At 40.4% G+C, this 57,671-nt stretch carries 56 protein-coding genes (2 of these 56 cut by a window edge); 1 reads left to right on the top strand and 55 read right to left on the bottom strand.

Features of this window, described 5'->3' with window-relative positions:
* The 44 genes from HY035_10655 to HY035_10440 form a co-directional block, all read right to left on the bottom strand.
* Positions 1-246 carry the 5' portion of an acyltransferase gene (locus HY035_10655; GenBank protein MBI3378838.1) on the bottom strand. It extends 147 nt beyond the left edge of the window, so 246 of the gene's 393 nt are visible here — the first part of the coding sequence; its start codon is at positions 244-246; the stop codon falls past the left edge of the window.
* Between the two features lie 138 nt (positions 247-384).
* Entirely contained in the window at positions 385-1,440 is a 1,056-nt protein-coding gene (locus tag HY035_10650) for a methyltransferase domain-containing protein (GenBank protein ID MBI3378837.1), read from the bottom strand.
* Positions 1,441-1,443: 3 nt separating this feature from the next.
* Positions 1,444-3,198 (bottom strand): ABC transporter ATP-binding protein, encoded by a 1,755-nt coding sequence (locus HY035_10645; GenBank protein ID MBI3378836.1) that lies wholly within the window; start codon positions 3,196-3,198, stop codon positions 1,444-1,446.
* 10 nt (positions 3,199-3,208) lie between these two features.
* Positions 3,209-4,840 carry a B12-binding domain-containing radical SAM protein gene (locus HY035_10640; GenBank protein ID MBI3378835.1) on the bottom strand — a complete coding sequence of 544 codons (1,632 nt, stop codon included), beginning with the start codon at positions 4,838-4,840 and terminating at the stop codon, positions 3,209-3,211.
* Positions 4,841-4,865: 25 nt separating this feature from the next.
* Positions 4,866-5,912 carry a TIGR00180 family glycosyltransferase gene (locus HY035_10635; GenBank protein MBI3378834.1) on the bottom strand — a complete coding sequence of 349 codons (1,047 nt, stop codon included), beginning with the start codon at positions 5,910-5,912 and terminating at the stop codon, positions 4,866-4,868.
* Positions 5,909-7,396: a cobalamin B12-binding domain-containing protein gene (locus tag HY035_10630; protein MBI3378833.1), complete on the bottom strand. Its 1,488-nt coding sequence runs from the start codon at positions 7,394-7,396 to the stop codon at positions 5,909-5,911. Before HY035_10630 ends, HY035_10635 begins: the two co-directional genes overlap by 4 nt.
* Positions 7,377-8,333 (bottom strand): transketolase, encoded by a 957-nt coding sequence (locus HY035_10625; GenBank protein ID MBI3378832.1) that lies wholly within the window; start codon positions 8,331-8,333, stop codon positions 7,377-7,379. The genes HY035_10630 and HY035_10625 overlap by 20 nt, the downstream gene beginning before the upstream one ends.
* Positions 8,330-9,166 carry a transketolase gene (locus HY035_10620; protein ID MBI3378831.1) on the bottom strand — a complete coding sequence of 279 codons (837 nt, stop codon included), beginning with the start codon at positions 9,164-9,166 and terminating at the stop codon, positions 8,330-8,332. Before HY035_10620 ends, HY035_10625 begins: the two co-directional genes overlap by 4 nt.
* Before the next feature lie 15 nt (positions 9,167-9,181).
* Positions 9,182-10,117 (bottom strand): GDP-L-fucose synthase, encoded by a 936-nt coding sequence (locus HY035_10615; GenBank protein MBI3378830.1) that lies wholly within the window; start codon positions 10,115-10,117, stop codon positions 9,182-9,184.
* Entirely contained in the window at positions 10,110-11,048 is a 939-nt protein-coding gene (locus tag HY035_10610) for an NAD(P)-dependent oxidoreductase (protein ID MBI3378829.1), read from the bottom strand. The genes HY035_10615 and HY035_10610 overlap by 8 nt, the downstream gene beginning before the upstream one ends.
* Positions 11,049-11,122: 74 nt before the next feature.
* A complete protein-coding gene (locus HY035_10605) occupies positions 11,123-12,283 on the bottom strand; it encodes a DegT/DnrJ/EryC1/StrS family aminotransferase (GenBank protein MBI3378828.1) in 1,161 nt (386 codons plus the stop codon).
* Positions 12,284-12,292: 9 nt separating this feature from the next.
* On the bottom strand, positions 12,293-13,297 hold the full coding sequence (locus HY035_10600; GenBank protein ID MBI3378827.1) for a kinase: 1,005 nt from the start codon (positions 13,295-13,297) through the stop codon (positions 12,293-12,295).
* A 3-nt stretch (positions 13,298-13,300) separates the two neighbouring features.
* Entirely contained in the window at positions 13,301-14,002 is a 702-nt protein-coding gene (locus HY035_10595; protein MBI3378826.1) for a nucleotidyltransferase family protein, read from the bottom strand.
* Between the two features lie 57 nt (positions 14,003-14,059).
* On the bottom strand, positions 14,060-15,448 hold the full coding sequence (locus HY035_10590; GenBank protein MBI3378825.1) for a radical SAM protein: 1,389 nt from the start codon (positions 15,446-15,448) through the stop codon (positions 14,060-14,062).
* A 61-nt stretch (positions 15,449-15,509) separates the two neighbouring features.
* On the bottom strand, positions 15,510-16,619 hold the full coding sequence (locus HY035_10585; GenBank protein ID MBI3378824.1) for an NAD(P)/FAD-dependent oxidoreductase: 1,110 nt from the start codon (positions 16,617-16,619) through the stop codon (positions 15,510-15,512).
* Positions 16,601-18,463 carry a hypothetical protein gene (locus tag HY035_10580; protein ID MBI3378823.1) on the bottom strand — a complete coding sequence of 621 codons (1,863 nt, stop codon included), beginning with the start codon at positions 18,461-18,463 and terminating at the stop codon, positions 16,601-16,603. The genes HY035_10585 and HY035_10580 overlap by 19 nt, the downstream gene beginning before the upstream one ends.
* A gap of 42 nt (positions 18,464-18,505) precedes the next feature.
* Positions 18,506-19,894, bottom strand: a complete 1,389-nt coding sequence (locus tag HY035_10575) for a radical SAM protein (GenBank protein ID MBI3378822.1) — start codon at positions 19,892-19,894, stop codon at positions 18,506-18,508.
* A 12-nt stretch (positions 19,895-19,906) separates the two neighbouring features.
* The gene (locus tag HY035_10570) at positions 19,907-20,839 is read right to left on the bottom strand and encodes a metallophosphoesterase (GenBank protein MBI3378821.1); all 933 of its coding nucleotides are present in this window, start codon (positions 20,837-20,839) and stop codon (positions 19,907-19,909) included.
* A 1-nt stretch (position 20,840) separates the two neighbouring features.
* Positions 20,841-21,851 carry a hypothetical protein gene (locus HY035_10565; protein ID MBI3378820.1) on the bottom strand — a complete coding sequence of 337 codons (1,011 nt, stop codon included), beginning with the start codon at positions 21,849-21,851 and terminating at the stop codon, positions 20,841-20,843.
* A complete protein-coding gene (locus HY035_10560; GenBank protein MBI3378819.1) occupies positions 21,848-22,891 on the bottom strand; it encodes a sulfotransferase domain-containing protein in 1,044 nt (347 codons plus the stop codon). The genes HY035_10565 and HY035_10560 overlap by 4 nt, the downstream gene beginning before the upstream one ends.
* Positions 22,875-24,080 (bottom strand): N-acetyl sugar amidotransferase, encoded by a 1,206-nt coding sequence (locus HY035_10555; protein MBI3378818.1) that lies wholly within the window; start codon positions 24,078-24,080, stop codon positions 22,875-22,877. The genes HY035_10560 and HY035_10555 overlap by 17 nt, the downstream gene beginning before the upstream one ends.
* Positions 24,081-24,091: 11 nt before the next feature.
* The gene (hisH, locus tag HY035_10550; protein MBI3378817.1) at positions 24,092-24,757 is read right to left on the bottom strand and encodes an imidazole glycerol phosphate synthase subunit HisH; all 666 of its coding nucleotides are present in this window, start codon (positions 24,755-24,757) and stop codon (positions 24,092-24,094) included.
* Positions 24,751-25,290 carry an adenylyl-sulfate kinase gene (locus HY035_10545; protein ID MBI3378816.1) on the bottom strand — a complete coding sequence of 180 codons (540 nt, stop codon included), beginning with the start codon at positions 25,288-25,290 and terminating at the stop codon, positions 24,751-24,753. The genes hisH and HY035_10545 overlap by 7 nt, the downstream gene beginning before the upstream one ends.
* 34 nt (positions 25,291-25,324) lie before the next feature.
* Positions 25,325-26,233: an imidazole glycerol phosphate synthase subunit HisF gene (gene hisF, locus HY035_10540; GenBank protein ID MBI3378815.1), complete on the bottom strand. Its 909-nt coding sequence runs from the start codon at positions 26,231-26,233 to the stop codon at positions 25,325-25,327.
* A 16-nt stretch (positions 26,234-26,249) separates the two neighbouring features.
* The gene (locus HY035_10535; GenBank protein MBI3378814.1) at positions 26,250-27,038 is read right to left on the bottom strand and encodes an SDR family oxidoreductase; all 789 of its coding nucleotides are present in this window, start codon (positions 27,036-27,038) and stop codon (positions 26,250-26,252) included.
* Complete coding sequence (locus HY035_10530) at positions 27,035-27,739, bottom strand: acylneuraminate cytidylyltransferase family protein (GenBank protein ID MBI3378813.1); 705 nt, start codon at positions 27,737-27,739, stop codon at positions 27,035-27,037. Before HY035_10530 ends, HY035_10535 begins: the two co-directional genes overlap by 4 nt.
* The gene (locus HY035_10525) at positions 27,736-28,725 is read right to left on the bottom strand and encodes a Gfo/Idh/MocA family oxidoreductase (GenBank protein MBI3378812.1); all 990 of its coding nucleotides are present in this window, start codon (positions 28,723-28,725) and stop codon (positions 27,736-27,738) included. Before HY035_10525 ends, HY035_10530 begins: the two co-directional genes overlap by 4 nt.
* Before the next feature lie 8 nt (positions 28,726-28,733).
* Complete coding sequence (locus HY035_10520) at positions 28,734-29,840, bottom strand: DegT/DnrJ/EryC1/StrS family aminotransferase (protein MBI3378811.1); 1,107 nt, start codon at positions 29,838-29,840, stop codon at positions 28,734-28,736.
* Between the two features lie 5 nt (positions 29,841-29,845).
* Positions 29,846-30,877 (bottom strand): NAD(P)-dependent oxidoreductase, encoded by a 1,032-nt coding sequence (locus tag HY035_10515; GenBank protein MBI3378810.1) that lies wholly within the window; start codon positions 30,875-30,877, stop codon positions 29,846-29,848.
* Positions 30,877-31,497: a hypothetical protein gene (locus tag HY035_10510; protein MBI3378809.1), complete on the bottom strand. Its 621-nt coding sequence runs from the start codon at positions 31,495-31,497 to the stop codon at positions 30,877-30,879. Before HY035_10510 ends, HY035_10515 begins: the two co-directional genes overlap by 1 nt.
* A gap of 24 nt (positions 31,498-31,521) precedes the next feature.
* Positions 31,522-32,199: an acetyltransferase gene (locus tag HY035_10505; protein MBI3378808.1), complete on the bottom strand. Its 678-nt coding sequence runs from the start codon at positions 32,197-32,199 to the stop codon at positions 31,522-31,524.
* A 3-nt stretch (positions 32,200-32,202) separates the two neighbouring features.
* Entirely contained in the window at positions 32,203-33,270 is a 1,068-nt protein-coding gene (locus HY035_10500) for an N-acetylneuraminate synthase family protein (protein MBI3378807.1), read from the bottom strand.
* Positions 33,271-33,312: 42 nt separating this feature from the next.
* Positions 33,313-34,230 (bottom strand): sugar phosphate isomerase/epimerase, encoded by a 918-nt coding sequence (locus HY035_10495; protein MBI3378806.1) that lies wholly within the window; start codon positions 34,228-34,230, stop codon positions 33,313-33,315.
* Between the two features lie 31 nt (positions 34,231-34,261).
* Entirely contained in the window at positions 34,262-35,656 is a 1,395-nt protein-coding gene (locus HY035_10490; protein MBI3378805.1) for a mannose-1-phosphate guanylyltransferase/mannose-6-phosphate isomerase, read from the bottom strand.
* On the bottom strand, positions 35,656-37,068 hold the full coding sequence (locus HY035_10485; protein MBI3378804.1) for a phosphomannomutase/phosphoglucomutase: 1,413 nt from the start codon (positions 37,066-37,068) through the stop codon (positions 35,656-35,658). Before HY035_10485 ends, HY035_10490 begins: the two co-directional genes overlap by 1 nt.
* 100 nt (positions 37,069-37,168) lie before the next feature.
* Positions 37,169-37,972: a hypothetical protein gene (locus HY035_10480; GenBank protein MBI3378803.1), complete on the bottom strand. Its 804-nt coding sequence runs from the start codon at positions 37,970-37,972 to the stop codon at positions 37,169-37,171.
* A gap of 61 nt (positions 37,973-38,033) precedes the next feature.
* Positions 38,034-39,362 carry a UDP-glucose/GDP-mannose dehydrogenase family protein gene (locus tag HY035_10475; protein MBI3378802.1) on the bottom strand — a complete coding sequence of 443 codons (1,329 nt, stop codon included), beginning with the start codon at positions 39,360-39,362 and terminating at the stop codon, positions 38,034-38,036.
* Positions 39,363-39,490: 128 nt separating this feature from the next.
* On the bottom strand, positions 39,491-39,940 hold the full coding sequence (locus HY035_10470; protein MBI3378801.1) for a UpxY family transcription antiterminator: 450 nt from the start codon (positions 39,938-39,940) through the stop codon (positions 39,491-39,493).
* A gap of 95 nt (positions 39,941-40,035) precedes the next feature.
* Complete coding sequence (locus HY035_10465) at positions 40,036-40,635, bottom strand: winged helix-turn-helix transcriptional regulator (GenBank protein MBI3378800.1); 600 nt, start codon at positions 40,633-40,635, stop codon at positions 40,036-40,038.
* 73 nt (positions 40,636-40,708) lie between these two features.
* Entirely contained in the window at positions 40,709-41,560 is an 852-nt protein-coding gene (gene rfbD / locus HY035_10460) for a dTDP-4-dehydrorhamnose reductase (protein MBI3378799.1), read from the bottom strand.
* A 151-nt stretch (positions 41,561-41,711) separates the two neighbouring features.
* Entirely contained in the window at positions 41,712-42,710 is a 999-nt protein-coding gene (gene rfbB / locus HY035_10455; GenBank protein MBI3378798.1) for a dTDP-glucose 4,6-dehydratase, read from the bottom strand.
* A 55-nt stretch (positions 42,711-42,765) separates the two neighbouring features.
* Entirely contained in the window at positions 42,766-43,083 is a 318-nt protein-coding gene (locus tag HY035_10450; protein ID MBI3378797.1) for a GIY-YIG nuclease family protein, read from the bottom strand.
* A 112-nt stretch (positions 43,084-43,195) separates the two neighbouring features.
* The gene (locus HY035_10445; protein ID MBI3378796.1) at positions 43,196-43,678 is read right to left on the bottom strand and encodes a dTDP-4-dehydrorhamnose 3,5-epimerase family protein; all 483 of its coding nucleotides are present in this window, start codon (positions 43,676-43,678) and stop codon (positions 43,196-43,198) included.
* A gap of 154 nt (positions 43,679-43,832) precedes the next feature.
* Positions 43,833-44,900, bottom strand: coding sequence for a glucose-1-phosphate thymidylyltransferase (locus HY035_10440; protein ID MBI3378795.1), 1,068 nt, complete (start codon positions 44,898-44,900; stop codon positions 43,833-43,835).
* A gap of 181 nt (positions 44,901-45,081) precedes the next feature.
* Between HY035_10440 and HY035_10435 the strand changes: the two genes are divergently transcribed.
* Positions 45,082-46,095: a GDP-mannose 4,6-dehydratase gene (locus HY035_10435; protein MBI3378794.1), complete on the top strand. Its 1,014-nt coding sequence runs from the start codon at positions 45,082-45,084 to the stop codon at positions 46,093-46,095.
* Positions 46,096-46,103: 8 nt separating this feature from the next.
* On the opposite strand, the gene HY035_10430 is transcribed toward HY035_10435, so the two are convergent.
* The 11 genes from HY035_10430 to HY035_10380 form a co-directional block, all read right to left on the bottom strand.
* Complete coding sequence (locus HY035_10430) at positions 46,104-47,333, bottom strand: ATP-binding protein (protein MBI3378793.1); 1,230 nt, start codon at positions 47,331-47,333, stop codon at positions 46,104-46,106.
* A gap of 190 nt (positions 47,334-47,523) precedes the next feature.
* Positions 47,524-47,862, bottom strand: coding sequence for a DUF2304 domain-containing protein (locus tag HY035_10425; protein MBI3378792.1), 339 nt, complete (start codon positions 47,860-47,862; stop codon positions 47,524-47,526).
* 5 nt (positions 47,863-47,867) lie between these two features.
* On the bottom strand, positions 47,868-48,578 hold the full coding sequence (locus HY035_10420; protein ID MBI3378791.1) for a glycosyltransferase family 2 protein: 711 nt from the start codon (positions 48,576-48,578) through the stop codon (positions 47,868-47,870).
* Between the two features lie 17 nt (positions 48,579-48,595).
* Complete coding sequence (locus HY035_10415) at positions 48,596-50,035, bottom strand: cobalamin B12-binding domain-containing protein (GenBank protein ID MBI3378790.1); 1,440 nt, start codon at positions 50,033-50,035, stop codon at positions 48,596-48,598.
* A complete protein-coding gene (locus tag HY035_10410; GenBank protein ID MBI3378789.1) occupies positions 50,032-50,607 on the bottom strand; it encodes a class I SAM-dependent methyltransferase in 576 nt (191 codons plus the stop codon). Before HY035_10410 ends, HY035_10415 begins: the two co-directional genes overlap by 4 nt.
* Positions 50,604-51,794 (bottom strand): glycosyltransferase family 4 protein, encoded by a 1,191-nt coding sequence (locus HY035_10405; protein MBI3378788.1) that lies wholly within the window; start codon positions 51,792-51,794, stop codon positions 50,604-50,606. The genes HY035_10410 and HY035_10405 overlap by 4 nt, the downstream gene beginning before the upstream one ends.
* A complete protein-coding gene (gene asnB, locus HY035_10400) occupies positions 51,787-53,700 on the bottom strand; it encodes an asparagine synthase (glutamine-hydrolyzing) (protein MBI3378787.1) in 1,914 nt (637 codons plus the stop codon). The genes HY035_10405 and asnB overlap by 8 nt, the downstream gene beginning before the upstream one ends.
* Positions 53,701-53,785: 85 nt before the next feature.
* Positions 53,786-55,006, bottom strand: a complete 1,221-nt coding sequence (locus tag HY035_10395) for an ATP-binding protein (GenBank protein MBI3378786.1) — start codon at positions 55,004-55,006, stop codon at positions 53,786-53,788.
* Positions 55,007-55,260: 254 nt separating this feature from the next.
* The gene (locus tag HY035_10390; protein ID MBI3378785.1) at positions 55,261-55,983 is read right to left on the bottom strand and encodes a class I SAM-dependent methyltransferase; all 723 of its coding nucleotides are present in this window, start codon (positions 55,981-55,983) and stop codon (positions 55,261-55,263) included.
* 48 nt (positions 55,984-56,031) lie between these two features.
* Positions 56,032-57,174 carry a glycosyltransferase gene (locus tag HY035_10385; GenBank protein MBI3378784.1) on the bottom strand — a complete coding sequence of 381 codons (1,143 nt, stop codon included), beginning with the start codon at positions 57,172-57,174 and terminating at the stop codon, positions 56,032-56,034.
* Positions 57,171-57,671, bottom strand: the 3' portion of a protein-coding gene (locus tag HY035_10380; GenBank protein MBI3378783.1) for a methyltransferase domain-containing protein. The gene runs 453 nt beyond the window's last position; 501 of the gene's 954 nt are visible here — the last part of the coding sequence; the start codon falls outside the window, past its right edge; it ends in the stop codon at positions 57,171-57,173. The genes HY035_10385 and HY035_10380 overlap by 4 nt, the downstream gene beginning before the upstream one ends.

The raw sequence follows: 57,671 nt of genomic DNA, 5'->3' as shown, positions 1-57,671 counted from the left end.
ATCGTTTCCTATTGTGACAGGCTGGGGAGACAGCCCCTGCATCTTAATCGGGATATTTTTATCGCTAAAATTATGGCTTTCTGAAATAATAGTGCAGTTATTTGCGATTGCAACATAATCTCCGATAATAATTTCTCCCTCGCCCGCAAAGTAAGAATATTCATGTATAGAACATTTTTTACCTATAGAGATTCTTGAGGGATTAGTTATCGTAACTGCATCGCAAATGTTGGTGTCTTTTCCCATTTTCTTCAAAATGCCTCTATAACAAATATTTCTAATTTTCATGATTGTATAAAAGGGCAAATACTTTATTGCCCCTAAAATAAATAGAATCACCTGTTTCTTCAGCTTGCGCAATATCTCAACAATCAACATAAAATATTATAAAATTTTCCGTGCAATACGCTTAAATTGTGAATATAAACTCCGATAATCTCGCTCAACGCTCTTAAGATGCGCCCAAACCTTTTCCGCAGAGCCCGAACCCCCTTTTGCCGATGCAGGCAAACCGTCATTTCTGAATATCGCCCTGACCCATTCATCTCCCGTTACCATCTTAAAATCGGCCCTTTCAAAGAGAAAAGAAATCTTCTCAAGGTCAAAGTGATAATTATGGACAGATTGAATATATGACAGGAAATCATTGCTGCTCCGATACCCGTCTTCTGCTATGGCATCGCATCTTTTTCTGTTCCAGTTAAACATCCCCGGGACTTCAACATATATATAACCGTCGTCGGTCAGAAGATCTTTAATTTTAGCTATTTCTTTATCAAGGCCAATGAAATGCTCAACGACATGCGAAAGTATAATCAAATCCGCCTTTTTACCGGATGCGAGCAGACTGTCCGTCCCTCCGCATATTAAATTCAGTCCTCTTTCACGTCCCACATTAAGATAATCTTCATCAAAATCACAACCCAAAACTTCTTTGCCGGCAAGATGAAACGGCAAAAGATTGCATCCATCTCTGCATCCGATCTCAAAAACCGTATCGATATTTTTAAGGTTGCTGCCTAATTGCAATGAAATATATGCAAATCTCTTCCACGAAAACGCATCCGGTCTTGTCCTCTTTAAAAAAGTTTCTTCCGGGGAGAGTCCATTAAAATTAATCTTCCCGTAAAATTTTTTATAAACAGTTTCTTGAGCATCTTCAGGGAAAAAAGAATTATTAAACACCAAGCCGCACCCTTTGCAGATAACGGTTCTGCACGGAATGCCGAACCTGTCTATCTCTGCGATTAAGATGCCTTCTGCAGCAGAACACAATGGACATTTTTCATGTTCACTTTGTTTAATCTCTCCATTTATAATTTCATTTCTAAACTTCTCTACGCAGCTTATAACATCTGCAGACATTCTATACTTACAGAAAAAGGGTATGCCCCTGTTCTTTCTATACCTCTTGCCAAGCAGATGTCTTTCTTTCTTCAAGCTTTACCTTTTAATCGTATTTAACAGTTTTCCGCTTTGTATTTCAAAAATAGTATCGCAGCTTTGAATTGTGCTGAGACGGTGAGCGATAATGATTATTGTTTTTTTACCTTTTATCTCCGCTATTGCCTTCATGACTTCGCTCTCTGTCTCTCCGTCAAGAGACGATGTGGCTTCATCCAATATCAAAACCTCAGGTTCGCAATAAAGCGCCCGGGCAATGCCTATGCGCTGTCTTTGTCCCCCGGATAGCCGTGCCCCCCGCTCGCCTATGAAAGTATCAAGCCCATCCGGAAGTTGTTCAGCAAAACTCTTAAGCTGTGACGCCTCAAGCGCCTTCCATACCTTAATGTCGTCTATTTCGCTGTCAGGGATGCCGAAAGCGATATTCCTGCGTATGCTGTCGTCAAGCAGATTAATAGTCTGCGGAATATATCCTATCTTCCTCTGCCATTCACGCACATCGGAGAAGATATCTTTTCCATCTACAAATACCGTGCCTTCAGTCGGTTTTAGAAGCCCGAGAATAATGTCAGCCAATGTAGTCTTTCCTGCTCCGGATTCTCCTACAAAAGCCACAGATGAATTTCTGGGTATAGCAAGCGAAACGTCGTTAAAAGAAAAATCTCTCGCGCCCGGATACTTATAAGACATATTAGACACCTCTATATAGTTCCCGTCTCTGTCGCTTTGCATTGAGACAATAGAAGGCTTTCTCACGCTTCCCTCAGAATCGGTTTTCTCATCATAGGTTAAATCCTTATAAAGTTCATCAACGTAGGTTTTGCCGCTGCGGATATTGGCTACAGCAGAATTCACTCTTGCAAAGGACGGCATAAGGCGAAATGCCGCTATTGCAAATAATGCCAAAACAGGCAGGACATTGCCAAAACTACCGCTCCTTAATTGTATTATCACAACAATGCCAAGTATAAGCAAAACAGTAACTGTTTCTATAAAAATCCTCGGGCTTATGTTTATTATGCTGAACATAGTGTCAACTTTACCTTGCGAGACGGCATGTCCCCTGACAATATCCGTGAAAAAAGGCTCTCTTCCCATTACCTTAATTTCCTTGACAGCACCGAAACTCTGATTAAATATCTTATAGAGCTGTCCTGAATGATAGTAATGTTTTTTGCCGTATTCTTCTATGCGCTTCCGAAAAACAACATAATTAAAGGCAAGGGCAAGTGAACCGAATATCGCGAAGGCCGCTAAAGCTATATACGGCTCAAATGAAATGAGCAGGATACAGACGCCGACTATAATCAATCCTTCTGTAAGCAGCGTTAGAGCCTGTAAAATCACATGGCCGTATACAACATTCACGGTACTGTGGAGATTTTGCAAAAATTCAGCCGAATTTCTCTGCAAATGAACGACGTACGGCCTCTCCAGATAACTCTTAAACATACGCACATCCATCGCTGCCCGCTTGCTGTAAATAAATCTATGCTGAATAAAATACAACAGAAACATATAAGAATTCTTTAATATAAAAAACCCTATCAACGCTATACAACTCCATATCAGGAACTCGCGCGGCGATGTCATGCCGAGCGACTGATACAGCCATAATATTTTTGCACTTTTATTGACAAAATCGGGGTCATTCAACTGGCTTATAAATGGAATCAGCAGCCCTATGCCGAAGGTTTCAAAGACCGCGCCTAAAAGCATTAATATCGCAAGCAAAAGAATCTGAATCTTTTCCTGCTGGCTTAATATAAAAAATAATTTGCGCAGAGTTGACATAGGTGTGGCCTTATTCCCTTATTATTTTTTTAAAACCTTGCGCCATAGTTCTGGCTAAAGCAAATCTTTTCAAATAAAGATGATAAATCATAAACGCAGTTCCGTATATGGCATTATAATCATCTGGAAAAGCGCTCTTAGTCTTTACTTTAAGGCGCTTATAACAGTGCTTGCATAACACTATTGCGTAAGGCCGAGCCGAGTAACAGAAGTATTTATACACGGAGATTTGGCGGCACAGTGAACATTTAACCATAAAAGTATAAATATTTTTCCCCTCATATGTATCAGGTTCTTTTTTTGAAGACAATACCTTTCCTTTCATGAGATATTTGTGAGTAAATTCAAGATGCGTCACTTTTCTTCTGATTTCATTGAACTTACTGTCGCTTATTTTGGTAAGATTAATTACAGGAAATCTGTTTTTAGTAAACTGTACTTCATCGCCTACCAGGTTATGCTCAATTGCATGCCTCCAGACTTTAGAGTCCGGCACTGCAAGAATAAAACGCAAACGTATATCATATTCAGGATGTTTTTTCCACCAATCAAGCGACTCCTGAACTGTTTCCTCTGTCTCTTCAGGATCACCGAAGATTAGATTACCTCCGGCACGCACTCCTGTGTCAAGCGCCAGCTTGTATGCCTTCTCAATACCGGCTTTTGTGACATGCTTTTTCATGCTCTTCAAAACTTTATCGCTCATGCTCTCCATGCCTATCCCAAGTGTCAGGATACCGGAGTCCCTCAGCGCTTCGAGCATTTTCTCGCTCACATTATCGGCTCTCAGCTGTGCCAGCCATCTGATGTTGTGCTTTTTTATTCTTGAAGCGAACTCATACAGCCTCTTTTCGTCAAGAGAGAAAAGCTCATCAAGAATATTCAATAGATTTATATCATATGTCCCGACAAGATAGTCAATCTCCTGAAAAACATTATCAAGCGATCTCTGTCTGTATTTTTGACCGAGAGGGTGATAGCAAAATGTACAATTGAAAGGGCAGGACCTCGATGTAAGAATCTCATAAAAATTCTTTCTATCGTCAATGTCAAAAAGCAGGCCTCCGAGCATCGGCTGTTTGAGCCACCTTGCAGAAAGCCATGTACTAAATTCAAGGCCTTCATAATCAGGAAACGGCAGTGAATCCAAATCCAATATCACTTCCCTTGGCGCCGTAACAGTAAAACCGTCAGCCTTATCGTGAAAAATTAACCCTTTTACCTTGCCCATATCCCCATTGCTCGTCAGCGCACCGGCAAGCTCAGTCATTGTAATTTCGCCTTCGCCTATAACACCGTAATCAATCTTCATATTCTCCAGTGCCAGCTTTGGCCCCGAGGTAATAAGCGCTCCGCCTACGACTGTTATGATTTGGGGGTTTATTCTCTTTGCAGTTTCTACAACTTCGTTGACTTCGTTCCAATAAGAGGACATCGATCCTGTGCATACTACATCAATATGCTTATCCTCAATGCATTTGCGCAATTGCTGTTCTATCGGATCGTCAGAGTGACAAGAATTCAGACAGAATACATTAAAGCCTTTATGCCTCATATATGACACTATATATGCCAGCCCAATCGGAAAACTGTAATACTCCCCTGCCCCGGCAAACTTAGGGACAACAAACAAAAAATTCACTATATATACCTCCTTGAATAAAAAATCACCGTTTTTTCAAAACCGAACGATAAATAGGCATAAAATCATCGTGATATGGCGAAGACGGATTTGAAAGCGCAGACAGTGTTGTTCTGCTTGAGGGAAAGATTCCGTCCCTTTTGTCTCTCGCTTTATCCAGTATCTTTTTAAGCAGAGGAAAGCGTTTTTTTATCTTTTCTTTTGTGGTCAGGACAGTATAACGATTTTTAAAATGATTATTAAATTTATAATTGAGGTATGCCCAGAGCGCCTGTTTTACAACTAAGCGCGAGTCATCTAATGCAATATTATCTTTTTTTGATACTTCCTCTGACAAAATACTGCTAAAAAGCTTATACGACGGGAACCAATTCGGGCCGGTAAGCCAATCGTAAATATCCTTGTGTCTCATATACTGCCCGGTATGCACCAGATGCACCATATGAAAACTATCAAGCTTCCTTGTCTTGCCCTGAACAACTGACAGGCATCCCGGCAGCAAATCCGATGCTATGGCATGATCAGGCAATTCAACGTTCTCAAACATTTTCCTTAAAACATTCGTGCGGTATACTGAAAAAATCCTGTTAGACATATTGCTCATATGCCTTATAAGGCGCTCGGATGCCGTCTCCTCTTCTCTCGGAGACAGCGTGTAATCATACACCCCGTCTACCTGCAATTGCGACCTGCTTTGGCTAACAAAAATCCTGGCTCCAACGCCATGCGCCCCGGTATAATCCTCATGCGCTTCGAGAAACCCGATGCACTTTTCTAAACCATTAGGAACTAAGAAATCGTCATCCCCGACAACTGAAGCATAAGGCGTAATTACATCTTTAAGCATTGAGTCAAGGCATTTAACAACCGATATATCCGGTGAATACCAGCGGTATACAATATTAAGCCTATGCCGCAATTCGTTTATTGATATTTTAAGTTTCTCTGAATGAAAGTCATCGCTTGAATCACCTATGATAATCTGGTGCTTATATCCGGTATCAGCATAGTAATTGAGAACTTTTGTCAGGAAATCTGAGCGGTTCAATGTCGGAATTGCCAGTGTTATCATATTATTTCCGCTGTTTCTAAGTATTTTCTCCTCAATCTTGTTTTCGTCATCTCTCTGATATGCTCTTTTACGTTTCTGCCGAACTTCTCTTCTATCATGCCTAAATATCCTGCATTCTCAAAATACTTATGAAATGCATCATCCCTGAATCTAAGCACTTCTCTTGCCATGAGATGTTTTGACGGCAACGGAAGCATCTCATAGGAGTGCTGAGAAAAACCATGCCATTCCTTTGGAAGTTCCCAGCCTTCTTTAACGGCAATATCGTAAAGCCTCGAGCCAGGATACGCCATAGCACAATAAAAATTCGCAAATTCACAGTTTAATTCCTCAGCCATATCAAGCGTTTCCTGCATAGTCTTAAAGCTGTCATCAGGCAATCCGAATATGTAATTGCCTATTACTCTTATGCCTGCATTCCGGATAGCCTGAACAACATGCTTTATGTCTTTCACCCTCATCTTTTTTTGAGCGCCATCTCTTACATCTGGGTTTGCCGATTCAATTCCAAGGGCAAGCCAATTAATTCCGGCTTTTTTCATTTTCCCCAGATTTTCCGGCTTTACAGTGTCAACCCTTGCATATGCCCAGATATTCAACTCATAGTCCCTCTGCAACAGCAGATCGACTATCGTCATATAGTGCTTTTCGCTCAAAACAAACAGTTCGTCTATAATCTTAATATTCTTTATGCCGTATTTGTTTGCCAATAAATCTATTTCACTGACAACCAACCCGGGACTTCTATACCTGATACCTGATTTTCCAAATGGCGCATTTATGCAGCAGAAGACGCATGAATAAGGACATCCGAGGCTTGTGTATATCGCCCCATAAGGCATTCTATGCTCTATATCGTCAAAACAATGCCAGTTGTGAGCCCTGTATTTATGCATAGGAAGCAAATCCCATGCAGCAACAGGCAAAGCTTCATCCAGATTTTTAATAAGCTGCGCCCGGGGATTGTTCCTAATGATGTTGTTTTCATAATACCAGAGTCCAGGCACAGCCGAATAATCTATCTTGCCTGATTTTAACGTGTCGGTGAGAATCGCAAGGTTATACGGCCCCTCTCCCTCTATGACAAAATCCACGCTTTCTTCGGTCATCGTTTGATAAGGAAGCGCAGACGGATGAAGTCCTGCCAGTGCAACCTTTGAGGAAGTATTTTCCCTTAGCGCTCTGCATATCTTGCCTGCTATTGTCATATTCTGTGTGGATGCTGAAGGCTGCGAGCCATAAACAACTACCACGGACAAGATAGGGCCTATTTCTTTAACCCTTAATGCGCTCTCTTCGGGCGTGATATTTTCAGCGTTTGAGTCTATCACGACAACTTCAAAACCGTTTTTTCTAAGATATGCGGCAAGAACAGCCACCCAAAAAGGAGGTTCTATCGCAGAAAAATCTTTGCCAAGATCTTGATAAACCTGCTTTCTATCGCCGGGATTGATTAGGACAATATCAATTCTGTCTCTTACCATAAAAATCTCTTACTGCACTCGTGATACTATCTTTGTCTAATTTGTTAATCTTATGCAGATAGTTCCTATCTCCCAATTCAAATACATATTTGTCATTAAATCCCAAGCTCTTTAGCTTTATATTCGATTGATTATCATGAAGAAGTTTTGATACAAGGCTGTCCAATCCGCCGCTATTAATAAAAGCTTCTTCAATTGTAATTATACATTCATATTTTTTTACTGCGTTATATAACAGTTCGTTATGCACAGGCTTAAGCATAAAAACATCTATTACTCCTATATCATCAGATTCATTTGCCGCAGCCAATGCTCTATGAGTCATGAACCCTGTAGATACCAAACATATCTTTCCTCCTTTTTTTATTTCATGGAACCCTTTTTCGATTTCTAAGTCTTCAACATCTTCATAAATCGAAGGCAGCGGGGTTCCGTCAAAGCGCAAATATTTGGGCATTTTTTTATTAATTGAATAGTCAGCAAAAAGCTCTGCCAATTTCCAGTCGCTGGGAGAAAACACGGTAAAATTCGGCAACAGGCGCATAATACTTATATCTTCCAAACAATGATGCGTAGGGCCTGATACGACATAACTTACTCCAGCCCCAACCCCTATGAGATTTACATTCACCGGCTTTATCTGGGACGAGATTGATAGATTTGACCTTATCTGCTCATAGGCCCTCATTGTAATAAAAGGCGCTATGGCATAGGCATAAACTTTACAGCCCTCTAATGCAAGGCCTGTCGCTACATTTATCAAATTCTGTTCGGCAATGCCCACATTTATAAATCTGTCTCTGAACTCACATCGTATCTTATCAAGAGAAGGAGCGCCAAAATCAGCAGTCAGGAAAAAAATATCATCCATATGGCGCATCTTATTATAAATTTGCTCTATAAAGGCATCTCTCATTGTTCGTAATGCGCCGCTCATTTCTGCCCCTTTAAGAGATCGTTGATTTCACCTTCCTTTAGTGATTTTATATGACACAAGGAATCGCCCTCTAACTGCGGAACGCCTCTGCCTTTTATTGTATCGGCAATTACCACTTTAGGGCGGCCGCTTCTATCTATCTTTAGGGGGTGCAAAGTATTACATATTTTTCTTACATCGTGGCCATCAATGGTTTTAACTTTCCAGTTAAACGTCCTGAACTTCTTCTCCAACGGAGTCAAATCTATAATATTCTTGCAATAATCAAGCATACAAATCTTATTGTTATCAATAATTACTACTAAGTTATCCAATTTATGCTCAGAAGCAAACATTATAGCCTCCCATACTGAGCCTTCGTATAATTCACCATCACCTATCAGAACAAAAACCGCCGAGTCAGATTTTTTCCTCTTCAAAGCTGTCGCCATGCCGCAGGCAACTCCGAGCCCATGCCCTAACGACCCGTTAGTTGTTTCAAAACCGGGGATAATGATATCGGGAATACCGCCTAAAAACGAATCCTCCTTACAGACTCTCTTTAATTCTTCCATCGGGAAATATCCGAGATCTGCGAGAATTGGATACAATGAAATGGCCCCGTGTCCCTTGCTGATGATAAATCTATCTCTCTCTTGCCAGTTGATATCTTTAGGATCGAACTTCAGGATTCCCCCATAATATAAGGCAACGAATATTTCTACATCAGATAGAGAGGACGCAAGCCTTGTTTCAGGAGCTATTTTATGTATCATTAAGGTTTGCCTTCTCACCCATAGCGCCTTTTCTTTTAAAAATCCTATCAATTTTTGCTTATCCTGCAAAATATGCATCTCAATACCTTTGATTTATGAACTCTCTAAATACCATTTATATGTCAACTTTAACCCGTCTGTTAATGACACAGAAGGCTTCCAGCCCAGACCTGAGAATCTTGAACTGTCCAGAAGCTTTCTTGAAGTGCCGTCAGGTCTGGCTGTATCCCATTTTACTTCCCCGTCAAACCCTGCAATTCCGGCTATGATTCCGGCAAGCTCGTTTATAGAATAATCAATACCTGTGCCTATGTTGTAATGGCTGTTTTGAAGTCTATCCGCATTTTCCATTGCAAATATGGAAGCTCCGGCAACATCTTCGCTAAAAATAAATTCCCTTCTCGGATTCCCGCTGCCCCAGAGCACGACTTGATTTTTTCCAGCCGCCTTAGCCTCATGGAATTTTCTGATTAATGCCGACAATACATGGGAATTCTCAGGGTCAAAGTTGTCGTTAGGCCCGTACATAGAACATGGAACAAGGGCTATAAATCTGTTCGTCTTATATTGGGTGTTATACGACCTGCAGGCAATTATACCTGAGGTCTTTGCTATTGCATACGCCTCACTTGTCTCTTCTATCATGCCTGACAATAGGTATTCTTCCTTCATGGGCTGGGGTGAATTTTTTGGATAAACACACGAGGAGCCGTAAAAAATAAGATGCTTCACCTCATATTTAGCGGCTGATTCAAAAACATTGTCCTGCATTGCTATATTTGTGTGAAGAAATGTTGCCGGGTATGTTTTATTTGCTCCGATACCGCCCGTTAACCCTGCTGCTATAAATACATACTCAGGCTGATTTTTTTTAAAAAAATTCTCAACTTCTGTCCGGCATGTCAGGTCTAATTCGGAATGTATCCTTGTAATTATATTTGAATAACCCTCAGCTTTTAATCTTTTTATAAGAGCAGAGCCGAGAAGCCCCGCATGGCCTGCAACATAAATCTTGGAATCTTTAAACATTACTGTATTTGCTGTTTGTTACTATTCTGTATCCTTTTATGAGTTCCTTTATACCTGCCTCAATGGAATAAACAGGCTTAAATCCTGTCCTCTCTATTTTTTCATTGGATACGATATAGTCCCTCTTGTCAGGGTCTTCGCCGATGGGAGCTTCAAGATATACGAAGTCTGGAATTTGCTCTTTTATTTTTGCGCAGAGTTCAAGTTTTGAAAGGTTGGCATTTGAAAGCCCGACATTATAGGACTCATTTTTCATTTTATCGAAATTATCCATGGCGTGAATAAAGGCTCTTGCAACGTCACGTATATGAATATAGTTCCTCTTGAAATGCCCTTCAAAAACCACCACGAATCTGTCTTTAACCGCTCTATAGGTAAAGTCATTTACCAATAGATCAATTCGCATACGCGGAGACATCCCAAAAACCGTCGCAAGTCTAAAGCTTATGGAATTGCCCCTATCAAGCAAGATTTTTTCAGCCTCAACTTTTGCTTTTCCATAAAGAGAAACAGGATTTAAAGGAGTAGCTTCAGTGCAAAATACGCCTTTTTGTCCTATACCGTAACCGCTGTTTGTGCATGGATACACAATGCGCTGCTCCTTTGACGCAAGTTTTGCAATGGAGGCTATCGCATCCCTGTTAGTTGTCAATGTCCCCATTTTGTCTCTGCCGCATAAAGGCGCTCCAACCAATGCCGCCAGAGGAATAATATAGTCGGCTCTTTTCAGAAGAGGCTTTAAAACATCTTCTTCCCTTGCATCTCCCTTTATCACATTAAAATTGTCATTAGCACAACATTCGACCAATGAATTCTGCCCGAATATAAAACTATCCAAAACTGTTACGCTGTGTCCCTGCTTTAATAATTCAGGCACCAGCACAGATCCAAGGTAACCTGCACCGCCAGTGACTAAGATGTTAAAACTCATTCGCTGCTCCTTTCACTACTGCCAAAATATTTTAGATTCCGCATCAAGTACGGAATGACAAACAAAAGGTGCATCTATATTTTTTTCAGCACATCGTGCAAATAATCTATTTTATCCCTTACATCATAAGGGTGATTACCGACAAAAAAACCGTTGTAATGTACAATATCGGCATTTACGGATTTTGTAACGATATAATCGTAATACTTAATAACATCATGTCTTAGTATGTTTCCGCCTGTCACAATCCTATGCTCTATCCCTGCATCCTTCAGCCTCTGCAATATCTTCTTGCGGTCAATATCTAATGCCGGATTGAGTATCATCGTAAAGCAAAACCAAGAACTTTCCCCTATCTCTCTCTGGATTATAAATCTTTTATCGTCTTTAAAAAGATTTATAAAATGCTCTGCATTCCTTCTTCTAATCTTGACAAATTCTTCAAGTTTATTTAATTGTACTCTGCCGATGGCGCCATGGATCTCGGTGGGTCTCACATTATATCCGGGAAGAATAAATCTATACGCTTCAAAGAAATCATCACTCCTTCTTTCAAAGGTCGGGCTGTCAGCATCCTGATCCCTTGTCCACCCGTGATTCCTGAGAGATTTCAGGATATTAAAGATTTCCTTATCGTCAGTTAAAACTATTCCTCCCTCCATCGTTGAAATATGATGCGAGAAAAATGTGCTGAAGGTATTCACTAACCCAAATGTCCCTGTATACCTTCCCCTGAATTTTGCGCCCATTGACTCACAGTTATCCTCAAAAAGGATAATATTGTTCTCTTCGCATAATCTTGTTATCTCATCAAACTGACAGGGATTCCCGAGGATGCTTACTGCAACTATCATCCTCGTATTTCCGGTTATAGCATTTCTAAGTTCTTCCATATCGTAGTTTAATGTCTGCAAATCAATATCCACAAACTTCAGTTTTAATCCATACTGTTGCAGAGGGTGAAAAGTTGTTGCCCACGAAATGCACGGTACAATCACCTCGTCTCCTCTCCTGAGTGGATTTTCTTTTTTATAGAAGAGTGACGCTGTTGCGATAAGATTGGCGGATGAGCCTGAATTTACCATAACCGCATATCTCGCCCCGAAATGCATGGCAAACCTCTCTTCAAATTCTCTTACATTTTTCCCCATTGTGAAATTATTGCTGTCCAGAACCTCAAGAATTGCCTGTTTTTCTTCTTCACCCCATGTTGAACTTGCAAGTTCAAACCTCATTTTTTCTCCTTATTGTCTTCTGTGATAGTCAGGCTTATACACCATAATTTCGGAGCCGCTGAAATCAAATTTGAACGGCACATATAAAAAATTACTCAATGCTTTTTTCACTCTTTCCTGATTTTCATCTTCAACATAAAAAACAACAAATCCTCCGCCGCCAGCGCCGCACAGCTTGCCTCCAACAGCGCCATTCTTAACTGCAGTCTCATATACGCCGTCTATATCTCTTGTCGTAATCTTACTGGATAATTTTCTCTTCAATTGCCATGTCTCGTTTAAAAGCCTCCCGAAATCAGCGAAATCATCTTTTGCGGAAGTCAGTACCTTATATGCCTCATCAACTAATTCTCTCATTTTAAACAGTTCCTTTGTATTCCTGCGCGTGTTCTTAATCTGTTCCTGTGCTATGACAGAGGCATTCCTGGACAACCCTGTAAAAAAAAGCATGAATTTACTTTCAAAACTTCTCAGGCGCTTCTCTTTTATGATAATCGGTTCTACAATAATCTCGCCGTTCTGCAGAAAGTCAATTGTGTTTAAGCCGCCGCATGCAGCCCATACCTGATCCTGAGAACCCACATTTTCTTTTATCAGATTCTGTTCAATATGTATTGCTTCTTTATAAAGCTCCTCTTTTGTAATAACCTTACCGTCAAGCGCATACAGTGTCTTCAGGAGTCCTACCGTAAAAGCAGAACTTGACCCCATGCCGGAGCGGGCAGGAATATCTCCGTCATGGTGAATTTCCAGTCCTTTCTGCACCTTCATATATTTTAAGGTTTCCCTTACGGACGGATGCTGAATTTCGTCAGCAGTGGTTACAGTCTCCATCTTTGAGTACGCAATCCTGTGTTTATGCTCAAAAAACGGAGGAAGCTCCCTGCATGTTATATAACAGTATTTGTCAATTGCAGCGCCTAAAACCCTGCCTCCGTGTTCTAGATACCAAGAAGGATAATCCGTACCGCCGCCAAAAAAAGATATCCTATGCGGCGTTTTTGAAATAATCATCTTCTATTGCCTTGATAAAAAAGGCGCCTCCTTTTTTGCTTTTTCATAATCTTCAGGAATCCCTATATCTATAAAGTAGGTATCGCTAATATATGGAAGCATGTTTATTCTTTGGATATTTTGCTGCATGAAGTCTTTCTCAAAAGAAAACGGCATGCCGTATTCATTAAGAAAACCTGAAACGGCTTTATTTAGCATATAGATACCGCCGTTGATGAACCCTGCCGTGTTAAAAGATTTTTCTTCAAAACTTTTTATCTTATTATCTTGTATAAATACAGCGCCATATCTGCTGCAATTTTGCATTTGCTTTACGGCAACTGTTAAAAGTGAATTTTTATTGCGGTGAAACTCAAACATTTCTAAGAGATTGATGTCAAAAAATGTGTCGCCGTTTATTACTGCAACATCGTTGTTCTTGGCGCATTTTAAAGCCTCCCTAACAGCTCCGCCTGTCCCCAAAGGCTCTTTCTCAAGTATATACTCAATTTCAATGTCTTTATATTTAAATCCAAAATACTTTTCTATAACCTCATGCTTGTAGCAAACCGAAAGCAAAACCTTCTTTACTTTCTGGTTTATTAAATAATCCAATAGAAACGATAAGAAGGGCCTTCCATTTATATCTGCCATTGGCTTAGGCATATCACTTATCACACTCTGAAGCCTCTTCCCGAAACCGCCTGCAAGAATTATAGTTTCCATTAATACTTTCTATGTCCGCGATATGTCTCTTGCTTTAATTATTTCCGGAGGAATGTATCATTTCCCCTTGGCTCTGAAGTATTGAGTTTTAATTAAGCTGTCAACATTCAGGCCGACATTTAATTTTTCATTGCACTGTTTCAACCCTTCAAGAATGTGTGATGCATACTCTTCGTCACTCATATTAGTCATATTTAGCCTTAAATCCTGCCTGTCGCCTAAATTAAGCAAATACTCTTCTTCGTCTCGAATAAAGCCATTTTTCACGGCGTAATCGTAGATTTTGCTGCCGGGATATGGCTGAAGATATCCGGCAGAAGGGAAAATCTCGTTCTCTATGCATACGTCAAAAGTTCTTCTTATCGTTTCAGGGGTTTCTCTGGGATACCCGAATACTACACTCGTCCAGATAGGGATGCCGGCTTTTTTAATTAAACTTGATTGTTTTGAAAACTGTTCAACCGTGATATTCTTATTCATATCTTTCAAGATTAAAGGGTCTGCTGATTCAAGGGCATAAGTTAACCCGGCACATCCTGCTTCTTTGGCTTTTTCTATGATAAAAATATCCTCATCGCTTTGAAAAAGATTCGCCCTGCAATTTGCTATCCAGTAGAAATTGATTCCTTCATCAAGAACCTTTTGCGAAAACTCTAAAACTTGGTTTTTTGATCCAAAAGTTAAATCGTCCCAGAAAAAGATATAGTTTAAGGAGTATTCCTTGATTAGGTGCTTTATTTCTTTTATTATTGACTCCGCAGTCCTGAATCTAAAGGGAGTGCCCTGAAAATTGTGATAACAAAAAGTGCATTTTGCTATGCATCCCCTTGCCGTGCTGACTTGAAGCGCCCTTATCTCATCTCTTGGGATGGGCGCAGGCTCATTAACTCTCTTTCTGCAACTGTCAATATAAATCTCTGTGTCAAAGATTGAGCGGTCAATAAACGGCAATGAAGAGATATCTTTGATTACAGGACGGGCACCGGTATGGAATAACTTGCCGTTTTTAATAAAACAAATACCCCTGACTTCATCAAGAGATTTTGATTCGGCCAAAGCTTTAAGAAGATCAACAATAGTTTCGTCACCTTCTCCCATCACGGCAATATCCGTCTCTGTCCTTGTAAGTAATGTGTCAACGATTGATGTAGCCACAGAATTTCCTACCACAATCTTTGAATGCGGGTGATATTTCCTGGCAATAGCTGCAAGTGTCTTGACTATTTTATATCCGGTAACTACACAGCCCATGCAAATTACATCATATTTTTTCTTCCTGATAAAGTCTTCTATTTGTTCATCTGTATATCTGTGGGCGTCAATATCTAACAAATCAAAAACGAAACCGGCATTTTTTATTGCCGTAGCAATATATCCCAACCCTATCGGGAATAGTTTTATCGCCGGCTCTTTCCTTAGGCATATATTTATGAGCAGTATATTCATTAACCCTCCACTTTTAAATAAAAATTATTATAGATTCTTATATCAACTGCGATGCGCAGCATCAGTTTAAAAAACGCTCAACTGTGTTATGCACATGCTTTGCAATACTAAGGCATGCGGTAAGTCCTGGAGATTCTATGCCAACAAGACTAATCAGTCCTTCCAGCCCTTTATCTATTTCGTGCTTTATAATAAAATCGTTCAATCCGTCTCCCTTAATTTTCGGACGAATTCCTGCCATGTCTGGAATAAAAGCATTCTTATCAAGACCATTAATTATCTTTGCTGCGCTTTGATAGAATACATCGCGCTTGTCCTGTTTAACCTTATAGTCAATACTGTCTATGTATTCCGCATCCGGGCCAAAACGCAAACGCCCACTGAGATCTAATGTCGCATGAACTCCCAAGCCTGAAAGGTTGCTGTTTGGCAGAGGGTATACAAGCCGCCGGACAGGAGAAGGCTTGGAATAGGAAAAATATGACCCCTTGCAGTATTCTATGCGGTAGCCGTTTGTATCAATATCGATGCCTGACAGTGCCGCTACACGATCGGATGCAAGTCCGGCTGAGTTTATAACCATTGCCGACATAACCTTGAAGTCATCATCTTCAATACCAATAACAAAACCCTTCCGTTCTTTTTGAATAAAATTGACCTTACTGTTGAAAGAAAACAATACACCGTTTGATGTTGCATCATCATGAAGTCTTTTCATCAAAGAATGTGAATCAATAATTCCCGTCTCTGAACTATGAATAGCGGATAGGGCATTTAAGGATGGTTCCATTGTATTAATTTCTTTTTTTTCAATCAGAGTTAAACCGGTTACGCCATTCTGCAACCCTTTTTGGTAAAGTTCATACAAGTGATCTATTTCTGATTGTTCTGAAGCTACAATAAGCTTTCCTATCTTTGAATATGGCACTGCAAACTTATCGCAAAACTCATACAAGAGATTTCTTCCTTCTACACATAATTTAGTTTTCAAAAAATGCGGCGGATAATAGATGCCTGAATGAATCACTTCACTGTTACGGCTGCTTATCTCCTGTCCAAATTGACCATGCTGCTCAAGAACGACAATATCCGTATATTGTCTTGATAATTCTGCAGCAATAGCCAAACCGACCACGCCGGCTCCGATAATTGTTATATTGACTTTGTCCATATATCTGCAGCTTTTATAACCTTATCGTCTCCCCATCTGGAAGCATACTTTTCATTTGCCTGCTTTATTACATCATTTCGATTTAGCCCCGCGTCAAAGCCTTCAAGACACCACTTAAAGTATGTCCCCATCCGTTCGCCTGCCCTGCCGTCTCTGAAGGGGTCAATGAGATCAAGATAGGGCGTCCAATCGCCCAATTCGGGATTAGAACTTTTATCGGCTTTATATCCCTTAAGGGCCTTCATCATCAAATCTAAATCGTCAAAAACTAATTTCCCATATCCCCACTTGTAATATTCATGTGTCCGTGGAAATTTACTGTGATAATGGATGCCTCTACTCCCGGCAATAACTGCCTCTGTCGCGGCAGTAGATATGCTTAAACCCACAACCATATCTGCTATCTGGGCAGTAGTAGAAGGGAAATAACTAAATGGAAGCCGGATACACCGTCCCGTCTCTTCTGCGCTTTTCAATAGGGAACGTATATTAGGCAGTGTTTCTAAAATATATGGTTTCTTTGATTTGATTGCCAGGCCAAGTGTATTTTCCTCTAACACCCAGTTTAAAAATCGTGTATACACCATCTCCATTTCAGCAGATGAAAAATTATAGTGATATTGACTCCCATGCCCGCTATCAAATAAAGCAATTATAAAAGCAGCTCCGTTTCTCTTAAATAGTTCCTTAGTTTTTTTCATTTCTCCATCATGCTGTAAAAAATTTGCGTCATTCGGATGCCCGGCCACTATCTGCGAACAAACTCTATTATACGGCTGCCTGAAATATTCCGGATTCCTGCTGTTCCATGTAAATACTACATCCTTAGTATGATATGCCGTTAATACTCTTAATGAATGTCCGATGTCTGAACGCTGCTTGCCAACTGTAAACCCGCTTTTCTCTCCTAAAACATCAAATGCTATGCCTTGAGCGATAACCGTTGTAGAACCTTCTCCTGAATAGTAGAGAATCTTTACGTTAAATTCCTCAAGAAAAGACTTCCAAAAATCAATTTCACACAGCAGTTCTTTACAAATATTAAAAATCCACTTATCAAGCCCATCCGATACTTTTTCATCTAATGCATGTACCCATTTGGGAAGCTTTATCTTCTTTGGCGCCCATACACCTTTATACATACCTGTCAACATCTTTTGTGGGATAAAAACCCATCTGAATGGCGATGCCTTTAATTCTTTTAGCAGGGGCTTATTTGGCCTGACAAATAAGCCATACTTTTTTTCAAGAGAATTTTCATGTATAAACAGCAAAACCCTATCGGGTTCTATATGGCTTTGAGGAAGCCAGTGTATATCGGATTTCTTCCCTGTGTCAATACCTTCAGAAAGATAAACACCTATCATGGGATTGGTCTCATACGCACCCTTAAATGTGCGATCGTGCCACAGCCTGTTCCAGATATTTGCAATCAATAGCCTCTTCCTTTTAAAAAATTCTCTTATAGATAGAGAGCCGAGCTCAAGAATCCCTGATAAATTTGAATGTTTCTCCATAGTAATTCCGTATGACTCTAAAAGTTCTCTTAGCAACAGGAAAATATGTTTTTCAGGTATATATACGCTTCTATTTTCCAGCATCTTTATAATGTAGGGTTTTATTTCCGCTCTTACCCGTCCCTGAAAATAAAACGGTATCTTATCGCTGCCGATTGCTGCTGAAAAATCTTTATATACAACTCGCTCTTTAATCCGATCGAATATTTTGGCTGCAAGGTCGCTGACTATCTCATCTATCTTATCTACTAATGGCGACCTGTCGTCATTATCACTGATATTTACAATCTTATTTATACTGTCATTGCTGACTTCGGGATTAGTCATAATTAAAGAAGTGTGCGTTACTTTGCTCTCAGGATAAAGTTATCAGGTCTGGCGAAAACCTCTGAATTGAGCGTCTCTTTCAAGGTATAGCCTTCTGGCCTGCTCTAAAGCAGTTGATATTTTTTTCTGAAAATAGTTATTAAGCAATCGTGTGTTTGCATCTAACAGGCAACGGCAAAATTCTTCATCACTCATATCCGTAAAATTTACAGTCGGCAGGTCTGAATTAATATGCTTGTTTTCATAGAAATCCTCAATACCCTTAAGAAGCCCCTTTTCAATAGCATAGTAATAAAGCGGCGAGCCCGGATAAGGAGTCACAGGCCTGATAGTTCTCAGTTGAGCTCCATCGTCATATTTTAATAAAAACTCAACCCCCTTATTTAAGCTTTCCCTGCTGTCACCTATATTGCCGAATATAATATTAAATCCAGGGCTTACGCCTGCCTCAATTGTATTTTCAATACCTGCAACAATCTGTTTTGTTACTAATCCCTTTTTCATATTTTTCAATACATTGTCATCCATTGCTTCAATCCCATAATTAATGAATACGCAGCCCGCTTTTTTCATAAGGCTCAAGACTTCCGGCTTCGCATAATTTAACCTTCCTTGACAGTTCCATTTAATATTTAATTTAGCATTTATGAAATCTTCACAGAGAGCAATAGTCCTCTCTATAGATGACATTAAAAGTTCATCCTGGAACACAATGTATGTAATGTTGTAATTTCGCTTTAAAAGTCTAATTTCCTCAATAATACTCTCATTACTTCTCGGTCTGAATCCTACGTCCATCCTATAACAAAAATTGCACTTAAAGGTGCAGCCCCTGCCCGATAATACATCCATTGTGAAATCGGCATTTGATGCGTGAGGCACTCTCTTCAATTTATAATAATCAACAGGAAACAGCTCATATGCCGGGAACGGAATCGTATTTATATCTTCTATTAAGGGTCTTCTTTCGTTGACAAATATCTTGTCCCCGTCACGAAATGCAATGCCTTTAATCTCAGACAAGGCTCTTTTATCTGTCAGCGCTTTCATTAATTCAATAACTGTTACCTCCCCTTCTCCCATGACAATAGCGTCCGCGGACGTCTTCTTTAAGAAAAATTCCGGATCGGGGGTTGGCCCGTGCCCTCCCATAACAAAGAATGGCCTGCGCTTTGATTTATTTATTGCATCAGAGATTTTTAAAAGTTTTCTATATTGATAATAGCCTGCTACTACACTCACTCCGACCACATCAAAATAATTCTGGTCCAGATATGCTGTTAAATGCTCATCAGGATAGTGATGCATATCCTGATTGTATATCTCAACATCGTATCCTCCTTTCTTAAGAATCCCTGCAATATATCCCAGAGAAATAGGAAATGTATTTATATACATATCATTATCGTAAACCACCAATAAGATTCTCATTTTTACCTCGCTTTATCTATCAAAATAAATTATTCCCTCTTTATGACCATTCATAAAGTAGGTTTTCAGGGCATCCTTGTCGTTATAAAAATACTTAAGCCATGCAGAGTCTTCGCCGAATAAATTATTCATCGCTTCCTCTGCTTTAGCTTTATCGGAAATCGGTATGTTTTTAAATATAAGCTTGTCCTTGCTGATGTTAAATTCAGTATACATATTAGGCCAGGTATTGATTGAAGGAAGTGAGATGTAATTGATTCCATTTAACAATAAATGACGGCACACATGGGTATGGCCTGAAATAACCGCCTTTATCATTCTATACTGTTCGAATAAGGCCCTCAGCTCGTGGTGATTGTCAATAAAATACACGTGCAGATCCTCATTGCTAAAAATAATATCATCAAAAATTACCGCCGGATGATGCATAAAAATAATAACTATCCTATCAGGGGCAAGCGTATCTAACGTATTCTCAAGCCATTCTTTTTGTGCACTGTCAATGCTTCCGCCCGACGTGCCAACCAGCGAAGTATCCAGTCCGATAAAGGTAATCGTTTTGCCAGGCACGTCATGCTGCCAATATGCCACTTTGCCGTCAGGCCCGTGCCCCTTAAATTTTCTTGCAAAATCTATCTTCTCATACTCATCAAGTGTTGATCTATATCGCGAATCATGATTGCCCATCAGTATTAACCAACGAAGAGATATCTTAGACATTAACCCGTAAACCAGTTCCAGATGCGGCATGCCATAATCCCGCGCTTCCATAACATCACCTACGAATACAACCGCATCCGCTTTAGCCTTCGCTTTCTCTATCTCGCCCATCGTATCCTGAAATATCTTTATTGAATCCTTTGCGAGACGGATTGCATTCTGTGTATCCGGGAAATTAATGTGAGGGTCGGCAACAGCGAAAAAAGTTAAGTCGTAGGCACCCACTTCACATATCCAAGACTTCATTAATATTCGTGTTAACAGTCCATTTCCCGCATAGCGAAATAATGTTTCTAATCATTTCAACCGCATGTACCGGATGTTCTCCTATAGCGGTTTCTGCAGCGAGCACTAAACCGTCTGCTCCCATTAAAATTGTGCTGACCACATCATTCACCTCTGCACGAGTGGGAACCTGGCTCTTGGTCATAGACTCTAATAAATTAGTCGCCACATATACCGGCCTTTCCATTATCCGCGCTATTGATATAATTCTTCTCTGCAAAAAAGGTATTTTTTCAACTTGTATTTGCCTGGATAAATCACCGCGATCTATCAATATTGCATCACTTTCATCCAAGATATCCTTCAAATTCATCAACCCGTGTTTGCTTTCTATTTTAGAAATTATACTTGTTTCTTTCCCTGTAAGCGTTTTGAATTGCATTACATCTGCCCTCGAATTTGCAAATGAAAGGGCATAGTTTTTAATTCCCATTTCTTTTCCGATTTCAATTGCCTGCTTGTCTTTTTCAGTAAAGGGTTGCAGTGGAATATCTCTATTTACGTCTACGGCCTTATTGCTTCCTATAACTCCAGGCGTTATTACTTTTCCTAAGCAATAGGATTTATTTTTTTCAACAATTTGGATAGCCGCCAAATTAAAATCAATCTTTATAACATCATTAACGTCAAATTGAACAGCTATTCCGTCCGGTGAAAATGAAATATTTTCAGCATCACCCATAGCTGTGGCATAATGCACCTTCACCATTGAGTTTTCCTGAAGATATACAGATCCGCCTTTTATCTCTTGAGTCCGTATCTGAGCTCCCTCACTGTCAAGGCAGATGGGGACATCAGTATTAGTTTTTATGAGCTTTATATATTTTTCAATATCATCCAGAACCGTATGTGAGAGGTTAATCCGGAATAAATTAACCCCGTATTCGGCCATTTTTTTTATAACTTCTCCCTTCATTGAAGCGGGGCCTAACGTCACCAAAATTTTCTTCACCGATTTAGCTCCTCTTTTTTAGATAGTTTCTCACCAACGATTTTGTAGATATTCTCTTTGGCCTCGTAATCATCGGATAGCTTCATCATAAGCTCAAACGCTTTTTTGTCGGCATTTTTTTTAAGATCAGATATCTTTCGTGCCCGCTCATTTAAAGAAATTTTTCCGGGACATTTTTCTCTTGCCATGATAACCGGCATGCCTCCGGATGGTTCAGTATTCAAAAAGGCACATATCCTTTCAATCTCAGCATAAGTATTTTCCACAACATTTTCATACCTGACAAAGAGTATTTGTCTTTTCTGTTTTGCACTAAGGGACTGGTATGTTTGCTCACACATCTCAGTTAATGCTGCGACGCCTTTTATTACCCTGTCCGCTTCGCAACTTGCTTCATATTCTTTTCTCCATTCATAGGCATGCCACGGTATCGGCCCTTTATTACCGTTGATGACAGGGATAAAACTAAGGGGGTCCAAGCCAAATCTGCGGCCCCAGCCGCGCAGATACCACGAATGTATGACATCAACAGGGTGCCTGATTAATTCAATAATTTTCAAGGCAGGGTATGCTTTAAAGAACAGTTGCATATTAGGAAGCACTTCATGGACTACGAACAAAGAGTAGCGATTGCCTTTCCAAAAAGAGTCGATAATCTTATCGGCAGTAAGATTGATTTCGCCAAATTGATTCATGCTTCTGCGTATATACTCATCAACCTCGTACGAATTAAATAGAGAAGATGCATCACCATAGCGTAAATTGAGATTGCGCCCTATTCTTATATTGTAAGCGTGTTCATCAACTATTTTTCGAATCAGCGCAATGGCAGCATCCTCCGTAATAGTATCCAACCGGTAAAGAAAGGGGATTTGTTCCAGTGCGTATACTGCCTGGAAATAGTCCATTTTTTTAAGATTGGAGATAATTTTGCCAGCAAAGAATTTGCCGGCTCGGGCAAAACCGTCTAAGAGAACAAGTTTTTTTACTAAAGGTTTTTCGCCGACAAAAAAGACTTTGCGCTTATTCGCCTTCATCATAAACCGCCTTTTTTAATTTCCACGTTCCATTTTCTTTTTTCCAAACATTAGACTGCTTTCTCCAGAAATCCATAACTTCCCAGAAAGTCTCTTCGGTTATATTCAGGTAATCCAGAAACCATCTAAGGTGTTTTTTGGGAAACTCATCATCGTATCTGCGAACAAGGGCTACCCCTTCTTCCCTTGTAATATGATGTCTTCTTATGTCCTGTGCGACATCCCGGGTCGCCCTGCCCATCCCAAACTTCATATACCCAAGATAAAAGTGGAACCCGTCCTGTTTATCATCCAGGCTTGCATATTTTGTATAAGTGGATTCAGTTCTTCCTTCGTCGTTTGTATTAAATCCGGTATGCTTAACACAGTAATAAAAATTCTCCTGCGGCGTCCATTTTTGATAATATGAATACCAATGTATTTCTATCCCTTTCTCCACAAGCCGTTCAGGCGGAGGTGATTTATACCATTGTAAAGTATTATCGCTTATTTCTTCCTTGCCGAATATGCCTCTTTCCAAGCCAATTTTAACCAGTTTATCTACCGTGGTACCCCTGAAATACTGTTTTTCCCACACCGCCGGATTCTCTTTTGGTTCATTCTTAGACTGCGTTGAACCGCCATACTCGACTTCGCCGTTTTCACCCCAAAATATTAACTGCACGTTGAACTTTTCGGCGATATGAAACGCCCATGCCTTTTGACCATATGTGAACGGCTGCCATGCATCGCCTATCAACTCGAAAGACAACATGGAAAGCTTCCTGTGTATTTGGCCGTCGGGCTGACTTGTTATATTGCTGAATCCGGATGCAACAAAATTTTTTAAATTTTTCCACCCGATATTTGTCCACTCAAACGGCGACCACGTTACACAAAGCGGATGCATGCCATACCTATGCTTCAACTGATGCGCAACAAATCCGCTGTCTTTTCCGCCGCTGCCCGGAACAATAACGTCAAAACTGCCGTCTTTGCTTCTATGCTTATCAAGCAGCGCTTTAAGTTCTTTCTCCCTCAAATCCCAGTCAACTACATGATCCTTTTCGTATGCCCACTGACATGCAGAGCATACCCCATTCTCATCAAATCCTATGCGCGGTCTCTGATTTGATGTAACACAATTTCTACAGAAAACTACATTTTTGGGTAATTCCGGCATCTGTGTGTCGAGCGATAGTTTAAGCGCCATATTAATATTCTCTAATCTTTATTTGCAACGAAATTCCTGAGAAGGCGGATGCCTGTCTCACCGCTTAGTTCCGGATGAAATTGACAAGCAGCGATATTTTCTTGTTTTATCACCGATGTAAAAGTATCATGCCCATATTGTGTAACACCGATAATATGCGCGGCATCATCAGGGACAACATAATATGAGTGAATAAAATAAAAATAAGAATTATTTTTTATTCCGTTTAAAACAGTATGCTGCCACGGATTTTCTTTAACCCCGTTATTTGCATCCGGCATGGCAACAGCAGACCAGCCGTAATGCGGTATTTTGAAAAAACCTCTCTCTCTCGGCATATCAAACCTTTTTACATTTCCCTTTATCAAGTCTAATCCGCTGTGAATGCCGTTTTCCTCGCTTCGAGTCATAAGCATCTGCATCCCGAGGCATATTCCCAAAATATATCTGCCGCTTTTTTTAAAATCCTTTAGGGTATCAATCAAATCCTTCCTCCGGAGTCCTTCCATCCCCGCCGAAAACGCGCCGACGCCAGGCAGCACAATTTTATCTGCATTTATAATATCGCTTTTCCTGTCGCTTATAACTGCGTCGCTGCCTGCTTTTTGGAATGCCTTTCTAAGGTTATAAAGGTTCCCAAGTCCATAATCTACTATAACAGTACTGCTTTTTACCATTTCCTTAGCACATTCAGCCCTTGAAGTTTTTTAAGAATTTGCTCCACACACTGATACGCCGCATAATGTTCGGAATCAATTATAAAATCATATTTATCGGGAGACGCATAAGGAGAGTTAACGCCGGGAAGACTATGTATTTCTCCGTTTAAGGCTTTTTTATAAAGGCCTTTTGGATCCCTATTTATACAGACCTCAATCCCGCAATTAATATAGCAGACAATAAGATTTGATGCGTTATTATATACATATTGACGAGACTCTTCATTGGCAGTTAGCGCAGATACTACTGCACTAATCCCTGAACTTATCGCCTTATTTGCAAAGTGCACTAATGCCTTTACTACAAGCAAACGATCTTCCTTTGCAAAACCATGTGATGGTCCGAATAATTCTCTCACTTCATCACCATCAAAATGCAATGCCGTCACATTTAATTCAGAAAGCTGCTTCATTAATTTATTCGCAATTGTAGTTTTACCGGCAGATGTCGGTCCCATAATCCATAGAGTAAAAGGCATGTTGCTATTCATAACTTGTCCATCAACGATTTCGGATATGCAATCATCATAATATGGAATCTTCTTCTATTCTTGTGCTAATACCGAATTTAGCCAGTTCTCTCTTTGTCTCAACAATAGAACACGGATTTACCATTATAGCCTTCTGCCCTCCGTACCCGTTTCTCAAGAAATCAATATTGCCGGCATCAATATGTCTTCCCATACGGAGTGCCCTTTCATTAAATTGCATGGTATATCCATCCTTTGGCATTGCATAATAATAGTGGAAGACTGAAGCTGCTGCCACAGCATCAGCGGCGCCTTCTTTAACTGCCTTCACGAAATCATTCTTATTACCGGCTCCGCCGCATGCAATAACAGGTATTGACACCATAGTAGAAATTTTATTTATCAACTCGATATCGAAACCGTTTCCCATTCCATCTCTATTTATTGACGTCAAAAGTATTTCTCCTGCTCCCAAATCTTCAACTTTTCTTGCCCATTCAACTGCATCTACTCCGCTTGGTTCTCTCCCATAATCCACCCAAACTTCATATCTGCCGTCATCTTTTCTAAAGGTTTCCATGGAACTCACAATACATTGGGAGCCGAATATTTTTGAAGCCTCATAGAGCAATTGGGGATTTTCAATCGCCGCAGTATTTATCGCCACTTTATCGGCCCCTGCCCTTAGTATGCTGCGTATATCCTCAATGGAACGGATGCCTCCTGCAACAGTAAGAGGAATAAAAATCTTTTTTGCAGTCCGCTCTATTATTTCGAATAGGCTATTTCTCCTGTAAAGACTTGCGACAGCATCCTGATAAATTAATTCGTCCGCGCCTGCCCTGTAATATATCTCAGCAAATTCCTCGGCAGTGCCTAAAACCCTATTGCCGTCAAACTGTATCCCCTTTATCAAGTTGGGGCCTTTAATGTCTAAACGAGGTATTATTCTGATATTACTCATAATCTTGCGCCTACCACTACCACGCTGATAATCCGCCATCAACCATTACAACCTGCCCTGTAATATAATCTGCCGCATCTGAGCAAAGAAATAATATGGGACCCGCTATATCATTCGGGGTTGCCATTCTATTCAATGGAACAAGTTTCTTATATTTTCTTACAAACTTTGGCGGTTGATTATTAAATACTCCTCCGGGACAGACAGCATTTACTCTTATATTATATGGAGCATAATAAGCAGCTAAATATCTTGAAAAATTTACTATGCCGCCTTTTATGAGGGAATAAGCAGCAGGCATCGTCATCTTTGTCCCCTCATAAATCGTGAAATTCGGTCCAAGCACGCCATAATGAGAACCTATATTTATTAACACCCCTTTTTTCTTCTTTTTCATCTCTTCAAGAACATTTTGACAGCACATAAAGTATCCGTTCATATGCATATCAACGTTCTTTCTTAATGAATCTGCCTTAATATCCTCAAACTTATTGCCCCAATCCGATGTCCTCGGATAAGCGTTATTAATCCATATATCTATTTTCCCGCACTTCTTTATTATTTTGCTTACAGTTTTTTTTATTGAACTTTGGTTCGTGATATCCAATCCGATAGAATCAACATCAAGCCCATCCTTTTTAATATCAGAAGCAACTTTTTCTCCGGACTCTTTATTAGTATCCGCAACAAAAACTTTTGCACCTGCTTCAGCCAGGGCATGGCACAATGCTTTTCCTATCAATCCTGCTCCACCTGTAACGACAGCAGTTCTACCGCTCAATAAAAATCTCTCAGGAAATATCATTTGTTCTGCCTCTCTTTCATTATTAACTCCACAAGTTTAAAATCAATTTCGCTGTCTATATCTATTGACCTGTCATCAGGCATTTCAATAAATTTAGTCCTCCCTGAAATAATATCCTCCCGCTGAAATAAAATATCGGTCTTCCATGCATAAACCGACGCATTCATAGCATAAACCACGGGCGCATCCTGCCTTCTAACCACCTTACCCTCCGGTTTTTTGCTTAGAATGGCAAAGCCGTTATGGTCGAGTTCCACCATATTAAAATAGGGGTTTTTATTAGATTTATACCCTGTAATAACAGAGTCGCATTCAGGATCACTCATAATTAAATCTATGCACTGTTTTACATCTTCCATAGTCCGCAGTGGAGAAGTGGGATCCAGATCTACTACATAATCAGGCACAAATTTCATCTCTTCAATATAATGTCTGACAAGATGTTGTATGGCAGGCAGTTTGGATGATTCGTCTGTAGCGAGATGAGAAGGCCTAATGTAAGGAACTTCTGCGCCGAATTCTTTCGCAACACCGGCTATCTCTATTGAGTCGGTAGAAACAGCCACGCGGCTTATTTGAGGACACGCAAGGGCAAGCTCTATGGTATAGGCAATAAGTGGTTTACCATGCAATACTCTGATATTTTTCTTGGGAACACCTTTAGATCCTCCCCTTGCGCATATTGTACATAGAATACTCATATTTTAAAGCCGTTCTTTATCTTAAGACAGGAATCCAAAACATATACCCCATCCGTAATCCCGCTAATTGTATTCTCTTCCCCTGATATACATTTGATGAAATATTTCATTTCCTCTATATACATTTCATTATTGTCATAGCCGTCAATATCAAGAATTGTTTCTTCCGCTTGATTCTCAAAATGATAGAATTTCAGGTATCTGTCGCCCATCCGATAATCCAGTGATCCTTTTGTCCCCTGTATCTGTATCGTTCTCTTAGCGGGCCGTTGCAGATAGTCAAGATGTATCTCTACAATGGAACCTTTCTCTGTTTCCACAATAACAGCGGCTATATCCTCAACATCTATATCCATATCGCTTATTTTCTGTACATGGGATTTTATAGATTTAAACCTGCCGAAAAGCCAATATGCATAATCAATCTCATGCTGTAATGTCAGAACAACGCCGCCTCCGAGTTCTTTGCTGGCGCTATAGCCTTTTCTATAATCCTCCCATGGATGCCAGTCAGGCAGATATTGTCCAGCCTGAATACGCGCAAACAATATGCGCCCGAACCGCTCTTCTTCTATTAATTCTTTAATCTTTCTAAAAATCGGATGAAATCTGAAATTATTTGCCATAAAAAAAACCAGCCGCCCATTAAAGACCTCATCCTTTAATCTGTCTATACCGTCCATGCTGTCAGATATAGGTTTTTCCATAAAGATATGGCTTCCCATGCCAGAGGCAATTAAGGCATATTCTACGTGCTTAGCTGTAGGGTTGGCTATAATAAAAGCATCCGGTTTTCTTCTTTTGATCTCATCAATGCCGCAAAATGTTTCTACGCCGTATTTAACCTTATACTCTTCGTCTTTTTGCGGATTGGATAACTCCGAAAAACTAATTATATTGCCGCAGGAAAGCGCTTTGAGATTCCTGATATGCCTTGTGCCTATGGAACCCCTGCCTGCTACACAGAAAGTAAAATCATTTCTCATGACAATTTTTATTTCTCAACAAATCTCAAAACTGCTTCTGCAATCTGGGCAACCTGTTTGTCCTTCAGAGAAGGGAATATTGGCAGATTAAGGACTTTTTTGGTAAACTCTTTTGCAAGCGGGCATGGAGTAGCCCTGTAAGACGACTTATTTTTGCTGTAAACTTCCTGCTCGTATACCGGCATGGGATAGGCTATCCTCGTATCGATTCCTTTGTTTCTGAGCTCAAGCGCTAAATTATCTCTATCATCCACAAGAATAGGATAAAAGAAATAAGCGTGTCTTGACTGAGGATAACTGCATTTCATGACTTTTATTCGTGTATGACTTTCAAAAAAAGAGTTGTAGGTATCGGCTACCCTTTTCCTCTCTTGAAGCATATATCCCAGCTTTTCGAACTGCGCCAACCCTACTGCAGCAGAGATGTCGGTCATTCTGGCATTTGTGCCTAAATGTGAATGAAGATATTTTCCGGATTCTCCCTGATTGCGGCGGATTCTGGCTTCCTTTGCATAATCCTGATTATGTGTAAATATCATTCCGCCTTCCACCGTTGTCATAATTTTAGCCATATGAAAACTCATGGTAGACAACATAGTCTGAGCGCCAAGATGAGACCCCTTGTATGACGCACCCAAAGACTGGGCGGCGTCCTGCAATAGAAAAAGTCCCTGTTTCCCTGCCACTGCCTTTAGCCCTTCATAGTCTGCGGGATTCCCGCCGTAATCAATATAAATTATACCTTTCGTTTTGGGAGAGATCGCACTTTTGATTTTTGACGGATCCAGATTATAAGACCGGGGGTCAATATCCACGAAAACCGGAACAGCATGCTGGTACGACACTGCAGCAGCCGTAGCCATGTAAGTCATTGCCGGAACTATTACTTCATCTCCTGGACCTATGCCTAAAATCTTTAAGCCGATGTCTAAGGCCACGGTTCCATTGGAAACGGCAACAGCATAAGGCACATTCAGATATTCAGCCATTGCCTGCTCAAATTTTTCCACCTTTGGCCCCATAGTCAGCCATCCGGATTTAAAAGAGTCTATAACCTGATTAAACTCTTCTTCGTTAATTTCAGGCTGTGACCATGGAATAGTAGTCTTACTCATTGCCTTTACCTTGCAAGTGTTTTTTCATGCTCTGCAAAAAACTTTTTCAGATATTCCAGACTGTTAGATTCATAGTCATCTTTCGTTAAGATGTTGTTCTTGAAACAAAAAATTAACTCTCTAATTCCGTCGCTTATGGTCTTCGCAGGCTTAAATCCGATTCTTTGTTCAAGTTTTGTAAAATCAACTCTGTAATTCCTTTTGTCATCAATTTCGTTAGCGAAGTGAACTTCTATATCAGGAAGAAATTCCTGAATTATTTTTACTATTTCATCTTTTCTAAAGTTCTGCGACGTCACCCCTGCATTGAATATTTCTCCTGAAAGTGTCTCGGATGGAACTTTTAATACCTCTAATATGATGGCTGCGGCATCCGACACATGCACATACGGCCTCCACATATTTGCGGCAAATACAACTATCTTATTATGAGTTAACGCCTCATATACAAATGAGTTTATCAGCAAATCAAATCGCGTTCTGAAAGATACCCCATAAGCAGTTCCATAGCGCAGCATGACCGGATGGAAAGAATCACTTTTAAGAGACAGCAACAATTTTTCACAATCGATCTTTGTCTCTGCATATAATGAAACCGGATTCAATTCCCTCATTTCGTCGGCTGGAATCGTTGTGTCTACAATACCGTAAGTAGAACATGTTGATCCAAAAACAAACGGCTTAATATTTTTTTTCTTTGCAAGAGTTGCAAGCAATTCGGTTCCGTGGAAATTTATTTGGTAGGCAGACTTGGGGGCAGCCTGACACGGCAAGTCACCTACAATACCCGCCAGATGGACGATAACGTCAACCCCTTCTAATGCTTTTTCCACATCGCCTTTATTTCTAACGTCCCCTTTTATCAATTCAAAGTTTGGGTTATTCAACAGTCCCACTATTGATTTGCCTCCGTATATCAGAAGATCAAGGCATCGGACCCTGTAACCGGCTATCAACGCATCACGCATCAATGTAGAGCCGACATAACCGGCGCCTCCGGTAACTAACATCAGCGGCCCCTTGCCTGCTCTATCCATTATTCCATCTCCTTGCGATAAAGTCTTTCCATATCCTTGCTTATGATTGCCCCCGCAGGTACGTCCTGATTTTTCCCGATCTTTACCCCTGTTTCAACAATTACTCCGGCTTTCAGTGTTACATTTTTCTCAATTGTGCACGCTCCATCAACAACAACGCCGGAGTAAAAATGGCAGTGGGAGCCAATTTGGGAATTCACTGCTATCACCACGGATGGGCCTATGATGATATTATCTTCCAAAGTTACTCCATGAGAAAGGACTGCACCCGGCGAAATAATTATCCCTCTGCCGAGAGCTACGTCGGGGTTGATACTTGCATTCCTCGATATGGCGTTTATCGGAACTAAACCGGCCTGCAGCGCCTCATAAAAACGCTGTTCCCTTGTTTGATTGTCGCCAATAGCCGAGGTGAAACCTGTTATACCCGTACTTTTCAATTCGCTTAAAATTGAATGGTCCCCCAAAAAGGGTATGTTGCCGTAAACTTTAGAATTGGCTAACTTCTCTGCCTCTTCACGAGTGCCTATAAATCCGGCAAGCGTAAAATTATGACTTTCGCTGATAATATCAGCCGCCGTCATCGCTGTTGTCCCAGCGCCTATAATCACAACCTTCATATTCATCGCCTCCTTTTTAATTTTTTAATCCTTCAAGTTCTTATGTTTGCTGCTGCTCTTTCTGATGCCGACTATTTTTGCCGGAACCCCGTAGGCTATTGAGTTGTCCGGAATATCTTTGGACACAAATGCGCCGCCTCCGATGAAACAATTCTTGCCTATTTTAATATTTTCCCGGACAACGGCGCCGATTCCAATAATAGAATCTTCACCTATAGATACGTTTCCTGCAAGCACACTGCGCGGTTGAATAAAAACATTATCGCCAAGAATGCAATCATGTTCGACAATCGCACCGGTGTTTATACAACAAAAGTCACCTATTTGTGCATTTGTATTTATTACCGCATCAACCAAAACCGTTACTCCGGCTCCCAAATGAACAGAAGCGGCTATGTATGCCGACGGATGGATAACGGATACGGCATTTAATTTTAAATTGCGGATTACCCCAATCAATTCTTTCCTCGTATCCATCGAATTTGCGCCCAGACAAAGGTGAATATTAATGTCCTTATCTAATCCGTGCAGCAGTGTATCATCACCCAAAACTTTACATCCCTTGTCTTCTATGAATTGAGGCAGTTTGACTCCATGCTTGTCAATAAACCCGCATATTTCAAAATCCGGCAAATGCAATAATTTTTCTGCAACCACTATGCCATGCTTACCGGCGCCTATCAAAACAACTTTCTTTCTCATAAGTTAATCTTCAAAAAAAGCGCGTGTTATATTTTGTCCGGTTCTTATATCGGCTTTAGCGGGTTTATTGCAAAATTCGAAATAAAATTCTTTCAAGCTCATACCGCGGGGGGGACGCAAAAATTTAACATTCTGCATCGTTACCGGTTCACCTCTTTTAATCTCTTTTGAGGCATAAATACCTTTCTGCATCGTATTCCGTTGAGACAGTTCTTCGGTTTGAACATCCCAATCCATGCTTCCTAAGGCTTTTTCCGATTTTCTTACAGCATGAATGAACTGATTAAACTCTGCTGGTGTCATAGAGGCTTTGTGATCAGGCCCCCACCATGTTTTATCAAAAGTAAAATGCCTCTCCAGCATAGATATGCCGAATCCTAAAGCCGCAAGCGAAATTTCGACCCCCTCGGAGTGATCTGAAAATCCTACAAGGCAATCGGGAAAAGCCTCTTTAATCTTAGAGATTCCCCGCAAATTAATACTTTCGGCTGAAGCCGGATAATTTGAGGTGCATTTCAGGACGCAGATTTTATCGTTGTATTCCCCTACAAAATTGACCGATTCGGCAATCTCTTTCCAGAAATTCATACCCGTAGAAATAACTACTGGAATTTTTGACTGCCTTATGACATCCAACAAAGGATAGTTAGTCATCTCGCTGCTTGCAATCTTCAAGATATCAACACCTAAATCAATTAAAAACTCGGCAGAGCGCACGTCATATGGTGTTGAAATAAAAATCATATCCCTTTCTTCACAATGAACCTTAAGTTCCTGAAAAGCGCTAAAAGGAAGCTGCAGTTTTTTAATGAGCTCAAAATGAGAAAGCGTCTCCTTAACATTCGCTATATGATGATTTGCGGAAGGAGTCTCAAGAGAAACCAGATCTTCAGTTATAAATGTCTGGAATTTTACGGAATCGGCGCCTGCTTCGGCAGCAGCGTCAATAAGTTTGTGCGCTATATCCAGGTCTCCATTATGGTTTACGCCGGCCTCAGCTATTATAAATACAGGCTGATCTTCCCCTATTATCCTATTTTTTATACGCCACATCTTTATTTTCTCTGCCATCTTAAAATTATCAGTTCTCAGTCATAGACACATATTTCTATCCTAAACTGTCACCGCCTTATATCCGCATAGCTGTTTTTCAATCAGTCCTATTTGCTTCTTGATTAAATGGGAAGAACATTCCTTAATTTCAAGGGAAACATATTCAAGCTGTTCCCACGGCAGGTATTGCCAAAACCATGACTGTTCATCAATAGGAAGATTTTGATCGTATCTTCCGTCATTATCGCTAAGATGTATAGCATTAATTTTTTCTCTGAACAAATTAATAAAATTATGCGGCTTGAAATTAAGGTTTGTCGCATTGACCTTCAAATGACCTGCATCCAGCAAAACCCCTATATTGGGATTGGAAAAAAGAGTAAAGAGCTTCTCAGACTCAGCAGGGTCTGCAAAATGATAATGCCTATTTACATTCTCAGGGCAGTTGCCTTCATTTATAACATTATTTTCAATAAGTATCCGAACACCTTTGCCTAAAGCATACCCGGCAATTTCATGACATGCAGTTGTTAATAAATCTCGCGATTCTTTGAGATCAATAGGAGCGTAGCGTGATAAGGATTTCCCTAAGTCGTCAGCAGAGGGGTTTATTGCCATTCCGGCATGGATAGAGTAAACCGCTATCCCAAGCGAAGAGCATAAATCAACCGCCTTCAGACAATGCTTCAATGACCTTTCATGTGTAGCTGGATGCGCAAGATTTAAAACAAAGGAATCTTTTGGCGCAGGGAAATAATTATGGATATAGAAATTGATTCTATCAGTATATGTTTCTAATGTCTTGACAAGCTCCTTGTCGGATATAAAAGGAATGTTAGCGCTAAGTTCAATACTGCGAATATTATTTACTTCTGCATATTCGCATAGTGACTTTATATCAGTATTGCCCAGACAGGTTGACGAGAGAGCTATCCGTGGGTTCTTGTGACAATCTTTTCTTTTTTCAAGATGTTTCATAAATAATCACTGGGAATTAATTTCTATCTAATTATCTTCCATATATATCATCGTATCTCACAATATCGTCTTCCCCGACGTATTCTCCGTTTTGAACTTCTATAATTTCCAATGGCATTTCGGCAGGATTTTCAAGTCTATGCAATGTTGACTTGGGGACATAAACCGACTCATTCTCATATATAATCATTTGTGCGTCCCCTGTCGTTACCTTTGCGGTTCCTTTTATAACAACCCAGTGCTCCGACCTTCGGTTATGCATCTGTAGGCTCAATTTCTCTCCAGGGTTTACTACTATCCTTTTTATCTTGTATCCTGTTCCCTCTTCAAGCACTGTATAGTTTCCCCATGGCCTATATGTCGTGACATGCTCATCTGCCTCTTTTCTATTTTCTTTTTTGAGCCTATTTACCACATCCCTTACTTTCTGCGCCTCTCCTTTTCTTGAAATGAGTATAGCATCATCTGTCTCAACTACAAGACAATTATCCAGTCCTATGATTGATATATGTCTCTTATTGCCGATTATCAGAGATTTTTTTGTGTCTATTGCAATGACATCGCCCTTTTTGACATTTCCCATTTCATCCTTATCCAGAATTTCGTACAATGAATCCCAAGAACCGATATCATTCCAGTATATGTCCATAGGGAGAATTGCTACTTTCTCTGATTTCTCTGCTATCGCATAATCTATAGAGATATCCGGCATTTCACTGAAGTTAACTATCATATCGTCAAAGCTTCCATTAAGCATCTCCTTTATTGCGGGGGTATGCTTTGAAAACTCCCTGAGCATAGTTCCGATACTGAATGAGAACATTCCTGAGTTCCAAAAATAATTACCTTCTTCCAAATATCTTTTTGCGGTTTCACTATTAGGTTTTTCGGTGAACTCTTCTGCCTTGTAGCCTCCCATTCCTATACTTTTGCCTGCCTTTATATATCCGTATCCTGTCTCAGGCCTTTCTGGCTTTATCCCGAATGTCACTATATACCCCTGCCTCGCTATCTTCTCAGCAGTGCCTATATATTCGACAAATCTCTCCAGAGGCTTAATAATATGATCCGAAGGCGAAATAAATATAACTTCATCTTTATGGCATCCAAGCTTTTCCATACAGTATTTTATTCCAAGGGCTATAGCCGGCGCAGTATTTCTGCTTACAGGCTCAAGGATAATATTAGATGCAGGTAAAGGTATAGGCAAAGACAAAGCATTTAAATCAGATAAAACATGAAACTTATATTCATTGTTTGTCATCACAATAATATCCTCAGCAGGAAGTGTCCTTAAAAGTCTCTCTACTGTCTGCTGTAAAAGAGAGCGGTCTCCATTCAGTTTTAGAAACTGTTTTGGATAATTTTTTCTGCTTAATGGCCAGAGCCTTGTGCCGCTACCGCCTGCAAGGATTAATGCTTTCATTATGCCTTTACCTTTGCCTGTTCAAACTCTTTTTCTAAAAATGTCCTGTAATTGTTCAGGCTGTCTTCATCCTCAGCCTCTATTCTCATTACAACAACAGGCTGGGTATTGCTTGACCTCATAAGGCCCCATCCTTGGTCAAAAACAACCCTTATGCCGTCTATTGTGTTAATGTCTCTGATATGATATAAAGCATTGCCATTTTCTTTGTATTTTATAAATTTTGAGACTACCTGTTCGACCACATCTTTCTTTTTGTCATCAGAACAGTTAATTCTTATCTCAGGGGTATGACATATCTTTGGAACATCTGATAGGAGTTCTCTAATGTCCTTTCCTGCGGTTTTCATAATTTCTATAAGCCTTAATGTGGTGTAAATTGCATCATCATAGCCAAAATATCTGTCTTTAATAAATATGTGGCCGCTGAATTCTCCGGCAAGAAGGGCATTTTCTTCCTTCATCTTTTGCTTTATAAGGGAGTGTCCTGTCTTCCACATAATCGGAGTGCCACCATTTCTTTTTATGTCATCGAACATCACTTGCGAACACTTCACATCTCCTATTATCTTTGCACCTTTGTTCCGTTTTAATAATTCACGGCTTAAGACTATCATCAACTGGTCGCCCCATATAATCCTTCCGTCTCTGTCAACCACTCCAATCCTGTCTGCATCACCATCGTACCCTACCCCTATATCCGCGCCTGACTTTTTTGTCTCATGAATCAGGTCATGTATATATTCAACAACCGTTGGATCAGGATGGTGATTCGGGAAGTTTCCATCAGGCTCGCAATAAAGCGGCATTACATCGCATCCAATTCTACTAAGAATCTCCGGGACAACCATGCCTGCTGTGCCATTGCCTGCATCTACTACTACTTTAAATCTTTTATATTTTGAATCATTAAGATAAGAAAATTCACTGAGCATGTAGTCCTTATACGGGCTGACAATATCGTATTTTTCTACCTTTCCTTCTTTCTCCGCCCTTGGCTTTGGCCCTGCTGCTATTATCTCTTTCAGTTTTTGAATGTCCTTGCCATAAATAGTCTCCTTTCCGATGCTAATTTTAAATCCGTTATATTCCGGCGGATTATGACTGCCCGTGACCATTATGCCACCGTCTAAATTCAGATGGAAAATAGAGAAATACTGAAGAGGAGTGGGACATGTTCCTATGTCATAAGCATCTATGCCTGAAGAGACAATTCCTTCTATTATCCCTGAAGACAAATCATTTGAACTAAGCCTGACATCCCTTCCTACGCTTACACACTTTGCATTTGAATTGGAAGCCGTTAAGAGGCGGGCAAATGACTTGCCTATTGAAACAGCAACATCTCTGTCAATATCTCTTCCTGCAACCCCTCGCACGTCATACTCCCTGAATATATCTTCATTGATCATCTTTTAACGCTTCTGCTGCAAGTGCTATCTCTTTACTTTCAGCTTATGATTCTATCCTTAGCGGGATATATTCCAAGGGCTTATTGCTTTGCAGATGACACTATTTATTTCTTGCCTTTTCTATGTACTCTACTAAAAAAGCCAGCAATATCCCTGCAGCAAGACTCGCTACTGCTGCAAGGATAATATTTTTCTTTATATTCGGACTCACAGGTGTTTTGAAAATATATGGGTTGCCGACAAGTGAAACGCCGGTAATATTCTCCATATCTTCTTTAGCTTCTTCAACAAGAGAACGCCTTGTATTATCTAAATCCATAGCCCTTTGTTTAAAATCAGCAGGCACGAGATTGATAATAGACAGTTCTCCTTTTTCCAGTTTTCTATCATACATTTTTGCAAATGAATCATACTCCTTTATTAAGTCCGATTGATTTTTTATTAAGCGTGGTATATCTTTTAACCGCTTGGCGACTTTTTCTTTCTCTCGTTCCACAGGCTCTTTTATTAAAGAGAGGTTATTTAAATATGCAACAAATCCCGTCATTGCAACAGATATGTCATTCGTATTTTTTGCCTCAATGGTTAACCTGAGTTTGTCTGTAGAATCTTTCAGGGTATCTAATTTTACATCTGATACTAAATAGTGCGTTGTTGGTAAAATTATTTCTGCATCAATCTTGCCAATAACAACTAACAGTTCTTTCGCTGTTAGTACCGGTGTTAGTACCGGCAATTTCAGCACAAGCTCTCCCCTGTATATCTTTGGCATTGAAAGGCTTATTACCGCTGACGCAAGAACAGCGACAAGAAATAATCCTATGATAAGGGATTTTCTTTTTACAATTACCTTCCAATAATCATACAGATTTATCTCATCTTCTCTTACATTCATCTCTGACATTATTATCTCCTTTCACAGCTAATGCAAATAGTATGCGGCCGTTCTGTTATTTTTATCCCCATCATTCGCCAACTCCTATCTGAAAGTATTCAAATCCTATCACATTAAGTTTTTTTTTGCTATACTGGTTCCTTCCGTCAAAAATAATCTTATTCTTCAGACGCCTTGCAATCTCATCAAAGTCCGGGCTCCTGAACTCCTTCCATTCCGTAACAAGCAGCAGCGCAGCAGCGCCTGACAATGCAGCATATTTGGAATCAGCATACTCTATGTTTTTTAAGTCCTTGAGATAGTACTCCTTAGCCGCATTCATTGCCCTTGGGTCATACGCCTTTATCTTCGCCCCGCGTTTTGCAAGTTCGCGGATTATAGTTACGCTTGACGCCTCTCTTACATCATCTGTCTCAGGCTTGAAAGACAACCCCCAAACAGCAAATACATGCCCTTTTAAATCCTCACCGAATATTTTTATAACCTTCCGGATAAGGACTAATTTCTGAGATTCATTTATTTCCTGAACCGCCCTGAGCATCTTGGCTGTATATTTATTTTCTGTCGCTAATCTTTCCAGCGCCCTTACATCCTTAGGGAAACAGCTTCCGCCGTATCCGCAGCCCGGGTATATAAAACTGTATCCTATTCTGCTGTCGCTTCCTATCCCTACCCTGACCTTATTAACATCAGCCCCCACTTTCTCGCAGATATTGGCTATTTCATTCATAAAAGATATCTTTGCGGCAAGCATTGCATTTGCGGCATATTTCGTCATTTCAGCGCTTCTTACATCCATAGCAATAAACCTTTCGTGGCTTTTTGTAAACGGCGCATAAAGTTCTTTTATCTTCTCAAGCGCCTTCGGATTATCCGCACCGACGATAACCCTGTCGGGCCTCATAAAATCTTCAACAGCAGCTCCTTCTTTAAGAAATTCAGGATTTGACACAACATCAAATGGGATTTCAACCTTCCTTTTGCTCAACTCGCCTTTGACAGCATCTCTGACTTTATCCGCTGTTCCTACCGGCACGGTTGACTTGTTTACTATAATCATATAGTGCGTCATATTTTTGCCTATATCCTGAGCTGCCTGCAGAACATGCTGCAAATCAGCGCTGCCGTCTTCTCCCATCGGAGTGCCGACCGCTATGCAGCAAATCTCGCTGCTGTCAATCGCCTCTTTAATGTCAGTCGTAAACCTTAATGTCCCTGCCTTGTAATTTTCAGCAACCAGAGGTTCAAGCCCGGGCTCGTATATGGGAATAACCCCGCGCTTAAGGTTTTCTATCTTTTTTCTGTCAACATCCACGCAAAAAACGCTGTTTCCCATCTGCGCCATACACGCTCCTGTGACAAGCCCTACATATCCTGTGCCTATAATTGAAATTTTCATATTTTGCTATTCCTCCAGCAAGTTCCTGCAATGCTCCGCCCTCTCAGTCACATATCCCGTCAAAGATATGCAGCCTAAGGGCTTAATTGAGTTAAGAGTTTAAACTTTCAACTTTTAACTCCTAAACTCTAAACTCTCTCTACATCCGATGCGTCTATCTTCAGAGACACCCCTTGCCTGAGTATATCCACAGAGAGAACAAGGAGATGCTGTCCTTTCCTTTCCGCAAGTATACCTTCCACGCCTGCAAGAGGCCCCATTTTTATCCTTACCCTCTGGCCTTCTTTTAAATACGGATAGGGGTCAAGGGTTTCTTTGCTTTCAACAAGCTTTTTTAAAGAAATTATCTGCTCTTCTGAAACAGTCTCCGGCTCACCGGGAACAATGCCAAGAAATCTTACAACGCCCCGGGTTTTCAGGACAGTCAGCATGGCTTCATAAATCTTATTCATATGGACAAAAATATAACCAGGGAAAAGAGGGAAATTTATTAACTTCTTCCTGTCCTTCCATCTGCTGAGTCTCTCAACAGCAGGCAGGAAAGTCTCTATGCCGGATTTTGTTAATCTTTCCACCACTTTAAACTCATGGCGGGATTTAACATGAACAGCATACCAACTCGGTTGCGAGTCGCAACGATAAGCTCCTGAAATATCAGTTAATTCCATATTTATCATAGATAATAAACCCTTTCGGGATTTACGCCTGCCCTATTCATCGTTTCACTTGCCCTGCCGTCAAGGGATGCAACCAGTATTGCATCATACTCAATTCCATTGACATTCTCTATTGAATAGATGTCATGCCCGAAAAATCCCTTTTCCATACCACTGTCAGCAACAACTCGGTTTCGAGTCGCAACGACACCAACAATCTTAAGCGGCAGCCCTCTTGTAGAGATGTAACATAACTCAGCAACCTCTCCATCGCCCCAGAGAAGAATATTCTTAACATCGGAGGCCATCATTACCGCATAAGTCTGCTCAATCTTCTGCCGAACGTCTCTGAAATAGTCTATTGAGCGGTTCATGTAACTGTAGGTAAGTTTTGCCTTCTCTGCAAAACCCTTAGGAGTGATTATATACTTGACTCTGTTTCTAGGAAGATTTTTGACCTTTATGTGTCCCTTATTATAAAGCCTTTTTACATACGCATTAACTAAGCCGAGGGCAATCCCAAGGCGGTCAGCCAAGGCCCGCTGAGTAATCACCGACTCCTTTGTAAGTTCGTCAAGCAGCCTGAGGGATATGTCCTCAGGCGGATGATTGTTCATACCATGAACAATACCACACAAAAATCAGTTTAGTCAATAGGTATCGGGGAGTACTTACTTCAAATATTAGCTGCTAAAAAAGATTAGCTGTTGAAAGAAATTTTTTAAGGGCAACTTCGCGTTTTTCCGGCGTATAGTTTACTGCAAGTCTTGTAATTTCCGTGTCAAGCACGGAATACACAGGACGCTTTGCAGGGCGGGGAAATTCCTCGGAAGTTACCGGGATTATCTCTGCGCGTATGCCTGCCGTTGCAATAATCTCTCTGGCATAATCAAACCAGCTTATACCGCCCCCCGAATCATCGGTGATGTGATATATTCCGAAACTTCCGCTCTCAATAATTTTTTTTATCCCAGCAGAGAGATTTAAAGTAGAAGTCGGAGAACATATCTGGTCTGTAACAACTTTCACTGTTTGCTGCTCTTTAGCAAGCCTGAGAATTGTCAACACAAAATTATTACCTCCCCTGCCGTAAAGCCCGCATGTCCTAACTATATAGAACTTGTTCATAATCCATTGTATATATTTTTCTCCTGCAAGCTTTGATTCTCCATAAACATTCAAGGGATTTGGCGCGTCAAACGGCGTGTAAGGTTTATTTTTCCTGCCGTCAAAGACATAATCTGTGCTTATATGGCATAAAGGTATTTGCATCTCTGCGCACGCAACAGCAAGATTTTGAATGCCTATGCCGTTCACCTGAAAGGCCTTTTCCCTTTCTTCCTCAGCCATATCTACCTTTGTATATGCGGCGCAGTTGACTACTATATCAGGAGCGTTACTTTTTATATTTTTTATAACAGCATCTTTTTGGGTAATGTCCAGCTTCTGTCTTGAAAGCGGTATTATCTCATGACTTTCTTTCAGCTCAGGCATTAAATCCCGTGCGAGCATGCCCTCCGAGCCTATAATTAGAATCTTCATGAATATCAGTTCCAATGCAGGAGATAATCTTTGAGCGGTTTTTTTTGCCGATATTCCACAAGCAAGCTTTTAATAGGATAAATAATGAGGCAAAAGCCTCGGAGCAGAGCGAGAATGAGCGAAAGGGTTATCTCCTGCATTTTATTCTTATTCATCTCTCCCAAAATCCCCTGCTCTCAGCGCTGAGCCTTTCTTTAAGCGGTTTCCACCACCACTCATTATCCTTATACCACCTTATGATCATCTCAAGGCCTGCCTCTATTGTGACAGACGGCCGCCATTTTAATTCACGCTTTATTTTTGAATTATCAAGAGCATACCTGTAATCATGCCCCGGCCTGTCTTTAACGAATTTAATATGCCTTTCGCTTTTCCCCATTATCTTAAGAATGCTTTTTGCAAGCTCTATATTTTTAACTTCACAATTACCGCCTGCATTATAAATTTCGCCTGCCTTGCCGTTATGCATAACATTGTCAATTGCCGCGCAACTGTCCTCTACAAAACACCAGTCTCTCACATTTTCTCCCTTCCCGTAAATGGGAATAGGTTTCTTCATCAAGAGATTCGTAATCATAAGCGGAATAAACTTCTCAGGGAATTGGTAATAGCCGTAATTATTTGACGGCCTGACAATTACTACGGGCAACTTGTAAGTTTCATAATATGCGCGGATGAGAAGGTCAGCCGAGGCCTTAGACGCCGAATACGGCGAATTGGGGGCAAGCATAGCCTTCTCCGTGAATTTTCCCTTATTACCGAGGGCGCCGTATACCTCATCAGTTGAGATGTGAATAAATTTTTTGATGGGAACTGTTCTTGCAGCCTCAAGCAAAGTATGCGTTCCTAAAATATTTGTAGTCAGAAAAGGGGAGGAATTCCGGATGGACCTGTCAACATGCGTCTCTGCGGCAAAGTTTACGATATAGCCTGCATCGCCGAGCGCATTTGCAATAAGGTTCTTATCCTCAATCCTTCCATGCACAAACCGATATCTCTTAGATTTTTTTATATCTCTCAGATTTTCGAGATTTCCGGCGTATGTCAGGGCGTCCATGTTTACAATCTCATAGTCCGGATACTTCTTCAGGATATACCTTATAAAATTTGAACCTATAAATCCGCAGCCACCTGTAACAAGGATCTTCATTGTCTAAATTGGCTCTTCGCGTAATCGTGTGGGTTGATTTCAATAATAAACAATGTCATTCCCCGACTCGATCGGGGAATCCAGATATTAACTCCTCATACAGATCTTTCCAATCCGGGTTTAACTTTTCAATAATATCCATTTTCCATTTGCGATTGTATTTTTTCAATCTTTTCTCTCTCCTAATAGCATATTCTGCGTCATTAAACTGTTCATAATAGACAAGCTTATCTACATCATATTTTTCAGTAAACCCTTCCACTAACTTATTTTTATGCTCCCATATACGCTTTATCAAATCAGAGGTTACTCCAATATACAAAGTGCCATTTTGCCGACTCGCCAATATGTAAACATAATAAATCTTTTCCATATAAATCTGGATTCTCCGGTCAAGCCGGAGAATGACTAATATTTTTTACCCGCTCGGTTACACGAAGACCCATAAATTTTTGAGCAATGTCTGCATTGTCCAAGTCAACAGCTTACTCAATCTTAAACTGACTCTCAGCATCATCTTCATATCTGATTTCATCGACCTTTTCTTCCTTGTTCCATCCTCCATAAAGCCTGTCAGGGAAATTCAGTATAATTGCGTCCTCTTTCCCTGTATTTTTATATGCATGGACAACTCCCGGCGGCACAACTACTATAAGCCTGTCTGCATTCTCCACCACCTTTTTATTTTTATGAGTAGGTGAATCCTTTCTGTTATCCCACAAATAGAGCTTGAATTTGCCTAAGAAACAGAAATAGTCTGTCTGCTCTCTGTGTTCATGGGGCCCTCTCACAATATCAGGATTAGTGATAGATATGTAGCTCATTGCAGGATAAAACATTGAATTGCCTTGGATTAAGCTGAGAATTGGATCGTCTTTTCTGAATAATTCTCCCAGCCACCCGCGATTATCAGCGTAAGTTTCCATTTTTTTTATAACAATGCCTTCTATGTCGCTGGTTTTAAACATATCAGACCTCTAATAGAGAAGGGAACTGTCTTTGAGCGGTTTCTTTTGCCGATATTCATACAGTTAATAAATAAAGAGGCAAAAGCCCTCGGAGGTCGAAGACCGAGAATGAGCGAAAAGATTGTTCCCTTCTCTATTTCAGTAATCATATGAGTTAAACCTCAACTGTTGAGTCATCCCCTATCATCAGGCGCAGTGCTCTATGACGAACCGCATTCCTTATAATTTTTGTGTTTTTCCCTATAAGACTGTCTTCAAGCCTTTCAACACCTGAAAGAAATGCGTCGCTGAGAATTACAGAGTGTTCAATGGAAGAATCTGTTACAGTAACATTGCTGCCAATGCTTGTAAACGGGCCTATGAATGAATTCTTAATCTCAGAGTTCTTGCCTATTACAACAGGCCCCCTGATAGTGCTATTCACCACAGACGCCCCTTTTTCCACTGTTACTCTTCCAAGTATCTGACTCTTGCTGTCAACCATACCGTTAATCTGCCGTTTTATATATTCATCAAGAACTATTGTATTGGCCTGAAGAATATCGTCTTTTTTGCCTGTATCAAGCCACCAGCCTTTCAATATCTCACTTTTTACCCTGCCGCCCATGCTTATAAGCCTTTGTATCGCATCCGTTATTTCAAGCTCGCCCCTGAACGATGGTTTTATCTTATCAATAGCGTCATGTATCATTGCAGTAAATATATAGACGCCGACAAGCGCAAGATTCGATGGCGGATTTTTAGGTTTCTCTACCAGCTTTACTATATTGCCCTTCCTATCAAGTTTTGCCACGCCAAATTGTTTTGGATTATCCACTTCCTTAAGAAATATTGCGGCATCAATGGGCTGTCTTTCAAATTCCCTTACCGCATCTTTGACCCCATGTGACAGAAGGTTATCACCAAGATACATTATAAAATTGTCCTTTTTCAAAAAATTCTTAGCAGTCTTAACCGCATGTGCAAGCCCTGCAGGCTCTGCCTGCAAGATATAAGTTACATTAACACCCCACCCCTTCCCATCCTTTACATACTGCTTTACCTCATTTCCTGTTTCAGGTGAAATAATTATGCCTATATCTTTTATTCCCGCATCTTTAATATGCCTGAGAACATATCCCAGTATGGGCGTATTTGCTACAGGAACAAGCTGCTTGGCTGTTGTATAGGTCAGAGGCCTGAGCCTTGTCCCCTTTCCGCCGCTTAATATCAATGCCTTCATCTACATCTCCATTAAGTCATTGCGAGGAGCCCCGATTTTATCGGGACGACGTGGCAATCTCACAACCAGATTGCTTCGCTTTGCTCGCAATGACAACGCAAAATCGCATTTACTATTAATTCTAAACGTTTTCACAAATTTGTTGTATTATACCTTAAAGAAATAAAAATCTGGAGGCGGGATGAAGACTATCGCAGTTACGGGTTGTGCAGGATTTATCGGCTGGAAGGTTTCGGGAAAGCTGCTTGAGAACGGCTGTTCTGTTATCGGCATTGACAACATGAATGATTACTATGACCCTAAACTTAAGGAGTGGAGACTTAATCGGTTGAAAGTTAAAAGTGAGGAGTTAAGAGTTAAAACTCCAAACTCCAAACTCCAAACTCCAAGCTTCAGTTTCCACCGGTGTGACATAGGTAATTACAATGAAGTCAAAACAGTATTCGCCAATCATAAAATAGATGCGGTTATCAACCTGGCCGCAAGGGCAGGCGTGAGGGCGTCGGTGGAAGACCCATGGATATATCTTGATACAAATGTTAAGGGAACACTAAATCTCCTTGAATGCTGCAAAAACTCAGATACAAAAAAATTCGTGCTTGCCTCTACCTCAAGCATCTACGGACTTAATGCTATGCCTTTTAAAGAAACCGATAATACAGACCGCCCATTAGCTCCGTATTCTGCTACCAAAAAAGGCGCGGAGGCGATATGCCACAGCTATCATTTTCTTTCAGGCATTGACATAAGCATTCCAAGATACTTCACTGTGTACGGCCCTGCCGGCAGGCCTGACATGAGCATATTCAGATTTATTAAAAAAATTGACAACGGGAGGCCCATCCCTGTCTTTGGCAATGGGAAACAAACAAGGGACTTTACCTATATTGACGACATAGCTGACGGAACAATAAAATGCCTTCAGCCTTTCGGCTATGAAATTTTTAACCTCGGCAGCGACAGCCCTGTGGAACTGATGTATGTGATAAACCTGATAGAACAGCATCTCGGGAAAAAAGCAGAGATAGAATGGCTGCCTATACATCCTGCCGACGTGCTGGCAACATGGGCTGACATAGAAAAATCAAAAGAAAAACTCGGATGGAAACCCACTGTTTCAATAGAAGAAGGCGTACAAAATACAGTTGACTGGTATCTAAAAAACAGAGAGTTTCTGAACAGGCTTAGGGATTAAAAGGATTTTCATAGCATATCCCATGGCACAGCAAAGATATTGCTTGAAAGCTGTTTAACTTCTTTGCCTGCATATACAACCAGCCCTGCGGCAAATCTGCTGTTGATGTCTTTTAAAAATAGCAGACTATTTATATCTCCTGCAGAAACAGTATCCGACAGTTTCACCTCAACTGCCACGAGCCTGTTTTCCTTTTCAATTACAAAATCAACCTCCTTCTCCTTACCACCCTGTGTCCTGAAAAAAAACACCTCTCCGCCCAAAAGGGATGTCATTGCAATGAGGTTCAAAAGCACATAAGACTCAAGCAAGGCCCCCATAAATGTCGCTGGGATATTCTCTGATGCAGAATAGCCTGCAAGAGAGGCTGTTAGTCCTGTGTCAATACAAAAAATCCTGGGAGATTTAATAAGCCTTACACTTATGTTTTTTGAATACGGCTTGACCTTCATAAACAGATTTGTCGTCTCAAGGGTATTGATGTATCTTCCCAGTGTTGCCTGAGATAAGCCTGCATCCCTCGCCACCTCGCTTTGCTTTAGAATTGAAGCGTTTCTAAGGGCAAGCAGTTCCATCATCCTCTTAAAGTCAGGCAGATATGAGACCGCTGAAATCTCCCTCAGATCTTTTTCAAGATAAGTCTTCACATAAGCCTTCAGCCACATGGCTATGTGGTCTTCTTTTTTTAGTAACGCTGTGGGCGGAAAAAATCCCCTGAACAGGCTGAACCTCAAATTCATATTCGATGTGATATAAGTATCCTGAATGCGTGAAATTTTTCCCTCATTTAAAAGACTTTTAAACCATCTGCCCGGCCCTCTTTCCATTATCTCCCCGAAAGAAAAGGGCATGAGATTAAAATATACTGCCCTCCCTGCCAGACTCTCAGATACCCTCTTCATCAAAAGCATATTGGCTGAACCTGAAAGGATGATCCTCCTTGATTTATCCTTATCCACCGCCCTTTTCACAGCATACATAAAGAAAGGGGAGCGCTGCGCTTCATCAATAATTATATTTTTTGAGATATTCAGTATCTCATCAGGTCTCTTCTCTGCAATTGAAAGGGTATCAAGGTCATCAAAGGTAACATAATGCCAGCCTCTGAAAGGCTCTTCATTCTGAAGGAGTGTGCTTTTCCCTGTCTGCCTTGCCCCTGAAAGGACAATGACAGGGGAAAACTCAAGGGCATCCCTCATCTTTTCAGCTATCCATCTATGCTTATACCTGTATGTCATGATATAAATTATATCATACCGTGATAGAAAATATATCAAATAATATTGTCGATGAGTCGTAAACAGTCTGAAAAAACACTTTTCTGTCATTCCCCCGATATTATCGGGGGAGTCCAGCGCTTTTAAACAGGGAGTTCCTAAACAGGCTTAAGGATTAAAAGTTCTTATTGCATATCTCAAAAATATATATCTATCGCCTATCAGCTTTTTCACTTATCGCCAGCTTCTGCGCAAGGTCTTTCACCTGAGAGGCAAGTTTGGTGATCTTGATAGAGAGATACAGATTAAGCAATATCAGGAACACAAAGCCAAAGATAAAGAGAGTCGTTGTCGGTGTCTTTGCTCCAATAAGGTATGTAAGCCACTCAAGGAGGTCATACCAGAGAATAAGGACAATAATCCCGAAACCTGTCAGCAGCCAGATAAATGAATATTCTTCCGCAAGTTTTCTTCTTCTTACCAGTTCTATAATGACTAAAAACAGACCTGCGCCTATTGTCAGGGCAAATATTTTTTGTTGAACAGTCATTGTCTTTACTCCTTTCTAAGAAGTGTAACAAAAATAGAAAGCATCATTTTAAAGATGTAATACAGCGGTTTAAGAATTCCGCCATGCATAGACCTCTTTGCGGCATTATGCATTATAACAGGAACTTCCTTAAACCTGAACCCTTGTCTGTGAAGCATTATAATTACGTCTGCATCGGGATAATCCACAGGATACGCATCGCTTGCATAAAATTCCATCACCTTTTTGTTTAAAGCCTGAAAACCCGATGTAGGATCTGTTATCTTCCTGCCGGTAAAAAGTGATGCTATAAGACCGAAGAAATACATCCCAATTCTCCTCACAAAAGGCGCCTTATAGTTGCCCTTACACATAAATCTAGAACCGATAGTAACATCAACCTCGTCAGCAATCACTGGTTCAATAAGTGTTTTAATTGACATTGGATCGTGCTGCCCGTCAGCATCCATCTGAACTGCAAATTCGTATCCCCTGTCCAATGCATATTTAAAACCTGTCTGAAGAGCTGCTCCATAGCCGAGATTAGATGGTAACTCTATCACCACTGCCCCTGCTGCCTTTGCTTCGCCTGCCGTATCATCATCCGAGCCGTCGCTCACAACAACAATATCAGCGCTACTGAATTTCCTTATGCCGGCAATGGTGGATGATATCCTCCCTGCCTCATTGTATGCAGGCATTATTATGGCAAAGTGATTTTTCAACTCGTTGCTCATAGCTCATCGTTTATAGGTTATAATCGTTTTGCCGCCTTCTCAGCCTTGATAGCAAAATACATCTTAACAAAATCCCTGATAACACTAAAGGCGCGCATCCTTGTAAGAAGCTTTAAAAAATACAACGGCCTTCTGAAGAATCTGTTGGCAGCAATGTCGCGTAATTTCATAAGATCTTCGGCGCTGAGTGATTCATTCAAAGGGATAGGTGGTGTATTCACACTTCCAAAATCGTTCCAAGTGGGAAGCAGGATATTATTATCCAGACAATACTGATAAAGCTCAGTTCCCGGCAATGGAATAGCAATTGCAAATGATGCATATTCCTGATCAAGCTCACACGCAAGATGAATTGTATCCATTGCAGTCTCACGAGTTTCTCCAATATGTCCTATCATAAAATTTCCTGCTACAAACAAACCGGCTTCTCTTGCCATCGCATATGCCTTTTTTATCTGTTCGATCGAAATATTCTTAAACATTCTATTTAAAATTTCCTGATTTCCGCTCTCAACACCAAAGCATATCCAGCGCACAGATGCCTGCCTCATCTTTTTCAGAGTCGGAAGATGCAGGATATCCACTCTCGATGAAACCATGATCTCAAGTCTCTTGTCATAACCCTTCTCAATAATATAATCGCATATCTCATTCACAATCTTGCGATTTGCAGTGAATGTATCATCCTGAAAATAAAGTACGCGCATTCCCCAGTTTGCAATGAGATAATCTATCTGATCTTTTATCTGTTGTAAAGTAAAATAACGAATTCCATGGCCAAAGACGGTATGCGCAGCACAAAAGTTGCACTTACCTATGCATCCTCTCCCAGTAAAGATAACCCCAAGGGGTTTTCTGAATCCACCAACCCACTTATTCCAACCGTACGATCGGTATAGATTTTTATCAAGCAGATGAAAAGCCGGAAGCGGAAGAACACTTAAGTCTTTTATTGGAGGCCTTTCAGCAGTCCGCACAACCCTGTTGCCCTTTCTGTATACAATATTACTCACACTATCTATGTCACCACCATTCTCTATGGTGGTTAGTATATCAACAATTGTCTCATCACCTTCTCCGATAACGCAGATATCAATAGCAGGGGCATCAACTAGTGTCTGTTCTGGAACTGCAGAAACATGCGGCCCGCCCACAATCACCTTAACATTAGGCAATATTTCTTTAAGTTTTGTATAGAATATGCTTGTAATGTCCATTGTAGCGGTCATAATAGTTGAACCGATGTAATTAGGGTTTTTTTCTATAACCCTCAAAATCGTTTCTTCTAAGGTCAATCTCTCGGCGTCTCCATCAATCACAGAAACTTTATATCCTGCTTTTTCAGCCATTGCCCCAATACTTATCAGTCCCATAGGAGGACTTATCGCTACAAAATCCTGAAGACTATGGTAAGCATTCTCCATCGTGGGAACAACAACGAGCACCAGATTTTTCATTCCCTCCCCCGTATATCTCCTATATTAACAGCGAACACTCTTATTTTGTTATGAGTGAAAATCTCTCCAGCAATCCTAAAAGGTATCGGGAAATACTTTATAACTATGTTATCAAAACCCCATCTTTTGAGAAAATCTATGATGCTCTCTTTATCCCAAAACTTAACATGTGTTTTATCATGATAAAAACCTTTTTTGCCGGGGAGTTCAATCAATAGTCTCCCATCACTTTTAAAGACCCTTTTTATTTCTGAGAACGCATCATCGGGCTTTTCAAGATGCTCCAGAATATTATTAAGCAGAACACCGTCAAACGAATTATCCATAAACGGAAGCCTATAAACATCCGCATGAAAACATTTAAGCCCTTTTGAGACACAGAACTCAACACAATCCTTATTGACATCTATTCCAACAGAATCAGGATAGCATTCAAGAAACTCTCCTATGCCAGAGCCTATATCGAGGACATTTCCCCTGAAATAATTTGCAACTGGCATCAAAAATAATCTGCGGAATAAAATTCCGATAAGGCTTCTTTTTCTCAGATACCTGAAATAATCAGAGTTCATGCGGCCAGTCTTTGATAAAGCGAGATATACTTATCTGCAACCTTATCTATATAATAATTTTCTCTTATGGTTTTGTACGCCTCTTGCGATATAGATTTTGACAACTGCTCATCTCCAAGCAATTTCAATATCGCATCCTTTAATTCTTCCTCGTCGCCTGCCGCTACAAGGAGCCCATTCTTTTTGTCTTCAACAATATCAACTACACCGCCTATCCTTGTAGCTATTACAGGCAACCCGCATGCCATCGCCTCGAGCAATGAGTTCGGCATCCCTTCCATATCGGACGTAAGTACAAATATGTCAGCAACATGCAGATAATCAAGGATATTCGAGACAAAGCCTTTAAATGATACATATTCACGGATACTAAGTTCTGGAGCTATCCCTTGCAGGTCTTCCAGCAATTCTCCATGGCCAAGAATAATAACCCTGATATCTTTTCTTGCTTTTACAATCATAGAAACCGCTCTTAATAACAAATCAACCCTTTTCCTCTGCACAAGTCTTCCGGAAAAGGTGATTATTTTCTTGTCCGCTTCAATGCCGAGCCTCTTCTTTATCGCATATTTCTCTTCCGGATTCTCAAGGGGATAAAATTTTTCAGGCATTATAAAATTGCTTGTCTCAAAAATCCTGTCATGTCTAAAACCATCCTTTATAAGATCATCCCTGATTTCTTTTGTTATTGCTATGAACATATCCACCTTTTTCAGACTCCATATAAACAAATCTCCGAGCAAGAAATATTTGCCCCTAAAAGAGCCTGCCTCCACATCCATCTTTGCCCCTGCCACCTTTGCTACAATCTTTTTTCCCATTAATTTAAGAGGAATCACATTAAAGATAAGCTGCAGGCTTGACCCATGAAAATGCACAATATCATATTTTTTTCTATTTTTTATAAAGACAAGCATAAGATTAAAACAAAAACTTAGAGAAATCAGAAGATTCATTATTGACTTAGCCTCAAGGTCATACTTACTTGAGCCGAGGGTATTAATCTGCATAATCCTTAATCCTGTCGCAGGTTTCCATTCAGGCATTCCATTTATTTTTCTGCACATAACAAAAACATCTATCCCTATTTTATGCAGATATTCTGTCAAAGCGACTGCCTGCCTTCCAACCCCTCCCAGCTCAGGGTGATAGAGAGGAGAAACCATGCAAAGCCTTAAATTACTCATGGCTCATAGAACCTATATGAGCTTCATCAATAAACATCCTATGCCAGAGTTCAAGCATTAAAAGATTCCAGATATGGTTCTGCCAGTTCCATTTACCTGATGTATGCTCATCAAGGATTTTTTTTATAGCCTCTTTTTTGAAATAACCCCTTGCAATGGCTCTCTCACTCAATATTACATCATACGCCATATCCTTTAATTCATTCCTGAACCAGTGGTCAATAGGTACACCAAAGCCCATTTTTTCTCTGTAAAGAACCTCGTCGGGCAGGATGCCTTTCAATGTCTTCTTAAGGATAGATTTTGTCTCCCTGCCTTTTAGCTTTAATCCTGACGGGATCCTTGCAGCAAACTCCATAAATTCGTGGTCAAGAAATGGAGAACGCGCTTCAAGGGAATTTGCCATTGAGGCAACATCAACTTTCACAAGAAGGTCATCAGGCAGATACATCATTACATCTGCATAAAGTGCCTTGTCAAGAAAATTATCTGCCTCCGCTTCCCGATATTTTTCAAAAAGAAGGACAAAGGAGTCGGTAGCTGAAACAAGCGTCGAAAAATCATCTGTATATATCTCATTCTTCATTTCTGTTGAAAAATGGCAGAGCCAGTGAGCATTCATCATCTCCGGGGACTTTGTATATTCCTGAAGGAATCTTTTCAGCCTCCAGAAAAAATTAGTCGGATTACTGCCATGAGGCAGCATCATAACAAGGGGGAGTAATAGCCTTGCAATTGAAGCAGGAAAATATCTGTGCATCTCTTTAGAAAATTCATTTGCAGCATATCTGCCATAGCCTGCAAAATTTTCGTCACCGCCGTCGCCGTTCAGTATAACAGTGACGTGTTCTCTTGCAAGTTTAGAGACATAGTAAGTAGGAATCGCTGATGAATCTGCGAATGGCTCATTGTAATGCCATACAAGCTTTTCAATAACCTCCATTGCTTTTGGTTCTACTATAAATTCAGTGTGGTCAGCTTTAAATCTCTCAGCAACCATCTTCGCGTATCGGAGTTCATTGTATGCTTCCTCCTTAAAACCGATGGAAAATGTTTTAACCGGTTCCTTCATTAGTCCCGACATTATTGCAACCACTGCGCTTGAATCAATTCCACCGCTCAGAAAAGCGCCAAGCGGTACATCACTAAGTAACCGTATCTTTACTGACTCTTGCAGTCTTTCAAATATTTCTTTCTTCAAATCTCCCACATCCATCTTATGTTTGGGTAAGTATGAAAGCTTCCAGTATCTCTTTAACTCAACACATCCATTCTTCAGGACTAAATAATGTGCAGGAGGCAATTTTTTAATCTCTTCAAAAGCAGTCCAGGGAGATGGGACAGCCTGGTATGTAAGATAATGGTGAATGGCAGTGTAATCAGGCTTCCGAGCGTAACCGCTGTCCTGAAGGATTGATTTTATCTCCGAAGCGAACACAAAGGTATCTTTCGTATGCCAGTAATAGAGTGGTTTTTTCCCCACCCTGTCTCTTGCAAGAAAAATAGATTTATTCCTTTTATCCCATATCGCAAATGCAAACATCCCACTCAAATACTTTAAACAGTCAACTCCATATTCCTCATATAAATGAATGATAGTCTCGGTATCGCTCTTTGAGCGAAAAGTGTGGCCTTTTTTTATTAGGTTCTCTCTGAGTTCAGGAAAGTTGTAAATCTCTCCATTGAAGACAATCCATATCGTCCCGTCCTCATTGGACATCGGCTGATGAGCAGAAGGAGAGAGGTCAATAATTGAGAGCCGCCTGTGACCAAGCCCAACGTTGTCTTTAAGATATATCCCCTCATCGTCAGGCCCGCGGTGAGAGAGACAGGAGGTCATCCGTCTAAGGAGGTCTTCGTTGACAGGCTCGCTGTTAAAATTTATCTTTCCGCAGATTCCGCACATGTGATTGTCCTCCATCCTTGACAGGTAAAACGTGAATACCCTGCGGCAGAGACCGCAGGGTGTAATATTTATTAAACCATTTTAATTATGAAAGTATAAGACTCAATGGCAATGCCCACAATCGTTCGCCGAGTTTTACAGCTCTTTCCCCATTATAGGCAAGTATTGCTGCAACACAATGGGGCGTATAAGAAAGAAATGCCTTAATGCCGGAAAGATCTTTTTCGTGCCATCTTGACGACGCCTTAACTTCAATTGCGATACACTTGCTGCCTTCTTCTATCACAAAGTCCACTTCATATCTGCCCTGAACATTCCAGAAATGAAGCGCTGCCTGCGGCCAGCTTGAATCAATTATTCCCAAGAGATTCTGAGAAACGAAAGTCTCGAACATTGAGCCCCTGAGCATTTCCGATTCAAGTTTCTTGATTCCTGCAAGATAACAGGCAAGGCCAGAGTCGCTTATATATAGTTTAGAGGATTTTATCAGCCTGCTGGCTTTATTTCTAAGATATGGGCTCATGCGGTGAATAATAAATGACATTTCAAGCAATGAAAGATATCTTGATGTGGTTGCCGTATTTAATTTTGCATCTCTTCCAAGCTGACTTGGACTTAAAAGTTGTCCTGTTCTGTGGGCTGCTAAATGAAGAAGATGCCTGAATGAGACCATATTCCCGATCTGGCTCAGATCCCTTACGTCTCTTTCAATATAGGTCTGCTCGTAACCCTTAAACCACAATAACCTGTCTTTCACTTCCCCCAGACAAACCGACGGCATTCCACCAGTAAGAATTTCAGATGCTGCGACAGAAGGGATAGCTGCATCTCCGGAAATTACCTGTTTATCCATAAACTTTTGAAGAAATGGTTTTTCATCAATATTGCCCCTAATCTCGCGGCGTGTAAAAGGCTGCATGTTAAAATAAACCGCTCGGCCTGCAAGACTTTCTGAGACGCCTCTGAGGAGGGAAAAATTAGCAGAGCCGGACAGTAAAAATTGCCCTGCCACTCTCTTTTTATCCACTTTTCTCTTTATAGCCGTCAGTACCTCGGGACACTTTTGCGCCTCATCGACTGTAATAGGCTCGTCAGTGTCAAGAAATCCCTCAGGATCACTTTTCGCTGCCTCAAGGTATGCAAAGTCATCAAAGGTGATATATCTTCTATTCTTAAGCTCAGGCTGTCTCTGCAAAAAAGTGCTCTTCCCCGTCTGTCTCATACCGGTAATAACAACAACAGGCATTTCATTTAATGCATTATGTATCTGGCTTCCTATTTCACGCCTGAAATATTTCATTGTCATAATATCTCATACTATAATGGCATTTTGCCACTATGTCAAGTAAGCCTTTGTTACACAAAAAATACCATTTTATCTTTCCGCAGATTCCGCACATAAAAAATATTTAGAGCAAAGCCTTTACTGTTTGAGAAATTTTAAACCGAATAAAAAACAGGGTTCCGCCATCATGTTTTTGAAATATTACACCTTGATTTGATACCAAAACCGCCCCGTGGTTGCAATTTCACTTAACGGTGATTAGATTGAAACCAAAATCACTTCCTAAGCACCAAAACACGAGTGTGCAACGCACTAAAAAAGGCAAGCAGCGATGGGAATAACTTTAAAATCAATTTAGCAAGTTTTGCCTTTCTTGATGTCCCTACTTCGAACAACAAATCTTCCCGGAATGAAACGTCAAAATATCTCTTAGCATAATTCAATATCTGTTTTTTGGTTAAGTAATTTGTATGCGCATTAAGATAATTATAATTCAAGGTTGATACTTCCATTGCACTCTTGCCCTTCTGAAAGCTGTTTCTAATACCTAAATACGCCCAAAATAGCAGCCATACTTTATTGCGTACAACAGAGGCTATGGGTACAAATATATGGGGTTCAATAAAAATATATCTTCCCGGAAAAATATTGAGGCTAAGGCCACCCGGTTTGAGTATGCGATGTATCTCTTTTAAAGTGATATCATAATCCATAACATGCTCAAAAACCTGCGAACCAAAAATATAATCAAAGGTATTATCCTCAAAAGGCAACCTGTATGGCAAAATCTTTATAGGTCGAAGAATACCGTCGTCAAACTGCTTCCGAATATCGCGAGTAAAATCAGACACACCTTTTGTATCTATAAAATCGCAGCCAAATGCTGCATACCCTTCTCGCCTGAGTTCCTGGACCATTTGTCCCTTACCACATCCCAACTCAAGAATGACCGCCTCATTAGGCAGTGGTGAAAGTTTAGAAGCTATTTGCAAAAACATTTTGGGGATATGACCGGAGACTATATCGCTTTTTTTCAACTTCAAAATTTATCCCTCCGCAGATTCCGCACATACACTCTCTATAGCATCCTCATATTGTTTCACAATTTTTTCAACTGCAAAATCTTGAATTCTCCTCTTTCCTGCCTCACTTAATCTTTTTCTCAGGTCATCATCCAGCAGTAATTTCTTTATGGCGTCAGCAATGGCCTTTTCGTCTGCCGACGGAACAAGAATACCATCAACTCCTTCGGTTATTATCTCATCCGGGCCAGTTGGACATCGTGTAGCAACAGATGGAATCCCCAGTGCCATAGCTTCAAGAAGGACATTAGGGAATCCCTCATACAGGGAGGAAAGGACAAAAACTGTTGAGCGAGCAAGATATTTGTAAGGATTTGTCTGAAATCCAAAAAATTCCACATTTGTATTAATCCCTAATTCTACCGCTAACTTTTCGAGCCTTTCTTGCTCTGGTCCTCTTCCAAGAATAACTAATCTGCATTGTATCCCTTCTGATAATAATAATATACGAACAGCTTTCAGAAGGTACGTAAAGCCCTTCTGTAATGTTAATCTTCCAACAGCAGTAATTATTGGGATTTGTTCTTTATACCAAAGGTGATGAGCGTCTTTTATGCACAGTTGATTTATTTTCTTTAAATCAACCGGATTGTAGATTACTGCAATCTTATTCTCAGAGATATTAAGCATCTTTCTTAACTGAATACCCATTTCTTTTGCATTTACTATAATTAAGTTAGCCTTAGGATAAAAAAACCTAATAACCTGCCGCCGTAAAAGTTCTATTAACCACCCTTCATGCGAAATTAACAGACCATATCTTTCACTTACAGCAATCCTGCACTTACTTTTACTTAAAGACCTTGCTATCAAAGCAATAAGATTTGTATACCACATAAAACTCAGAATAATATCTGGCTTCTGTTTTTCTATTAGTTTTCTTAGCTTAAACAAAATAAGCCATTGAAAACCATATTTATATCCTCCCTTTTTCAATTCAAAAATCTGAATATTTGACGGTAAATCTTCCAGATACTGGCCTTTCTTCTCAAACAATACTAAGCAAGGATTGAATTTACTCCTATCTATATTCCTTATTAGATGAACCATAACTCTTTCAGACCCTCCCCCTGAAAGTGTCGGGATTACAAACAATATTTTTTTCAATTCTTTTTCCCCCGCATACATATTTGGGCAAGGCTGCTTTCTTTTTCCAGATGGAAAAGCTCAATATCGGTAAAATCTTCTTCCTTATACCATTGAAACACTTCGGGGCAGGTATGTTTCCATTGGTATTTCGGCGTATACCAGTCAAAGGTATCCAGCCATCTCCATCTGCGGTTAGGCCAGTTTGCTGTAGGAAAGAGGAACTGGGCAGCCTTTCCGAAAAAAGGGATCTTATGCAAATAGTAGAGAGGTACCGCAATGGATGAGAGATAGTACATAAGCTTTATCGGGAATTTGGTGGTAATCCTACGCCATATATCGCTGAAATAATGATAATGTCCGTAGGCATAAATGAATACGGCAAACTCTCCTCCCTTTTTTAACAAAGGAACGACAGAGTGAAATGCCTTTTTCGTGTCGGGGGTATGATGAAGCACGCCAATGGAATACATATGGTCGAATGTCCCCGGCTTGAATGGCAGATTGAAAATATCCGC

The sequence above is a fragment of the Nitrospirota bacterium genome (assembly GCA_016195565.1).
GTDB lineage: Bacteria > Nitrospirota > Thermodesulfovibrionia > Thermodesulfovibrionales > UBA1546 > UBA1546.
Note: the sequence above shows the minus strand (reverse complement) of the source record. Positions and strands in the feature narration are given on the sequence as shown.

Bases quoted from the DNA above. Each gene is read 5' to 3' on its own strand.
- HY035_10635 (MBI3378834.1), bottom strand. From the start codon at position 5,912: ATGATAACACTGGCAATTCCGACATTGAACCGCTCAGATTTCCTGACA.
- HY035_10480 (MBI3378803.1), bottom strand. From the start codon at position 37,972: ATGTCAGAGATGAATGTAAGAGAAGATGAGATAAATCTGTATGATTAT.
- HY035_10615 (MBI3378830.1), bottom strand. From the start codon at position 10,117: ATGTTTAAAGATTCCAAGATTTATGTTGCAGGCCATGCGGGGCTTCTC.
- rfbD (MBI3378799.1), bottom strand. From the start codon at position 41,560: ATGAAGATTCTAATTATAGGCTCGGAGGGCATGCTCGCACGGGATTTA.
- HY035_10415 (MBI3378790.1), bottom strand. From the start codon at position 50,035: ATGAAAAATCTGGTGCTCGTTGTTGTTCCCACGATGGAGAATGCTTAC.
- HY035_10525 (MBI3378812.1), bottom strand. From the start codon at position 28,725: ATGAGAAATGATTTTACTTTCTGTGTAGCAGGCAGGGGTTCCATAGGC.
- HY035_10500 (MBI3378807.1), bottom strand. From the start codon at position 33,270: ATGGCAGAGAAAATAAAGATGTGGCGTATAAAAAATAGGATAATAGGG.
- HY035_10510 (MBI3378809.1), bottom strand. From the start codon at position 31,497: ATGAAGGTTGTGATTATAGGCGCTGGGACAACAGCGATGACGGCGGCT.
- HY035_10585 (MBI3378824.1), bottom strand. From the start codon at position 16,619: ATGGACAAAGTCAATATAACAATTATCGGAGCCGGCGTGGTCGGTTTG.
- HY035_10575 (MBI3378822.1), bottom strand. From the start codon at position 19,894: ATGAGAATCTTATTGGTGGTTTACGATAATGATATGTATATAAATACA.
- HY035_10440 (MBI3378795.1), bottom strand. From the start codon at position 44,900: ATGAAGGCATTGATATTAAGCGGCGGAAAGGGGACAAGGCTCAGGCCT.
- HY035_10425 (MBI3378792.1), bottom strand. From the start codon at position 47,862: ATGACTGTTCAACAAAAAATATTTGCCCTGACAATAGGCGCAGGTCTG.
- HY035_10535 (MBI3378814.1), bottom strand. From the start codon at position 27,038: ATGATATTTCCTGAGAGATTTTTATTGAGCGGTAGAACTGCTGTCGTT.
- HY035_10430 (MBI3378793.1), bottom strand. From the start codon at position 47,333: ATGACATACAGGTATAAGCATAGATGGATAGCTGAAAAGATGAGGGAT.
- HY035_10595 (MBI3378826.1), bottom strand. From the start codon at position 14,002: ATGGAAACTATAATTCTTGCAGGCGGTTTCGGGAAGAGGCTTCAGAGT.
- HY035_10555 (MBI3378818.1), bottom strand. From the start codon at position 24,080: ATGGCGCTTAAACTATCGCTCGACACACAGATGCCGGAATTACCCAAA.
- HY035_10445 (MBI3378796.1), bottom strand. From the start codon at position 43,678: ATGTTTAAAACCAGCGACATAGAAGGCATTGTTATAAAAAAAATGGAA.
- hisF (MBI3378815.1), bottom strand. From the start codon at position 26,233: ATGAGTAATATCAGAATAATACCTCGTTTAGACATTAAAGGCCCCAAC.
- HY035_10390 (MBI3378785.1), bottom strand. From the start codon at position 55,983: ATGTTTTTGCAAATAGCTTCTAAACTTTCACCACTGCCTAATGAGGCG.
- HY035_10420 (MBI3378791.1), bottom strand. From the start codon at position 48,578: ATGAGCAACGAGTTGAAAAATCACTTTGCCATAATAATGCCTGCATAC.
- HY035_10450 (MBI3378797.1), bottom strand. From the start codon at position 43,083: ATGGAAAAGATTTATTATGTTTACATATTGGCGAGTCGGCAAAATGGC.
- HY035_10600 (MBI3378827.1), bottom strand. From the start codon at position 13,297: ATGATTATTTCAAAAACGCCGCATAGGATATCTTTTTTTGGCGGCGGT.
- HY035_10435 (MBI3378794.1), top strand. From the start codon at position 45,082: ATGAAGACTATCGCAGTTACGGGTTGTGCAGGATTTATCGGCTGGAAG.
- HY035_10545 (MBI3378816.1), bottom strand. From the start codon at position 25,290: ATGAATAGCAACATGCCTTTTACTCTATGGATTATGGGACCGACATCT.
- asnB (MBI3378787.1), bottom strand. From the start codon at position 53,700: ATGTGCGGAATCTGCGGAAAGATAAATTTTAACAGCGAGCCTGTCAAC.
- HY035_10475 (MBI3378802.1), bottom strand. From the start codon at position 39,362: ATGAAAATTTCAATTATAGGCACAGGATATGTAGGGCTTGTCACAGGA.
- HY035_10505 (MBI3378808.1), bottom strand. From the start codon at position 32,199: ATGAGAAAGAAAGTTGTTTTGATAGGCGCCGGTAAGCATGGCATAGTG.
- HY035_10560 (MBI3378819.1), bottom strand. From the start codon at position 22,891: ATGATGAAGGCGAATAAGCGCAAAGTCTTTTTTGTCGGCGAAAAACCT.
- HY035_10495 (MBI3378806.1), bottom strand. From the start codon at position 34,230: ATGAAACATCTTGAAAAAAGAAAAGATTGTCACAAGAACCCACGGATA.
- HY035_10515 (MBI3378810.1), bottom strand. From the start codon at position 30,877: ATGGATAGAGCAGGCAAGGGGCCGCTGATGTTAGTTACCGGAGGCGCC.
- HY035_10485 (MBI3378804.1), bottom strand. From the start codon at position 37,068: ATGATCAATGAAGATATATTCAGGGAGTATGACGTGCGAGGGGTTGCA.
- HY035_10625 (MBI3378832.1), bottom strand. From the start codon at position 8,333: ATGAGCGGCGCATTACGAACAATGAGAGATGCCTTTATAGAGCAAATT.
- HY035_10405 (MBI3378788.1), bottom strand. From the start codon at position 51,794: ATGAGTAATTTAAGGCTTTGCATGGTTTCTCCTCTCTATCACCCTGAG.
- HY035_10610 (MBI3378829.1), bottom strand. From the start codon at position 11,048: ATGAGTTTTAACATCTTAGTCACTGGCGGTGCAGGTTACCTTGGATCT.
- HY035_10490 (MBI3378805.1), bottom strand. From the start codon at position 35,656: ATGAAAGCATTAATCCTTGCAGGCGGTAGCGGCACAAGGCTCTGGCCA.
- HY035_10630 (MBI3378833.1), bottom strand. From the start codon at position 7,396: ATGGTAAGAGACAGAATTGATATTGTCCTAATCAATCCCGGCGATAGA.
- HY035_10620 (MBI3378831.1), bottom strand. From the start codon at position 9,166: ATGCATATTTTGCAGGATAAGCAAAAATTGATAGGATTTTTAAAAGAA.
- HY035_10520 (MBI3378811.1), bottom strand. From the start codon at position 29,840: ATGAGTAAGACTACTATTCCATGGTCACAGCCTGAAATTAACGAAGAA.
- HY035_10590 (MBI3378825.1), bottom strand. From the start codon at position 15,448: ATGAATATACTGCTCATAAATATATGCCTAAGGAAAGAGCCGGCGATA.
- HY035_10410 (MBI3378789.1), bottom strand. From the start codon at position 50,607: ATGAACTCTGATTATTTCAGGTATCTGAGAAAAAGAAGCCTTATCGGA.
- HY035_10465 (MBI3378800.1), bottom strand. From the start codon at position 40,635: ATGAACAATCATCCGCCTGAGGACATATCCCTCAGGCTGCTTGACGAA.
- HY035_10530 (MBI3378813.1), bottom strand. From the start codon at position 27,739: ATGAGTATTCTATGTACAATATGCGCAAGGGGAGGATCTAAAGGTGTT.
- HY035_10645 (MBI3378836.1), bottom strand. From the start codon at position 3,198: ATGTCAACTCTGCGCAAATTATTTTTTATATTAAGCCAGCAGGAAAAG.
- HY035_10395 (MBI3378786.1), bottom strand. From the start codon at position 55,006: ATGACAATGAAATATTTCAGGCGTGAAATAGGAAGCCAGATACATAAT.
- HY035_10580 (MBI3378823.1), bottom strand. From the start codon at position 18,463: ATGACTAATCCCGAAGTCAGCAATGACAGTATAAATAAGATTGTAAAT.
- rfbB (MBI3378798.1), bottom strand. From the start codon at position 42,710: ATGAAGATCCTTGTTACAGGTGGCTGCGGATTTATAGGTTCAAATTTT.
- hisH (MBI3378817.1), bottom strand. From the start codon at position 24,757: ATGGTAAAAAGCAGTACTGTTATAGTAGATTATGGACTTGGGAACCTT.
- HY035_10605 (MBI3378828.1), bottom strand. From the start codon at position 12,283: ATGAGGTTTGAACTTGCAAGTTCAACATGGGGTGAAGAAGAAAAACAG.